55 protein-coding genes and 3 tRNA genes (2 of these 58 cut by a window edge) are annotated in these 57,137 nt (G+C 55.1%); 37 read left to right on the top strand and 21 right to left on the bottom strand.

Annotated elements, in window-relative coordinates:
- The 5 genes from BN2591_RS16360 to frdA all read right to left on the bottom strand — a co-directional run.
- A protein-coding gene (locus BN2591_RS16360) for a lipocalin family protein (protein ID WP_086873006.1) crosses the window boundary here: on the bottom strand, positions 1 to 471 show its 5' portion. Its footprint begins 60 nt before the window's first position; only the first 471 of its 531 coding nucleotides appear in the window; its start codon is at positions 469 to 471; its stop codon lies beyond the left edge, outside the window.
- Between the two features lie 84 nt (positions 472 to 555).
- Entirely contained in the window at positions 556 to 915 is a 360-nt protein-coding gene (frdD, locus tag BN2591_RS16355; protein ID WP_017459187.1) for a fumarate reductase subunit FrdD, read from the bottom strand.
- A gap of 10 nt (positions 916 to 925) precedes the next feature.
- Positions 926 to 1,321: a fumarate reductase subunit FrdC gene (gene frdC, locus BN2591_RS16350; RefSeq protein WP_086873005.1), complete on the bottom strand. Its 396-nt coding sequence runs from the start codon at positions 1,319 to 1,321 to the stop codon at positions 926 to 928.
- Between the two features lie 10 nt (positions 1,322 to 1,331).
- A complete protein-coding gene (locus BN2591_RS16345) occupies positions 1,332 to 2,066 on the bottom strand; it encodes a succinate dehydrogenase/fumarate reductase iron-sulfur subunit (protein WP_086873004.1) in 735 nt (244 codons plus the stop codon).
- Entirely contained in the window at positions 2,059 to 3,849 is a 1,791-nt protein-coding gene (frdA, locus tag BN2591_RS16340) for a fumarate reductase (quinol) flavoprotein subunit (protein WP_086873003.1), read from the bottom strand. The genes BN2591_RS16345 and frdA overlap by 8 nt, the downstream gene beginning before the upstream one ends.
- 307 nt (positions 3,850 to 4,156) lie before the next feature.
- Between frdA and epmA the strand changes: the two genes are divergently transcribed.
- A complete protein-coding gene (epmA, locus tag BN2591_RS16335; protein ID WP_086873002.1) occupies positions 4,157 to 5,134 on the top strand; it encodes an elongation factor P--(R)-beta-lysine ligase in 978 nt (325 codons plus the stop codon).
- A 53-nt stretch (positions 5,135 to 5,187) separates the two neighbouring features.
- On the opposite strand, the gene mscM is transcribed toward epmA, so the two are convergent.
- The 3 genes from mscM to rsgA all read right to left on the bottom strand — a co-directional run bounded on the left by mscM (position 5,188) and on the right by rsgA (position 10,669).
- Complete coding sequence (mscM, locus tag BN2591_RS16330) at positions 5,188 to 8,520, bottom strand: miniconductance mechanosensitive channel MscM (RefSeq protein WP_086873001.1); 3,333 nt, start codon at positions 8,518 to 8,520, stop codon at positions 5,188 to 5,190.
- Between the two features lie 24 nt (positions 8,521 to 8,544).
- A complete protein-coding gene (asd, locus tag BN2591_RS16325) occupies positions 8,545 to 9,513 on the bottom strand; it encodes an archaetidylserine decarboxylase (RefSeq protein WP_086873000.1) in 969 nt (322 codons plus the stop codon).
- A gap of 100 nt (positions 9,514 to 9,613) precedes the next feature.
- Positions 9,614 to 10,669, bottom strand: coding sequence for a small ribosomal subunit biogenesis GTPase RsgA (gene rsgA / locus BN2591_RS16320; RefSeq protein ID WP_208616147.1), 1,056 nt, complete (start codon positions 10,667 to 10,669; stop codon positions 9,614 to 9,616).
- Between the two features lie 94 nt (positions 10,670 to 10,763).
- On the opposite strand from rsgA, the gene orn reads away from it, so the two are divergent.
- The 4 genes from orn to BN2591_RS16300 all read left to right on the top strand — a co-directional run bounded on the left by orn (position 10,764) and on the right by BN2591_RS16300 (position 11,929).
- Positions 10,764 to 11,309 carry an oligoribonuclease gene (orn, locus tag BN2591_RS16315; RefSeq protein ID WP_086872999.1) on the top strand — a complete coding sequence of 182 codons (546 nt, stop codon included), beginning with the start codon at positions 10,764 to 10,766 and terminating at the stop codon, positions 11,307 to 11,309.
- A 256-nt stretch (positions 11,310 to 11,565) separates the two neighbouring features.
- Positions 11,566 to 11,641 (top strand) — tRNA-Gly (locus BN2591_RS16310).
- 63 nt (positions 11,642 to 11,704) lie between these two features.
- Positions 11,705 to 11,780 (top strand) — tRNA-Gly (locus BN2591_RS16305).
- A 73-nt stretch (positions 11,781 to 11,853) separates the two neighbouring features.
- Positions 11,854 to 11,929, top strand: a tRNA-Gly gene (locus BN2591_RS16300).
- A 269-nt stretch (positions 11,930 to 12,198) separates the two neighbouring features.
- Here the strand turns inward: BN2591_RS16300 and queG are convergent.
- Complete coding sequence (gene queG / locus BN2591_RS16295) at positions 12,199 to 13,338, bottom strand: tRNA epoxyqueuosine(34) reductase QueG (protein ID WP_086872998.1); 1,140 nt, start codon at positions 13,336 to 13,338, stop codon at positions 12,199 to 12,201.
- Between queG and nnr the strand changes: the two genes are divergently transcribed.
- The 20 genes from nnr (at position 13,337) to BN2591_RS16195 (ending at position 33,477) form a co-directional block, all read left to right on the top strand.
- Positions 13,337 to 14,863 carry a bifunctional ADP-dependent NAD(P)H-hydrate dehydratase/NAD(P)H-hydrate epimerase gene (gene nnr / locus BN2591_RS16290; protein WP_086872997.1) on the top strand — a complete coding sequence of 509 codons (1,527 nt, stop codon included), beginning with the start codon at positions 13,337 to 13,339 and terminating at the stop codon, positions 14,861 to 14,863. The genes queG and nnr overlap by 2 nt on opposite strands.
- Positions 14,856 to 15,317, top strand: coding sequence for a tRNA (adenosine(37)-N6)-threonylcarbamoyltransferase complex ATPase subunit type 1 TsaE (gene tsaE / locus BN2591_RS16285; protein ID WP_017459175.1), 462 nt, complete (start codon positions 14,856 to 14,858; stop codon positions 15,315 to 15,317). The genes nnr and tsaE overlap by 8 nt, the downstream gene beginning before the upstream one ends.
- A gap of 16 nt (positions 15,318 to 15,333) precedes the next feature.
- Positions 15,334 to 16,662 (top strand): N-acetylmuramoyl-L-alanine amidase AmiB, encoded by a 1,329-nt coding sequence (gene amiB / locus BN2591_RS16280; RefSeq protein ID WP_086872996.1) that lies wholly within the window; start codon positions 15,334 to 15,336, stop codon positions 16,660 to 16,662.
- An 11-nt stretch (positions 16,663 to 16,673) separates the two neighbouring features.
- On the top strand, positions 16,674 to 18,527 hold the full coding sequence (mutL, locus tag BN2591_RS16275; RefSeq protein ID WP_086872995.1) for a DNA mismatch repair endonuclease MutL: 1,854 nt from the start codon (positions 16,674 to 16,676) through the stop codon (positions 18,525 to 18,527).
- Positions 18,520 to 19,470, top strand: coding sequence for a tRNA (adenosine(37)-N6)-dimethylallyltransferase MiaA (gene miaA, locus BN2591_RS16270; protein ID WP_086872994.1), 951 nt, complete (start codon positions 18,520 to 18,522; stop codon positions 19,468 to 19,470). The genes mutL and miaA overlap by 8 nt, the downstream gene beginning before the upstream one ends.
- A 96-nt stretch (positions 19,471 to 19,566) precedes the next feature.
- Positions 19,567 to 19,872 (top strand): RNA chaperone Hfq, encoded by a 306-nt coding sequence (gene hfq / locus BN2591_RS16265; RefSeq protein ID WP_017459171.1) that lies wholly within the window; start codon positions 19,567 to 19,569, stop codon positions 19,870 to 19,872.
- A gap of 75 nt (positions 19,873 to 19,947) precedes the next feature.
- On the top strand, positions 19,948 to 21,228 hold the full coding sequence (gene hflX / locus BN2591_RS16260; protein ID WP_086872993.1) for a ribosome rescue GTPase HflX: 1,281 nt from the start codon (positions 19,948 to 19,950) through the stop codon (positions 21,226 to 21,228).
- 81 nt (positions 21,229 to 21,309) lie between these two features.
- Positions 21,310 to 22,569: an FtsH protease activity modulator HflK gene (gene hflK / locus BN2591_RS16255; protein WP_086872992.1), complete on the top strand. Its 1,260-nt coding sequence runs from the start codon at positions 21,310 to 21,312 to the stop codon at positions 22,567 to 22,569.
- 2 nt (positions 22,570 to 22,571) lie between these two features.
- Positions 22,572 to 23,576, top strand: a complete 1,005-nt coding sequence (hflC, locus tag BN2591_RS16250) for a protease modulator HflC (RefSeq protein ID WP_020456232.1) — start codon at positions 22,572 to 22,574, stop codon at positions 23,574 to 23,576.
- Positions 23,577 to 23,648: 72 nt separating this feature from the next.
- The gene (locus BN2591_RS16245; RefSeq protein ID WP_017459167.1) at positions 23,649 to 23,846 is read left to right on the top strand and encodes a DUF2065 domain-containing protein; all 198 of its coding nucleotides are present in this window, start codon (positions 23,649 to 23,651) and stop codon (positions 23,844 to 23,846) included.
- 102 nt (positions 23,847 to 23,948) lie between these two features.
- Positions 23,949 to 25,247 (top strand): adenylosuccinate synthase, encoded by a 1,299-nt coding sequence (gene purA / locus BN2591_RS16240; RefSeq protein WP_017459166.1) that lies wholly within the window; start codon positions 23,949 to 23,951, stop codon positions 25,245 to 25,247.
- A 151-nt stretch (positions 25,248 to 25,398) separates the two neighbouring features.
- Positions 25,399 to 25,824 carry a nitric oxide-sensing transcriptional repressor NsrR gene (nsrR, locus tag BN2591_RS16235; RefSeq protein WP_017459165.1) on the top strand — a complete coding sequence of 142 codons (426 nt, stop codon included), beginning with the start codon at positions 25,399 to 25,401 and terminating at the stop codon, positions 25,822 to 25,824.
- Positions 25,825 to 25,862: 38 nt separating this feature from the next.
- Complete coding sequence (gene rnr, locus BN2591_RS16230) at positions 25,863 to 28,298, top strand: ribonuclease R (RefSeq protein WP_086872991.1); 2,436 nt, start codon at positions 25,863 to 25,865, stop codon at positions 28,296 to 28,298.
- 324 nt (positions 28,299 to 28,622) lie between these two features.
- Positions 28,623 to 29,357 (top strand): 23S rRNA (guanosine(2251)-2'-O)-methyltransferase RlmB, encoded by a 735-nt coding sequence (rlmB, locus tag BN2591_RS16225; protein ID WP_045513728.1) that lies wholly within the window; start codon positions 28,623 to 28,625, stop codon positions 29,355 to 29,357.
- Between the two features lie 125 nt (positions 29,358 to 29,482).
- Positions 29,483 to 29,884, top strand: a complete 402-nt coding sequence (locus tag BN2591_RS16220; protein WP_086873028.1) for a YjfI family protein — start codon at positions 29,483 to 29,485, stop codon at positions 29,882 to 29,884.
- A 20-nt stretch (positions 29,885 to 29,904) separates the two neighbouring features.
- Positions 29,905 to 30,603, top strand: coding sequence for a PspA/IM30 family protein (locus tag BN2591_RS16215; protein WP_086872990.1), 699 nt, complete (start codon positions 29,905 to 29,907; stop codon positions 30,601 to 30,603).
- The gene (locus BN2591_RS16210) at positions 30,603 to 31,262 is read left to right on the top strand and encodes a DUF2491 family protein (protein WP_086872989.1); all 660 of its coding nucleotides are present in this window, start codon (positions 30,603 to 30,605) and stop codon (positions 31,260 to 31,262) included. Before BN2591_RS16215 ends, BN2591_RS16210 begins: the two co-directional genes overlap by 1 nt.
- A 14-nt stretch (positions 31,263 to 31,276) precedes the next feature.
- Positions 31,277 to 31,675 carry a DUF350 domain-containing protein gene (locus BN2591_RS16205; protein WP_086872988.1) on the top strand — a complete coding sequence of 133 codons (399 nt, stop codon included), beginning with the start codon at positions 31,277 to 31,279 and terminating at the stop codon, positions 31,673 to 31,675.
- Between the two features lie 9 nt (positions 31,676 to 31,684).
- On the top strand, positions 31,685 to 32,311 hold the full coding sequence (locus BN2591_RS16200; protein ID WP_086872987.1) for a DUF1190 domain-containing protein: 627 nt from the start codon (positions 31,685 to 31,687) through the stop codon (positions 32,309 to 32,311).
- Between the two features lie 2 nt (positions 32,312 to 32,313).
- A complete protein-coding gene (locus BN2591_RS16195) occupies positions 32,314 to 33,477 on the top strand; it encodes a glutathionylspermidine synthase family protein (protein ID WP_086873027.1) in 1,164 nt (387 codons plus the stop codon).
- Between the two features lie 42 nt (positions 33,478 to 33,519).
- Here the strand turns inward: BN2591_RS16195 and BN2591_RS16190 are convergent, their stop codons facing one another.
- On the bottom strand, positions 33,520 to 34,809 hold the full coding sequence (locus BN2591_RS16190; RefSeq protein WP_086872986.1) for an MFS transporter: 1,290 nt from the start codon (positions 34,807 to 34,809) through the stop codon (positions 33,520 to 33,522).
- Between the two features lie 193 nt (positions 34,810 to 35,002).
- Between BN2591_RS16190 and BN2591_RS16185 the strand changes: the two genes are divergently transcribed.
- Positions 35,003 to 36,622 (top strand): isovaleryl-CoA dehydrogenase, encoded by a 1,620-nt coding sequence (locus BN2591_RS16185; protein WP_086872985.1) that lies wholly within the window; start codon positions 35,003 to 35,005, stop codon positions 36,620 to 36,622.
- Here BN2591_RS16185 and BN2591_RS16180 read toward each other — a convergent pair.
- From BN2591_RS16180 to bsmA, 3 genes are all read right to left on the bottom strand, one after another.
- A complete protein-coding gene (locus BN2591_RS16180) occupies positions 36,619 to 38,553 on the bottom strand; it encodes a methyl-accepting chemotaxis protein (protein ID WP_086872984.1) in 1,935 nt (644 codons plus the stop codon). The two genes, BN2591_RS16185 and BN2591_RS16180, sit on opposite strands and share 4 nt — an antisense overlap.
- Before the next feature lie 169 nt (positions 38,554 to 38,722).
- A complete protein-coding gene (gene yjfN / locus BN2591_RS16175) occupies positions 38,723 to 39,010 on the bottom strand; it encodes a DUF1471 family protease activator YjfN (protein ID WP_086872983.1) in 288 nt (95 codons plus the stop codon).
- A 123-nt stretch (positions 39,011 to 39,133) separates the two neighbouring features.
- Positions 39,134 to 39,463: a biofilm peroxide resistance protein BsmA gene (gene bsmA, locus BN2591_RS16170; protein WP_086872982.1), complete on the bottom strand. Its 330-nt coding sequence runs from the start codon at positions 39,461 to 39,463 to the stop codon at positions 39,134 to 39,136.
- Between the two features lie 187 nt (positions 39,464 to 39,650).
- On the opposite strand from bsmA, the gene yjfP reads away from it, so the two are divergent.
- Positions 39,651 to 40,400 (top strand): esterase, encoded by a 750-nt coding sequence (gene yjfP, locus BN2591_RS16165; RefSeq protein ID WP_086872981.1) that lies wholly within the window; start codon positions 39,651 to 39,653, stop codon positions 40,398 to 40,400.
- Here the strand turns inward: yjfP and BN2591_RS16160 are convergent.
- Both BN2591_RS16160 and yjfY read right to left on the bottom strand, forming a co-directional pair.
- Entirely contained in the window at positions 40,397 to 41,578 is a 1,182-nt protein-coding gene (locus tag BN2591_RS16160; RefSeq protein ID WP_086872980.1) for an MFS transporter, read from the bottom strand. The genes yjfP and BN2591_RS16160 overlap by 4 nt on opposite strands.
- 156 nt (positions 41,579 to 41,734) lie before the next feature.
- Positions 41,735 to 42,007, bottom strand: a complete 273-nt coding sequence (gene yjfY / locus BN2591_RS16155; RefSeq protein ID WP_086872979.1) for a DUF1471 family protein YjfY — start codon at positions 42,005 to 42,007, stop codon at positions 41,735 to 41,737.
- Between the two features lie 343 nt (positions 42,008 to 42,350).
- Between yjfY and rpsF the strand changes: the two genes are divergently transcribed.
- The 5 genes from rpsF (at position 42,351) to BN2591_RS16130 (ending at position 44,995) form a co-directional block, all read left to right on the top strand.
- Complete coding sequence (rpsF, locus tag BN2591_RS16150) at positions 42,351 to 42,746, top strand: 30S ribosomal protein S6 (protein ID WP_020456251.1); 396 nt, start codon at positions 42,351 to 42,353, stop codon at positions 42,744 to 42,746.
- Between the two features lie 6 nt (positions 42,747 to 42,752).
- Complete coding sequence (gene priB / locus BN2591_RS16145; protein WP_017459147.1) at positions 42,753 to 43,067, top strand: primosomal replication protein N; 315 nt, start codon at positions 42,753 to 42,755, stop codon at positions 43,065 to 43,067.
- A gap of 4 nt (positions 43,068 to 43,071) precedes the next feature.
- A complete protein-coding gene (gene rpsR / locus BN2591_RS16140; RefSeq protein WP_000135199.1) occupies positions 43,072 to 43,299 on the top strand; it encodes a 30S ribosomal protein S18 in 228 nt (75 codons plus the stop codon).
- Positions 43,300 to 43,340: 41 nt separating this feature from the next.
- Positions 43,341 to 43,790: a 50S ribosomal protein L9 gene (gene rplI, locus BN2591_RS16135; protein ID WP_017459146.1), complete on the top strand. Its 450-nt coding sequence runs from the start codon at positions 43,341 to 43,343 to the stop codon at positions 43,788 to 43,790.
- Positions 43,791 to 44,065: 275 nt separating this feature from the next.
- Positions 44,066 to 44,995, top strand: coding sequence for a DMT family transporter (locus tag BN2591_RS16130; protein WP_086872978.1), 930 nt, complete (start codon positions 44,066 to 44,068; stop codon positions 44,993 to 44,995).
- 20 nt (positions 44,996 to 45,015) lie between these two features.
- Here the strand turns inward: BN2591_RS16130 and BN2591_RS16125 are convergent, their stop codons facing one another.
- Entirely contained in the window at positions 45,016 to 45,666 is a 651-nt protein-coding gene (locus tag BN2591_RS16125; RefSeq protein WP_086872977.1) for a LysM-like peptidoglycan-binding domain-containing protein, read from the bottom strand.
- A 263-nt stretch (positions 45,667 to 45,929) separates the two neighbouring features.
- Here BN2591_RS16125 and bamJ point away from each other — a divergent pair, with 263 nt between their 5' ends.
- Together bamJ and cycA are read left to right on the top strand one after the other, a co-directional pair.
- A complete protein-coding gene (gene bamJ / locus BN2591_RS16120) occupies positions 45,930 to 46,550 on the top strand; it encodes a BamJ family beta-barrel-assembly machinery protein (RefSeq protein WP_020456255.1) in 621 nt (206 codons plus the stop codon).
- Between the two features lie 300 nt (positions 46,551 to 46,850).
- On the top strand, positions 46,851 to 48,263 hold the full coding sequence (cycA, locus tag BN2591_RS16115) for a D-serine/D-alanine/glycine transporter (protein WP_086872975.1): 1,413 nt from the start codon (positions 46,851 to 46,853) through the stop codon (positions 48,261 to 48,263).
- 61 nt (positions 48,264 to 48,324) lie between these two features.
- Here the strand turns inward: cycA and ytfE are convergent, their stop codons facing one another.
- Positions 48,325 to 48,987, bottom strand: coding sequence for an iron-sulfur cluster repair protein YtfE (gene ytfE, locus BN2591_RS16110; RefSeq protein ID WP_086872974.1), 663 nt, complete (start codon positions 48,985 to 48,987; stop codon positions 48,325 to 48,327).
- 273 nt (positions 48,988 to 49,260) lie between these two features.
- Here ytfE and BN2591_RS16105 point away from each other — a divergent pair, with 273 nt between their 5' ends.
- On the top strand, positions 49,261 to 50,916 hold the full coding sequence (locus tag BN2591_RS16105) for a methyl-accepting chemotaxis protein (RefSeq protein WP_086872973.1): 1,656 nt from the start codon (positions 49,261 to 49,263) through the stop codon (positions 50,914 to 50,916).
- Positions 50,917 to 51,270: 354 nt separating this feature from the next.
- Here BN2591_RS16105 and BN2591_RS16100 read toward each other — a convergent pair whose 3' ends face one another.
- From BN2591_RS16100 to BN2591_RS16090, 3 genes are all read right to left on the bottom strand, one after another.
- Positions 51,271 to 52,236 (bottom strand): DMT family transporter, encoded by a 966-nt coding sequence (locus BN2591_RS16100; protein WP_086872972.1) that lies wholly within the window; start codon positions 52,234 to 52,236, stop codon positions 51,271 to 51,273.
- 75 nt (positions 52,237 to 52,311) lie between these two features.
- Complete coding sequence (locus BN2591_RS16095) at positions 52,312 to 53,136, bottom strand: AraC family transcriptional regulator (RefSeq protein WP_086872971.1); 825 nt, start codon at positions 53,134 to 53,136, stop codon at positions 52,312 to 52,314.
- Between the two features lie 81 nt (positions 53,137 to 53,217).
- Positions 53,218 to 54,066, bottom strand: coding sequence for an SDR family oxidoreductase (locus BN2591_RS16090; protein ID WP_086872970.1), 849 nt, complete (start codon positions 54,064 to 54,066; stop codon positions 53,218 to 53,220).
- A gap of 85 nt (positions 54,067 to 54,151) precedes the next feature.
- On the opposite strand from BN2591_RS16090, the gene BN2591_RS16085 reads away from it, so the two are divergent.
- Positions 54,152 to 54,562, top strand: coding sequence for a winged helix-turn-helix transcriptional regulator (locus BN2591_RS16085; RefSeq protein WP_086872969.1), 411 nt, complete (start codon positions 54,152 to 54,154; stop codon positions 54,560 to 54,562).
- On the opposite strand, the gene BN2591_RS16080 is transcribed toward BN2591_RS16085, so the two are convergent.
- Positions 54,563 to 56,506 (bottom strand): bifunctional 2',3'-cyclic-nucleotide 2'-phosphodiesterase/3'-nucleotidase, encoded by a 1,944-nt coding sequence (locus tag BN2591_RS16080; protein ID WP_086872968.1) that lies wholly within the window; start codon positions 56,504 to 56,506, stop codon positions 54,563 to 54,565.
- A 189-nt stretch (positions 56,507 to 56,695) separates the two neighbouring features.
- Between BN2591_RS16080 and cysQ the strand changes: the two genes are divergently transcribed.
- A protein-coding gene (gene cysQ, locus BN2591_RS16075; protein ID WP_086872967.1) for a 3'(2'),5'-bisphosphate nucleotidase CysQ crosses the window boundary here: on the top strand, positions 56,696 to 57,137 show its 5' portion. 299 nt of this gene lie beyond the right edge of the window; the window shows 442 of its 741 coding nt (coding positions 1-442); its start codon is at positions 56,696 to 56,698; its stop codon lies beyond the right edge, outside the window.

Here is a 57,137-nt window from a genome sequence, read left to right as displayed (position 1 = left end):
GTCCAGCATCTGCTGTTTTACGTCTGCCGGAAGGGTTGGCGTGCGGGACAGTATCCAGAGATAGTCGCGGTCCGGCCCGCAAACCAGCGCGTAGCGGTAGTCATTGTCCAGCGCGAGGATGTTATAGCCGCCATAGAAGGGGCCGAAGAAGGAGACTTTCAGCGCGGCGGTGCGTGGGTCGCCAGTGAAATACGCGGTGCCGATGGCTTGCTGCCACATACCGCGTTCTGTGTTGTAACCACGATTCACTACCGTCAAACCGCCATCGTCGCGCAGACTATACGTGGCGGTGACCCTTTCCAGCCCGCGCTCAAAGGTGTGGTCAAAGCGGGCAATTTCGTACCATTTACCCAGATAGCGTTGCGTATTGAAATTCTGTACGACGGTCACGCCGTCAGGAGGAGTGGGAGAACTACAGCCGGAGATGAACAGCGCAGCGATAACAGTCACGACAAGCAGCATCAGGCGCATGAGATTTTCCTTCCAGATCTTTCTTTAGGGTATAGACGCTGGCGGGAAATTTGCTCTCCCGCTTACGCAGGAGAGCGACTGGTATCAAAGAAATAAAACACCGATCAGGGTAACGACGGTAAGAATGGCCGCAAGGCCATAAAACACCCATTTACCGCTGGGAACATGGATTTTCAAATCATGCATCATGTGGTGGATACGATGCAGACCGCACCACACCGGCAATACAATCATTAAAAAGATAAAGACGCGGCCAATAAAGCTTTGTGCAAACGCCAGCACGCGATCGTAGCCGAGTGCGTCGCCGGGGTAGAATCCCAGCGGCAGTAGCACGCCAATCAACAGCACGATAACCGGTGTAACAATTGCGCCCCACATACCGCCAGCGCCAAATAATCCCCAGAAAACGGGTTCGTCAGAACGTTTTGGATTCGGGTTAATCACGTTGGCCTCCTTACCAGAACAGTGCGACAAACAGGATCACCACGGTGACCACTGCCGTTACCACCCAAAGCCCTTTAATAACCGGCTCTGGACCCAATTTTTCGCCCTTAACAATAATGAGCTGCGCTTTCGGCGCCAGATCAAACCAGGTTTTGGTGTGCAGCAGTGCTGCCGCCAGCGCGATCAGGTTGAGGATCAGCACAATCGGGTTTTGCAGAAAATGCACAAACCCTGCCCAGCTTTCCGGCCCATGTTTCAGCGAAAAAAGACCGAAGATCAGTTCGAGGCTGAACCAGACCGCCGCAACCGCCGTTCCTTCACGCAGCATATAGAAGCGATAAAACGGTAGGGTTTTCCACCAGGTTGATGGCATGGGACGTACCCAGGCTTTGCGTTTAGTCGTCATAATGCACTCCTTAGCGTGGTTTCAGGGTGGCGATAAGAAAGTCTTTCGAGCTCTCTACCTTGCCCTGCTGAATAGCGGCGGCCGGATCGACATGCTTCGGACAGACTTCCGAGCAGTAACCGACAAACGTACAGCTCCACACGCCGTTCTGGCTGTTGAGTTGCCCCATGCGCTCTTTCTTACCTTTATCGCGGCTATCGAGGTTATAGCGATGCGCCAGCGTAATTGCTGCCGGGCCGATAAACTCCGGGTTAAGGCCGAATTGCGGGCAAGCGGCATAACACAAACCGCAGTTGATACAGCCAGAGAACTGGTGATACTTCGCCATCTGCGCCGGCGTTTGCTTGTTAGGCCCCTGATCCGGCGTGCGCGTGTTACCAATAATGTAGGGCTTAATCGCTTCGAGGCTTTCGATAAAGTGGGTCATATCGACCACCAAATCGCGCTCGATCGGGAAGTTGGCCAGCGCTTCGACTTTCAGCCCTTTCTCGTAATCACGCAAAAAGGTTTTACAGGCGAGCTTCGGCACTTTGTTCACCATCATGCCGCAAGAGCCGCAAATCGCCATACGGCACGACCAGCGGTAGCTCAGGTCCGGCGCGAGGTTATCTTTGATATAGTTCAGCGCATCAAGCAGCGAAGTGGCTTCATCGTAGGGCACATCGTAAAAAGCGCTGTGCGGCGCGTTGTCCACTTCCGGGTTGTAACGGACAATCTCGATTTTCAGATTCTTCAACTCAGCCATTGTTCGTCTCCTTCTTCTCGGTCGCTTCAGCTTCAGCACCGTAGACGCGTTTTGCTGGCGGCAGCGTGGTGATCTTCACGTCGCTGTACTCCAGACGAGTCGCGCCATCAGCACCGCGGAACGCCAGCGTGTGCTTGAGGAAGTTAACGTCATCGCGCTCGGTATAGCCTTCATCCAGACGCTGATGCGCACCGCGAGACTCTTTACGTGCCAGCGCGGAGTGCGCCATACATTCGGCGACATTCAGGCCGTGGCCCAGTTCAATGGTATAAAGCACATCGGTGTTGAAGACGCTGGAGGTATCGGTGATACGCACGCGTTTAAAGCGCTCCTGCAACTCCGCCAGCTTATCCACGGTTTTCTGCATCAGCTCCGTCGTGCGGTAGATGCCGCAACCTTCTTCCATGGATTCACCCATTTCATCGCGGATTTTCGCCCAGCTTTCGGTGCCGTCCTGATTCACCAGCGCTTTCAGGCGTTTTTCCACGTCGGCAGCTTGTGCGTTCAGCGCGCTGTCATTGGCCTCGGTTGCGGTTGCGGCGCGTTCCATAGCGCGTTCCCCGGCAAGACGGCCAAACACCACCAGTTCCGCCAGCGAGTTCGAACCCAGACGGTTTGCGCCATGCAGGCCGACAGAAGAGCACTCACCCACGGCAAAGAGACCCTTGATACGGGATTCGCAGTTTTGATCGGTTTCGATACCGCCCATGGTGTAGTGCGCGGTTGGGCGTACCGGAATCGGCTCTTTGACCGGATCGACGCCAACATAGGCTTTCGCCAGCTCGCAGATAAATGGCAAACGTTCGTTGATTTTTTTCGCGCCGAGATGACGTAAATCGAGGTGCACCACATCGCCACGCGGCGTGGAGATGGTGTTGCCTTTGCGCCACTCGTGCCAGAACGCCTGCGACACTTTGTCGCGCGGGCCAAGCTCCATATATTTGTTCTTCGGCTCGCCAAGCGGGGTTTCCGGGCCCATGCCGTAATCCTGCAAATAGCGGTAGCCGTTCTTGTTGACGAGGATCCCACCTTCACCGCGGCAACCTTCAGTCATCAGAATGCCGGAGCCGGGCAGGCCGGTCGGGTGATACTGCACAAACTCCATATCGCGCAGCGGCACGCCGTGCGCCAGCGCCATGCCCATACCGTCGCCGGTGACAATGCCGCCGTTGGTGTTGTAACGGTAAACGCGACCCGCGCCGCCCGTTGCCATCACCACCGCATTGGCGCGGATCTGCACCAGCGTACCTTCCATCATATTCATGGCCACCAGCCCACGGGCGTGGTTGTCATCGACCAGGATATCTAGTACGAAATGCTCGTCGAAACGTTGGATTTGTGGGAACTGAAGGGATGTCTGGAACAGGGTATGCAGCATATGGAAGCCGGTTTTATCGGCGGCAAACCAGGTGCGTTCGATTTTCATCCCGCCGAAGCGGCGCACATTGACCGTTCCGTCAGGACGGCGGCTCCACGGACAGCCCCACTGTTCAAGCTGGGTCATCTCTGTCGGGCAATGATGCACAAAATAGTCAACGACATCCTGTTCGCAGAGCCAGTCACCGCCAGCAACGGTATCGTGGAAATGGTACTCGAAGCTGTCATGATCCTGGGCGACGGCGGCAGAGCCGCCTTCCGCAGCAACGGTGTGGCTGCGCATGGGATAGACTTTTGAAATCAGTGCGATTTTGGCGTTGGGGTGGGCTTGCGCCGCAGCGATCGCGGTGCGTAATCCCGCTCCGCCTGCGCCAATCACAGCGATATCGGCTTGAAAGGTATGCACGACATTCCTCCAGATTATTGTTGTTCCGCAACGATAAGCCAGAAGCGCTCAAGGTAGTTGCGGATATGTTCCACTGCTCCTTTTTGGGTAAGGGCAGTATAACCGTAGAGATTCGGGGGAAATTTGATGCGTTCGATTTTTTTGCTGTTCTATGCGGTGATATGTCATCGATCTTGATTGATATCACCATTAAATGTTTACCCTTCTAGTTATAGACGACATTAATGAAATTATTTTGCGCAAAATTTGTCTCTGCGGATCGATGCGGGTAGACTTCGTGCCCTTGTCTGAAATCGGAGAAAGTACCATGAGCGAGACGGCAACCTGGCAGCCGAGCGCATCCATCCCCAATCTATTGAAACGCGCGGCAATTATGGCGGAAATTCGCCGTTTCTTTGCCGATCGCGGTGTGCTTGAGGTGGAAACGCCCTGTATGAGCCAGGCAACGGTGACAGATATTCACCTGTTCCCGTTCGAAACCCGTTTTGTTGGCCCAGGCCACTCTCAGGGGCTTAATCTCTATCTGATGACCAGCCCGGAATACCACATGAAACGCCTGCTGGCAGCGGGTTGTGGTCCGGTTTTCCAGCTGTGCAGAAGCTTTCGGAACGAAGAGATGGGCCGTCATCACAACCCTGAATTCACCATGCTCGAGTGGTATCGCCCGCACTACGATATGTATCGCCTGATGAATGAAGTGGATGATTTGCTCCAGCAAGTTCTGGAGTGCCAGCCTGCGGAATCGCTCTCTTACCAGCAGGCTTTCCAGCGCTATCTGGAAATCGACCCACTCTCCGCCGATAAAACCCAGCTGCGTGAAGCGGCGGCGAAGCTTGATCTGAGCAATATCGCCGATACAGAAGAAGACCGGGACACGTTGCTGCAATTACTGTTCACTATGGGCGTGGAGCCGCAGATCGGTAAAGATCGCCCGGCCTTCGTGTACCACTTCCCGGCAAGCCAGGCGGCGCTGGCGCAGATCAGCACAGAAGATCACCGCGTTGCAGAGCGTTTTGAGGTTTATTTCAAAGGGATTGAGCTGGCGAACGGTTTCCATGAGCTGACCGATGCCCGCGAACAGCAGCAACGTTTCGAGCAGGATAATCGCAAACGTGCCGCGCGCGGTTTACCGCAGCAACCCGTGGATGTAAACCTGCTGGACGCACTCAAAGCCGGTCTGCCGGATTGCTCTGGTGTCGCGCTGGGCGTTGATCGTCTGGTAATGCTGGCGCTGCAGGCTGAAAGCCTGGCGGACGTGATTGCGTTTACCGTCGACCGGGCCTGATGACCCGATGAGTAAACCGTAAAAAAGGCGCCTGAGGCGCCTTTTTTGTTGGCTTACAAACTGCCCGCCGGGCGGCTGCTTTTGCCTGAGGACGTCAGCGTTCTTGCCGTGCGTTTGCCATCAAGACTCTCCAGACGCATCTGGAATGGTGGGAACGGCAAATCAATACCGTGTTCGCGGAAGCCCGCCAGAATCAGCTGGTGGATTTCGTGGCGTAACGGCATGCGATGCCCCATTTCCGCCGCATAAATTCGCAGCTCAAACAGTTGCAGCCCCTGCTGCAAATCGACGAGGAACACTTCCGGCGCCGGGTTATCAATCACCAGCGAACAGCGTTCAGCGGCGGTGTAAAGAATCTGCGTCACTTCTTCGCTGTTGGCGTCGGCCGGCGCCGGTACCGTCAGCACAACACGCGTGACCGAATCTGACAACGACCAGTTAATAAACTGCTCGGTGATAAACGCTTTGTTCGGCACGATGATCTCTTTGCGATCCCAGTCGCTGATGGTGGTCGCGCGGGTATTGATCCTGGTGATACTGCCGGTCAAATCGCGGATGGTCACCGTATCGCCAATGCGGATCGGCTTTTCAAACAAGATGATCAGGCCAGAGATAAAGTTGGCGAAAATCTCCTGCAAACCAAAACCGAGCCCGACACCGAGTGCTGCCACCAGCCACTGTAATTTTGACCACTCAATGCCGATCATCGAGAAGCCTACCAGCCCGCCAAACAGCATCAGCAGGTATTTGGTGATAGTGGTGATGGCATAACCCGTACCCGGCGCCAGATCCAGATGCTGTAACAGCGCCAGTTCAAGTAACGCGGGGAGGTTACGCACCAGTTGGGTAGTGATAATAAACACCAGAATGGCGATCAGCACCGCGCCGAGGGTGATGGGCTCCAGGCTTTCCACGCCTTGTACCGTTGAGGTGACATCCCACAGCGGGATATTTTCCAGAAAGCCAAACGCGGAATGGATTTCGGACCACAGCACAATCACCGACAGCAGAGCGATCAGCATCAGGATCGAACGCACCAGGCGCAGCGACTGTACGCTGATAGCATCCAGATCGACTTCCGGTTCATCCACCTCGGCAGTGCCTTCGGTACTGGTGTGATGCGGAGCCTCTTCTTCACCACGGGCGCGCTGGGCGAGGATCTCCGCGCGGCGGTGGCGGGCGCGTTCAAAGGCCAGTCGGCGGCGCTGGATCAGCATCCAGCGACGAATGATGTGATAGACAACCAGCAGCAAGAACCAGATGGCGACCGAGGTTTCCAGACGCGCCAGCAACGCCTGCGCCGTGGCCAGATAACCCACACAGGCGGCCAGAATCGCCGCCAGAGGCGCACTGAGTAACAGGTTCCACAGCAAGTGGTTGGGCATATTGTCACTGTTACCCGCTTTATCAACATACAGCGGGATCCCGGCACGCTTCAGGCTTAGCGTCACGATCGCCAGCGCCCCGCAAATCAGAATAAAACAGAGCCGCCCCAGCGACGCGGAGAACTCACGATCGTTAAGGTTATCAAACATGATCAGCGCCATGATCAGCGGCACAATAAAACCGATGCTCATCAGGTAATAACGCATTCCCCGTGCCACGCGGTTACGCGGCCAGCCGAAGTGGGCGACAAATAAGCCGGTCGGACGGGCGAACGTAGCGCAGATCATCACCACCCACAGCAGTGGCACAGTGGCGGTAACGCCATCGCCAATCGCCACTGCCAGCGGGTAGGGCCAGGCTTCCTGCAAGCCATAGCCGAGCGTTTTCCACAATACCGGCAGCGGCGACGCGACCAGAATCGACCAGAACACCGTACGCATGGTGAGCCAGAAGTGATCCTGCGTCACTTTGCCCACGCGCGCGCTGGAACGTTCCAGAAAGCGCGTAAAGTGACGGCGGGAGTAAATGCTAAAGCCCACCAGCAGCAAGGCACCAAACAGCGGGAATAGCGTCTCTTTGCTGGTGAGCATCATGGCGCTGGCTTTGCCCAACTGACTGATGGTATCGAGCGACAGCAAGCGACGCAGATCCTGCACGATCTCGATTGGCCAGGCGAAGGAGATCGGGCTGACATCCGCCGTCCAGAACAGATAGCGGTGAGTGGCTTCGTTAACTTCTTTTAGCGCGTCTTCCAGTTGGCTATTGGAAACTTTGAGCTTGGTGAGTTCAAGGATAAGCGTATCGCCGCCCTGCAATAGCGAATTCAGCAGCTCGCGCTGGGTGCGCAGTTGCGCTTCCAGAATACGGTTTTGCTCAGCCGTCAGCGGCTGGCCATCCGCCTGGCGGATTTGTCGCAACTGCGGCTGCTTATTCAGCAGATCTTCATAGCGCATGCGATGCACACGCAACTGCGCCATTTCGGTATCAAGCTGCTGCGGTTTTGGCATCTCTGGCAGACGAGCGACCTGCGCGCGTAACGCTTCACCGAGCATATTGGACGCGCCAAGCCATTGCGATTGTTCGCGCAGGGTATTCAGCGCCTGGCGAACCTGCAATGTCTGCCCGGTGGCCTGGCGCTGCTGTGAGGCCACCAGATCCATGCGCTGCGCCTGCTGGTTTAGCGCCTGCGACAACTCGCGGTTAATGCGGAACTGCTCGACAATTCCCGCCGGTAGATTGGCGCTGTTTTCGGCCAGTAATTCGGTGCTTTCCAGCGCCTGTTCCGCTTCGCGCTGGCGCTGGCTATTAAGTTGATTACGCAACGCCTGCAAATAGGCGTCGAGTTGCTGGCTCTGCTTTTGCGCCAGCTCGGAACGCATGCGCGCCAGCTCCTGGCGGTTATTCGCCGATAGCTGCGCCAGCTCCAGTTCATCGACCAGGGCTTTCAGTTTCGCGGATTCCGCCTGCGCGCCAAAGTTTTGCGCTTGAGTCAGCGGGGTAGTGCTGTTTTGCGCACCGAGGCGGCGTTCAACCTCGGTGACCTGGCGGCGCGCGTCGGTTTGCTGCTGCGGTAGCTGGCTTAGCGAATCGCTGATTTCCCGGGCGCGCTCCTGCTCCTGCTGCGCTAAACGGGTTTTCTCCAGCAACTGGCTGCTGACTTGCAGGATCTCCTGGTTTAGCGCATCGCTGCTCATGCCCGCTGGAACGGGTTTCGGTTCGTCGTGCAGGTTATCCAGCTGCGCGCGCAGCGTTCGGGAGAGTTTGGGGAAGTTATCAATGACGTCTTGATATTGCCTGGCGCGCTCGAGCGAACCTTTACGTTCTTCGAGCGCGTTTAGCGCGGCCTGGAGCACCTCGACGGTTTCCGCCTGATCCGGCGTGTTTTTCGCCGCTTTGGCTTGCTCCAGCTCCTGAGCGATTTGTCGGGCATCGGGGGCGGTTGCGGCGATAGCCCCCAGGCTGAGGCACCAGGCCATCAGAAAAACGATAATCAGGCGCACATCAGTCTCCAGAATGGTTAAGGCTTAGCTTTCGTCTTGCTTGTCGTCTACCAGCGGGCTGGCGTCATGCTCGGCTTTAATTTCCGCTTCCGGCAGCGGTGCCGGTTGTGCATCAACAGGCGCGAAAGTTTCGGTGGAAACCGCCAGCGGCTGGCCAATTTTGGTCACTGACAGGCTCTGTAACTGCTCGACCAAATTCACTTTGCCCGGCGCAAACAGGTTAATTACCGTGGAACCGAGTTTAAAGCGGCCCATCTCCTGACCTTTCAGCAACGCAACCGCACCTTCACTTTCACCAGCAGGCCAGGTCCAGCGTTTGATAATGCCTTCGCGCGGCGGCGTGATGGTGCCTGCCCATACGGTTTCGATGCTGCCGACAATCGTTGCGCCGACCAGAATTTGCGCCATCGGGCCAAACTCGGTATCAAACAGGCAGATCACGCGTTCGTTACGTGCAAACAAGTTCGGCACGTTCTGCGCCGTCAGATGGTTCACGGAGAAGAGATCGCCCGGCACGTAAATCATCTCGCGCAGGATGCCGTTGCACGGCATATGCACGCGGTGATAGTCGCGCGGCGAGAGATAGGTGGTGACAAAGCTACCGTTACGGAACAGATCCGCCATCAGATAGTTGCCCGCCAGCAGCGCTTCCAGGCTGTAATTATGCCCTTTGGCCTGCAGGATTTTGTCATTGTCGATGGTGCCAAGCTGGCTGACGACGCCGTCTGCCGGCATCACCAGTACGTTCGGATCGGTGTTGAGCGGGCGTACTTCGTCACGCAGTGGGCGGACGAAAAAGTCGTTAAAAGTACGGTAGCTGGCGGTGTCCGGCTTCTGCGCTTCTTTCATATCGACCTTGTAGTATTTCACGAACAGATCGATAACCAGTTTGGTCAACCAGCCTGCGCGTTTGCTTGCGCCCCAGCCCGCCAGGCGAGTGAGCCACAGTTTCGGCAGAATGTATTGAAGCGAAAGTTTAAATGAATTTAACAAGGTAGCCTCCAGGCTATTGTTTTTGTCGTTCCTGACCCGGCGCGCAAGCACCGGGGTCTTTGAAAATGGGGGACGATTTTAGCGACGCTTAGCGTAGTTGTCAGTCATCAGATTCAGAAAAGCTTTTACGCGTTTTTACTTGCGCCATGCTCTCAAGAATGCGGTGGTAGTTTTCAAACCGACTTTCGGCAATTTCGCCTTTCTCTACCGCCTCGCGGATGGCGCAACCTGGATCAGTATCATGCTTGCAGTCGCGGTATTTGCAATGACCAAGATAGTCATGGAATTCGACAAAACCGTTAGTGATTTGTTCCGGTTCGAGATGCCAGAGGCCAAACTCGCGAACGCCCGGTGAATCAATCACATCGCCGCCATGCGGGAAATGATAAAGCCGCGCCGCTGTCGTGGTGTGCTGGCCGAGGCCAGAGACGTCAGAAACGTCGTTGGTAAGAATTTGGTCTTCCTGAAAATCAAGCAACGCATTGAGCAGGCTCGATTTCCCCACACCGGACTGACCCGCGAAGATGCTTATGCGGTCGGTCAACGCTTCGACAAGCGGTGCCAGCCCGTCTTGCGTATGGCTTGAAACCATTAGCACCTTGTAGCCAATCCCACGATAGATATCCATCTGCTCGTTAACGAAAGCCATGCTTTCGTTATCCAGCAGATCAATTTTGTTCAGCACAATCAACGGCTCAACCTGCAGGGCTTCACACGCTACCAGATAGCGGTCGATGATATTGAGCGATAATTCCGGCAGGATGGCGGAAACCACGACGATCTGGTCGATATTTGCCGCGATCGGTTTGACGCCATCGTAAAAGTCGGGGCGCGTGAGCACCGAGGTGCGCTCATGGACCGCTTCTACGATACCTTTCACGGTGACACCTTCCGCCGCCTCTTTACCCGGACGCCACACCACGCGGTCACCGGTGACCAGCGAGCGGATAGTTCGGCGTATGTTGCAGCGATGCACTTTGCCATCGGCGGATTCCACATCGGCGTGCATGCCAAAGCGGCTGATCACCACCCCTTCGGACGGATCGCCGAACAGGTTGTCATCGTAGTCAGCTTTCTCCGCAGACGTTTTTAGTCGGCGCTGGTGGTTCGCATTGACGCGGCGCTGCTGGCCTTTGGAGAGTTTATTTTTACTCAATCGTGCTGGCTCCTGGTCGCCCCGGATGGGCAAAACGACTATGATACACGCAATTTTAGATGAATATAGTTACGCGAGAAGGGTGGAAAATAGCATGAGCGCAAATGAAAACAACCTCATTTGGATCGATCTTGAAATGACGGGGTTAGATCCCGAGCGCGATCGCATTATTGAAATCGCGACGCTGGTGACCGATGCAAACCTCAACATTCTGGCGGAAGGCCCGGTAATTGCAGTCCACCAATCCGACGCGCAATTAGCGCTGATGGATGACTGGAATGTACGCACGCACACCGGCAGTGGACTGGTGGAACGCGTGAAGGCCAGCCAACTGGATGACCGTGCGGCAGAACTAGCGACCATTGCTTTCCTGAAAGAGTGGGTACCAGCGGGGAAATCGCCGATTTGCGGTAACAGTATCGGCCAAGATCGCCGCTTTCTGTTTAAGTACATGCCGGAACTCGAAGCCTATTTCCACTATCGTTACCTTGATGTCAGCACGCTGAAAGAGCTGGCGCGCCGCTGGAAACCGGAAGTGCTGGAAGGGCTGAAAAAGCAGAACACCCATCAGGCACTGGATGATATTCGCGAATCGGTGGCGGAACTGGCTTACTATCGCGAACATTTTATTAAGCTGTAATGCGTCAGCGACGCGGAGCCGGAAATTTTTCGCTTCGGCTCTGTAAGCCACTCGTGGCGCGATTTTGCCGGAAAAATGCGCGTTTTGTCGATTAAATCGGCACTTGAACAAAAAAAGCGAAAATTTGCTTTCGGGGGCTTGCAGCAAGAAGGATTTCTCGTATAATGCGCCTCCCGTGAAGACACAGAAATGTGCAACACGGCATCACGAAATTTTAGTGAAAAGCGCAAGCAAGTTACTGAAAAATCGATGATAAGCGGGAATAGCTCAGTTGGTAGAGCACGACCTTGCCAAGGTCGGGGTCGCGAGTTCGAGTCTCGTTTCCCGCTCCAAAATTTGAAATGCACCATCCAGATTTACTGGCTTCGGCATTGACGTTGAACCCAGATAAATATGCGGGAATAGCTCAGTTGGTAGAGCACGACCTTGCCAAGGTCGGGGTCGCGAGTTCGAGTCTCGTTTCCCGCTCCAAATTTGAAATGTCGAAAGGCACGCACCATCCAGATTTACTGGTGACGGCAAGCAAGCCAAACCAGATAAGTATGCGGGAATAGCTCAGTTGGTAGAGCACGACCTTGCCAAGGTCGGGGTCGCGAGTTCGAGTCTCGTTTCCCGCTCCAAATTTTCAAATCCAATAAATTATCCACAGCGAATTTCCTCGTTGGGGACGTTTTTTATTGTCTTCGCTAAACGTTTGTGAACAGACTTATCCACAGGCGCACCTTTCATTCGCAACCCATCCATTACTTCGGTAAGTAAATGATTTGTTTTTAGTGCATTGAAAAATAGAAAGAAAATAACATTGCAAACTGTTAACGCGATCGCTTGACGATTTTGGGCGCGTTGAATCGTAATGTGTTTTTAATTTTATTCACAAGCTGTGGATGGCTCAGGCGTCGCGCGGCAGACCTTTTTCAACCACCCGCACCAGCCGTTGTTTTTTCGAGGTTTGGACTTCCACGACGCAGGCATTACGCTTCTCAATTTGCTGCGCAATCGCCCACTGTATGTGTTCGTCGAGAAGTGGGTGCTCACCAAGGCGTTTTTCGAGCGCCTGAATATTGGCGATATCCCACGGCGCATTCCCCAGCGCGACGGCAATATTCCGCAGCCAGCGCAGGTGCCCAATACGGCGTATGGCCGAACCTTCAGTGATTTTCAAAAAATACGCCTCGGTCCAGCCGAACAGTTCAATCAACGCTGGCGCGTGCAGCGCTTTACGCGGGCTGAAATCCTCTTCTTCGGTCAACTGAGAGAAACGGTTCCACGGGCAGATCAACTGACAATCGTCACAGCCGTAAATCCGGTTACCTATCAGCGCACGAAACTCTTCAGGGATAGCGCCTTCCAGCTCAATGGTGAGATAAGAAATGCAGCGCCGGGCATCGACTGTATAGGGTTCGACAATCGCGCCGGTCGGGCAGATGGTCATGCAGGCCACACAGCGACCGCAGCCTTCTTCCACCGGTTGGTCGACGGGTAGCGGTAGATCGATCAATAACTCGCCAAGGAAAAAGAACGAGCCCGCGTCGCGGCTTAAGATAAGTGAGTGCTTACCTGTCCAGCCTAGCCCGGCTTTTTCCGCCAGTGGGCGCTCAAGGATGGGCGCGGAATCGACAAAAGGTCTAAAATTCAGCGAAGCACATTGCTGCTGAATTAACTCGCCGAGCTTTTTTAACCGGTTGCGCAGCAGCTTATGGTAATCGCGGCCCAGCGCATAACGGCTGACATACCCGAGCGCCGGGTTTTTCAACGTGCTGGCGAAGGCCGCTTGCGCGGGAAGGTAGTTCATTCGCACGCTGATAACGCGCAGTGTGCCGGGGAGAAGCTCATGGGGTCGGGCGCGCATCATGCCGTGACGCGCCATCCACTCCATCTCGCCGTGATATTGTTTGTCCAGCCATGCCTGTAACGCAGGTTCGCTGGCGCTGAGATCGGTATCAGTAATACCGACCTGCTGAAAACCTAGTTCAGTGCCCCACTGTTTGATTTGTTGCGCTAAGTGATTGAGATCGAGGGGCTCTGACATGACGGACCATACAATGAAGAAAATCGCAGCAAGTATACCACACTCTGTCTGGCCTGCTGAGGACCTCAAGCGCGCTGAAAAAGAGGCGGCGGATAGCCTTGGTATTACGCTTTATGAACTGATGCAACGCGCGGGAGAAGCGGCGTTCAACATTGCGCGAGAACATTTTCCCGATGCGCGCTGCTGGCTTGTGCTTTGTGGTCACGGCAATAACGGTGGCGACGGCTATGTGGTGGCGCGTTTAGCGGCGGCGGCGGGGCTTTCCGTGACGCTGCTGGCGCTGGAAGGCAACAAACCGCTGCCGGAAGAGGCAGCGCAGGCGCGCGATGCGTGGCTCAACGCGGGCGGCGAGATCCATGCGGCTGATGTTCTGTGGCCGGAACAGGTTGATCTCATTATTGATGGGCTGCTTGGCACCGGGCTGACCAGTGCGCCGCGCGATGATGTGGCGGCGCTAATTGATCATGCCAATGCGCACCCGGCTCCTGTGCTGGCACTGGATATTCCCTCTGGCCTGAATGCGCAAACCGGCGCGGCCGCAGGTGCGGTGATGCAGGCGCGTCATACGGTGACGTTTATCGCCCTTAAACCGGGTTTGCTAACGGGCAAAGCGCGCGATGTAGTTGGTCAATTACATCACCATGCCTTAGGGCTTGACGCCTGGCTTTCTGGCCAGCAAACATCAATTTCCCGTTTTGATGCCAGCCTACTTACACAGTGGTTTACGCCACGGCGGCCCACTTCGCATAAAGGCGATTTCGGGCGGCTGGTGATTATCGGTGGCGATCACGGAACGGCAGGCGCGGTGCGCATGGCGGGAGAAGCCGCGTTGCGCACAGGAGCCGGCCTGGTGCGGGTACTCACGCGTAGTGAGAATATCGTGCCCATTATTACCGCGCGCCCGGAATTGATGGTGCACGAACTCACCGCCGAGTCGCTGGATGAGAGCCTTGCATGGGCGGATGTGGTGGTGATTGGCCCCGGTCTTGGGCAACAGGAGTGGGGTAAAAAGGCGCTACAGAAAGTGGAAAATTTTCGCAAACCGATGTTATGGGATGCGGATGCGTTGAACCTTCTGGCAATCAATCCCGATAAACGTCACAATCGCGTTCTGACGCCGCACCCCGGCGAAGCCGCTCGCCTGCTTAACTGTAGCGTGGCAGAAATTGAAAGCGACCGCTTACTTTCCGTCCGGCGTCTGGTAAAACGTTACGCAGGTATTGTCGTGCTGAAAGGGGCGGGTACGGTTATCGCGAGCGACGAAGGCGAAACGGGCATTATTGATGCCGGCAACGCCGGAATGGCAAGTGGCGGAATGGGCGATGTGCTGTCGGGCATTATCGGTTCGCTACTGGGGCAAAAATTGAGCCTGTATGACGCGGCCTGTGCCGGGTGTGTCGCACACGGCACGGCGGCGGATCGTCTGGCGGTGCAGCACGGCCAGCGAGGCATGCTGGCAACCGATCTTTTTAGCACGCTGCTGCGTGTTGTTAACCCGGATGTAATTGAAACAGAAGATGATTAATCGAGTTATTCCTTTACCTGACGAGCAATCAACACTGGATCTCGGCAAGCGTGTGGCGCAGGCCTGTGACGGCGCGACGGTGATTTATTTATATGGCGATCTTGGTGCAGGTAAAACCACCTTTAGCCGGGGATTTCTGCAAGCTTTAGGCCATAACGGTAATGTCAAAAGCCCAACGTATACATTGGTTGAACCTTACACCCTCGATAAATTAATGGTGTACCACTTCGATTTGTACCGCCTTGCGGACCCGGAGGAGCTGGAATTTATGGGGATCCGCGATTATTTTGCCAACGATGCGATTTGCCTGGTCGAGTGGCCGCAACAAGGTGCGGGTGTACTGCCTGACCCGGATGTCGAAATCCATTTAGATTACCAGGCACAGGGGCGTGAGGCGCGCATTAGCGCTGTATCCTCATCTGGCGATTCGTTACTGGCACGTATGGCCGGTTAACCGGAAGGATGACGGAATGATCTGTCGCGTGAAAAATTGGTTGGCGCTCGCGTTGTTACTGCTGTGTACGCAGGTGAGTGCGGCGAGTTTAGCGGATATTCAGGTGTCGAATGGCGATAGCCAGGCGCGTATCACTTTCAGTTTTATGGGCGATCCAGACTATTCGTTTTCTCAACAGGGCAAACGCAGCGTTGCGTTGGACATCAAGCAGACTGGCGTTATTCAGGGTCTGCCGCTGCACTTCAGTGGCAATAATCTGGTGAGAAGCATTCGTGCCGGTACCGCACAGGACAACCAGTCGATTCGGCTGGTGGTAGATCTGACGCAGAACGGTAAAACCCGCGCGGTGAAACAGCAAAGCGGTGCGGGTTACACCGTCGTCTTTACCATTGATGCCGACGTTCCTCCGCCTCCACCGCCGCCAAAAGTGGTAGTGAAACGCCCAGAAACTCCGGTGGTGATGCCGCAACAAACGGCACCGGGACGTAATCCGTTTAAAGGCGAAAACGATCGCATCACCAGCGTCACCAGCAGCAATACCATCACGCGGCCTGCGATGCAGTCGCGCGCGGTTTCTGGCGATAAAGTGGTGATTGCCATCGATGCCGGGCATGGCGGTCAGGATCCCGGCGCGATTGGCGCAGGGGGAACGCAGGAGAAAAATGTCACTATCTCCATTGCGCGGAAGCTGCGGGCATTACTGAATAGTGACCCCATGTTCAAACCGGTAATGACCCGCGATGGCGATTACTTTATTTCGGTAATGGGCCGCTCCGACGTGGCGCGTAAGCAGAATGCAAACTTTTTGGTTTCGATTCATGCCGATGCCGCGCCTAACCGCGATGCAACCGGCGCTTCGGTATGGGTGCTGTCTAATCGCCGTGCAAACAGTGAAATGGCGGGCTGGCTGGAGCAGCATGAGAAGCAGTCCGAGCTGCTTGGCGGCGCGGGCGACGTACTGGCAAATAGCCAGTCCGACCCTTATCTGAGCCAGGCGGTGCTGGATTTACAGTTCGGCCATTCCCAGCGCGTAGGCTATGATGTCGCCACCAGTATGCTCAGCCAGCTTCAGCGCATTGGTGCATTACATAAACGCCGCCCGGAGCACGCCAGCCTTGGCGTTCTGCGCTCGCCGGATATTCCGTCGGTGCTGGTCGAAACCGGTTTTATCAGTAACAGCAGCGAAGAGCGGCTACTGGGAAGCGATGCCTACCAGCAGCAAATTGCCGAAGCAATTTACGGCGGGCTGCGTAACTATTTCCTCGCACACCCGTTGCAATCCTCGCCGCAGAGCGGCGGGCAAACCGCCAGCGCGGGCTCATCTGCTAACGGGCTGCTCAACTAAGGATTTTTTTCATGCCGATACAGGTTCTACCGCCACAGCTTGCGAACCAGATCGCCGCGGGCGAAGTGGTTGAACGCCCTGCGTCGGTGGTGAAAGAGTTAGTGGAAAACAGCCTTGATGCTGGCGCTACGCGCATTGATATTGATATCGAACGCGGCGGCGCGAAGTTGATTCGCATCCGTGATAACGGTGTCGGCATCAAAAAAGAGGAGCTGGCGCTGGCGCTGGCACGTCACGCCACCAGCAAAATCGCGTCTCTGGATGACCTGGAAGCGATCATTAGCCTCGGTTTTCGCGGTGAAGCGCTGGCAAGTATCAGCTCGGTTTCCCGCTTAACGTTGACTTCCCGTACTGCCGAACAGCAAGAAGCCTGGCAGGCTTACGCCGAAGGGCGCGAGATGGCGGTTACCGTGAAACCTGCGGCCCACCCCATGGGCACGACGCTTGAAGTGTTGGATCTGTTTTACAACACGCCCGCACGACGCAAATTCATGCGCACGGAAAAAACCGAGTTCGGCCATATCGATGAAGTGATCCGCCGCATCGCGCTGGCGCGTTTTGATGTCACCATTAATCTCAATCACAACGGTAAATTGGTGCGTCAGTATCGCGCGGTTGCTGAAGGGGGGCAGAAAGAGCGCCGCCTTGGCGCGATTTGCGGTACGCCATTTTTAGAGCAGGCGCTGGCCATTGAGTGGCAGCATGGTGACTTAGCATTGCGCGGCTGGGTGGCCGATCCCAAAAGTACCTCCAGCGCTTTCGCTGAAATCCAGTATTGTTATGTGAATGGTCGCATGATGCGCGACCGGCTGATTAACCACGCTATTCGCCAGGCCTGTGAAGATAAACTGGGCGCGGATCAGCAGCCTGCGTTTGTGCTTTATCTGGAAATCGATCCGCATCAAGTGGATGTGAATGTCCATCCGGCAAAACATGAGGTGCGCTTTCATCAGTCGCGGCTGGTACATGATTTTATCTACCAGGGCGTGTTGAGTGTGCTGCAACAGCAGATGGAAACACCGTTACCGCTTTCTGAAGAACCCGCGCCAAGAGCGCTGCCGGAAAACCGGGTCGCGGCAGGGCGTAACCAGTTTGCTGAACCGTTGGACGCTCGCGAGCCGCAAGCGTCGCGTGTTTCCCCCCCTTCTTCCGGGGGAGCGCGTAGCAGTACCACCGCTCAGCCATGGCCTAACGCTCAGCCGGGTTATCAGAAACAGCAGGGGGCGCTTTATCGGCAATTGCTGGAAACACCAGTTGTCGAACGTAAACATGAAAATGCGGAGCCTGTTGCTCCGTCACTGGACGGGCACAGCCAGAGTTTTGGTCGCGTATTAACGCTTATTGCGCCGCATTTCGCGCTACTTGAGCGTGACGGAAAGTTAGCATTGCTGGCGCTGCCGGTGGCTGAACGCTGGCTGCGCCATGCGCAACTGTCGCCAGACCATGCGCCTGCCTGCGGTCAGCCGTTATTGATTCCGGTGCGTTTAAAAATCTCTGCGCAAGAGAGCGCAGTATTGAAGCGTGCGCAGGCAGTGCTGGCGGAAATGGGTATCGAATTTGTGCCAGATGGACAGCACGTGACCATTCGCGCAGTGCCTTTACCCTTGCGCCAACAAAATTTACAAATCTTGATTCCCGCTCTGATAGGCTACCTGGCGCAGCAGACAAGCATTGATGCGGTGAATATTTCTCACTGGCTGGCGCGCCAGCTGGCGAGTGAACATCCACAATGGAGTGTGGCGCAGGCGATAACCCTGCTTGCCGACGTTGAACGGCTTTGTCCGCATCTGGTGAAGACCCCACCGGATGGTTTATTACAACCTGTTGATTTGCAAAAGGCGATGAACGCCCTGAAAAATGAGTGAAGTGAGTAAGGCTGGCCTGCCGAAGGCTATTTTTTTGATGGGGCCTACGGCCTCCGGCAAAACCGCATTAGCCATTGAGCTTCGTAAAGTTTTGCCAGTAGAGTTGATAAGCGTAGATTCAGCCCTTATTTATCGGGGAATGGATATCGGTACCGCCAAGCCAAGTGCGGAAGAATTGCAAGCTGCGCCGCACCGGTTGTTGGATATTCTCGATCCGGCGGTAGCTTATTCCGCCGCTGATTTCCGCCGCGATGCGCTGGTGGAGATGAAAGAGATAACCGAGGCAGGGCGTATTCCTCTGCTGGTGGGCGGTACGATGCTCTACTTTAAGGCGCTGCTGGAAGGGTTATCGCCTCTTCCGTCGGCAGACGCGCAAGTGCGAGCAGACATTGAAAAACAGGCGGCAGAGCGTGGATGGGAAGCGTTGCATCAGCAGTTGCGGGAGATTGATCCCGTTGCCGCAGCGCGGATTCATCCAAATGATCCGCAAAGGCTTTCCCGGGCACTGGAAGTTTTTTTCATTTCGGGTAAAACTTTAACGGATCTGACGCAAACGTCAGGAGACGCTCTGCCTTACCAGGTGCATCAGTTCGCCATCGCCCCGGCGAGCCGTGAACTGCTCCATCAACGAATCGAGCAGCGTTTTCATCAGATGTTGGCTTCAGGTTTTGAAGCAGAAGTGCGGGCGCTTTTTGCTCGTGGTGATTTGCATACGGATATGCCTTCCATTCGTTGTGTGGGATACCGCCAGATGTGGTCATACATTGAAGGCGAAATTTCATACGATGAAATGGTTTATCGAGGTATTTGCGCGACGAGGCAGTTAGCCAAGCGGCAGATAACCTGGTTACGGGGCTGGGATGGCGTTCACTGGTTAGAGAGTGAAAAGCCAGAAAAGTCTTACCGTGACGTGCTGCAGGTTGTTAGTGCTATCGCAGGGTGAATGTGTACAATTAAGTCGTATGGCGCGCAAATTTTTACGCAGTTTTCAGAACTTACGGGTTCTAAGTACAAAACAAGCATATAAGGAAAAGATAGAATGGCTAAGGGGCAATCTTTACAAGATCCGTTCCTGAACGCACTGCGTCGGGAACGTGTTCCAGTTTCAATTTATTTGGTGAATGGTATTAAGCTGCAAGGGCAAATTGAGTCTTTCGATCAGTTCGTGATCCTGTTGAAAAACACGGTCAGTCAGATGGTCTATAAGCACGCGATTTCAACTGTTGTTCCATCTCGTCCGGTTTCTCATCACAGCAACAATGCCGGCGGCGGTACCAGCAGTAACTACCATCACGGTAGCAACGCGCAGGGCTCTGCACAGCAGGAAGGCGAAGAGACCGAATAAGGTTGACGGCTGATTTTCCAGATCGGGGAGCCAGTAAAGCTGTGTTCCCCGCTGGTATTTTATGAGGGTTTACGCTTGTTTGACCGTTATGACGCCGGTGAGCAGGCGGTACTGGTACACATCTATTTTTCGCAAGACAAAGATATGGAAGACCTCCAGGAGTTTGAATCTCTGGTCTCTTCCGCCGGTGTCGAAGCAATGCAGGTGATTACCGGTAGCCGTAAAGCACCGCATCCAAAATATTTTGTTGGTGAAGGTAAAGCAGTTGAAATTGCGGATGCCGTAAAATCTGCGGGCGCTTCTGTTGTGCTCTTTGATCATGCGCTAACCCCAGCCCAGGAACGTAACCTGGAGAGACTGTGCGAATGTCGTGTTATCGATCGCACCGGTCTGATATTAGATATTTTTGCCCAGCGTGCGCGTACGCATGAGGGGAAATTGCAAGTTGAGTTGGCGCAGTTGCGCCATCTGGCGACACGCCTTGTGCGTGGCTGGACCCACCTTGAACGACAAAAGGGCGGCATTGGTTTGCGCGGTCCGGGTGAAACCCAGCTCGAAACCGACCGTCGTTTGTTGCGTAATCGTATTACTCAGATCCTCTCGCGCCTCGAAAAGGTTGAAAAGCAGCGTGAACAGGGGCGTCGTTCCCGCACGAAAGCCGATATTCCAACGGTCTCGCTGGTGGGGTATACCAACGCCGGTAAATCCACGCTGTTTAACCAGATAACCCAGGCGCAGGTCTACGCGGCCGATCAGCTATTCGCCACCCTCGATCCGACCCTGCGTCGTATTGATGTCGCGGATGTCGGCGAAACGGTGCTGGCGGACACGGTAGGGTTTATTCGCCACTTGCCGCACGATTTGGTTGCCGCGTTTAAAGCAACCTTGCAGGAGACGCGCCAGGCGACGCTGTTGCTGCATGTGATTGACGCCGCCGATGTGCGAGTGCAGGAAAACATCGATGCAGTGAACACCGTGCTGGAAGAGATTGAGGCGCACGATATCCCGACACTGCTGGTGATGAACAAAATCGATATGCTGGACGATTTCGAACCGCGTATTGATCGGGATGAAGAGAACAAACCGATCCGTGTCTGGCTCTCCGCGCAGACAGGGGTTGGTGTACCACTGTTATTCCAGGCTTTGACTGAACGTCTTGCGGGTGAAGTGGCGCAGCACACGCTGCGATTACCGCCGCAGGAAGGGCGTCTGAGAAGTCGGTTTCACCAGCTTCAGGCAATAGAAAAAGAGTGGATGGAAGACGATGGCAGCGTAGGTATGCAGGTGCGTATGCCGATCGTCGACTGGCGTCGACTCTGTAAACAAGAACCGGCACTCGAAGAGTACGTCGTTTGACCGGCAGCCTGAAGATTTTTCCCCTTTGGGGGTGCCCGCCAAAGGCCGGGTATACACCGCAAATAAATATGGAGCACATACATGGCGTGGAATCAGCCCGGTAACAACGGACAAGACCGCGACCCGTGGGGAAGCAGCAAACCAGGCGGCAACTCTGAGGGAAATGGAAACAAAGGCGGTCGCGATCAGGGGCCACCTGATCTGGATGATATTTTCCGTAAACTGAGTAAAAAACTCGGTGGCCTGGGTGGTGGTAAAAGCACCGGCGGCGGTAATCCGGGTTCTTCTGGCCCTCGCGGTCAGGCGAGCGGGCGCATTGTGGGTATCGTTGCCGCAGCGGTCGTTATTATCTGGGCTGCAACCGGGTTCTACACCATCAAAGAAGCGGAACGTGGCGTTGTGACCCGTTTTGGCAAGTTTAGCCATTTGGTCGAACCGGGCCTGAACTGGAAACCGACCTTTATTGATGAAGTAACTCCAGTAAACGTGGAATCCGTTCGTGAACTGGCGGCATCTGGCGTGATGTTGACGTCTGATGAAAACGTCGTGCGCGTTGAAATGAACGTGCAGTACCGCATTACCGATCCTGAGCGCTATCTGTTTAGCGTTACCAGCGCCGACGACAGCCTGCGTCAGGCAACGGATAGCGCGCTGCGCGGCGTTATTGGCAAATACACCATGGATCGTATTCTGACCGAAGGTCGTACCGTTATTCGTAGCGATACCCAGCGCGAACTGGAAGAGACCATTCGCCCATATAACATGGGGATTACCCTGCTGGACGTTAACTTCCAGGCCGCTCGTCCGCCGGAAGAGGTGAAAGCCGCGTTTGATGATGCTATTGCCGCCCGTGAAAACGAGCAGCAGTACATCCGTGAAGCCGAAGCTTATACCAACGAAGTTCAGCCGCGTGCGAACGGTCAGGCGCAGCGTATCCTTGAAGAGGCGCGCGCGTACAAAACGCAAACCATCCTGGAAGCACAGGGTGAAGTGGCGCGCTTTGCTAAGATCCTGCCGGAATATAAAGCTGCGCCGGAAATTACCCGTGAGCGTCTGTATATCGAAACCATGGAAAAAGTGCTGAGCCATACCCGCAAAGTGCTGGTTAACGATAAAGGCGGCAACCTGATGGTGCTACCGCTGGATCAGATGCTAAAAGGTGGTAACGCCGCGCCTGCGGCAAAGAGTGACAACAGTGGCGCGAATAACTTGCTGCGTCTGCCGCCAGCGTCAAGCTCCAGTAGCAGCGCCAACAGCGCCCCCGCAACGTCTGCGGGAGATATCATGGACCAACGCCGCGTTAACGCGCAGCGTAACGACTACCAGCGTCAGGGGGAATAACGATGCGTAAGTCAGTTATCGCGATCATCATCATCGTGCTGGTAGTGCTCTACACCTCTATTTTTGTAGTGAAAGAAGGCGAGCGCGGTATCTCGCTGCGCTTTGGTAAAGTGCTGCGTGATGATGAAAACAAGCCGTTGGTTTATGCGCCGGGCCTGCATTTCAAACTGCCGTTTATTGAGTCGGTTAAGCTGCTTGATGCACGTATCCAGACCATGGATAACCAGGCAGATCGCTTTGTGACCAAAGAGAAAAAAGACCTGATCGTCGACTCTTACATCAAGTGGCGTATCAGCGATTTCAGCCGTTACTATCTGGCGACTGGCGGCGGCGACGTCTCCCAGGCGGAAGTACTGCTGAAACGTAAGTTCTCTGACCGTCTGCGTTCTGAAATCGGTCGTCTGGATGTGAAAGACATCGTTACCGATTCTCGCGGTCGTTTGACGCTCGAAGTGCGCGATGCGCTGAACTCTGGTTCTGCAGGCACTGAAGACGAAGTGTCGACGCCTGCTGCCGATGACGCCATCGCGAAAGCAGCTGAGCGTGTTCAGGCTGAAACCAACGGTAAAGTGCCGGTTATCAACCCGAACAGTATGGCGGCGTTAGGTATTGAAGTGGTTGATGTGCGTATTAAGCAGATTAACCTGCCGACTGAAGTGTCGGATGCGATCTACAACCGTATGCGCGCCGAGCGTGAAGCGGTTGCCCGTCGCCACCGTTCACAAGGTCAGGAAGAAGCGGAAAAACTGCGTGCTGCAGCGGATTATGAAGTGACCAAAACGCTGGCAGAATCGGAGCGTCAGGGACGTATCCTGCGTGGTGAGGGTGATGCTGAAGCGGCGAAACTGTTTGCTGATGCATTCAGCCAGGATCCGGACTTCTATGCTTTTATCCGTAGTCTGCGCGCCTATGAAAGCAGCTTCCAGAGCAACCAGGATGTGATGGTGCTTAGCCCGGATAGCGATTTCTTCCGTTATATGAAGACGCCGACTTCCGCGACTCGTTAAGTTAACCTGCGGTTTTCATCGTAAAAACCACCGCCTTTTCCGGCGGTGGTTTTGTGTTTATAAGGATCAGCAATGAATTCGACAATCTGGCTCGCTCTGGCGCTGGTTTTGGTACTGGAGGGGCTTGGGCCGATGCTTTATCCGCGTGCCTGGCGGCGTATGATTGCCTCTCTGAGCCTGTTGCCGGACCATCTTTTGCGTCGATTTGGCGGTGGGCTTGTGGTCGCGGGTGTGGTTATCTACTACATGTTGAGGAAAACGATTGGCTGAGGGAAATCAGGCGTTCTTTGGGCATTTTTGCACAGAAAAAGTGCTGAATCTGAAAAAAAGCGGTGGTAGAATCCATTTTTAAGCAAACGGTGATTTTGAAAAATGGGTAACAACGTCGTCGTACTGGGCACCCAATGGGGTGACGAAGGTAAAGGGAAGATTGTTGATCTTCTGACTGAACGGGCTAAATATGTTGTACGCTACCAGGGCGGTCACAACGCAGGCCATACTCTCGTAATCAACGGTGAAAAAACCGTCCTCCATCTTATTCCATCAGGCATTCTTCGCGAAAACGTCACCAGCATCATCGGTAACGGTGTTGTGCTGTCTCCTGCTGCGCTGATGAAAGAGATGAAAGAACTGGAAGACCGTGGTATCCCGGTTCGCGAACGTCTGCTGCTCTCTGAAGCATGTCCGTTAATCCTTGATTATCATGTAGCGCTGGATGTGGCGCGTGAAAAAGCGCGCGGCGCGAAAGCTATCGGTACTACCGGTCGTGGTATCGGCCCGGCGTACGAAGATAAAGTTGCTCGTCGCGGTCTGCGTGTTGGCGATCTGTTCGATAAAGCCACTTTCGCCGACAAACTGAAAGAAGTGATGGAATATCACAACTTTCAGCTGGTGAACTTCTACAAAGTGGAAGCGGTTGACTACCAGAAAGTGCTGGACGATGTGATGGCGATTGCAGACATTTTGACGGCAATGGTGGTGGACGTTTCCGATCTGCTGGATCAAGCGCGTAAACGCGGCGATTTCGTGATGTTCGAAGGCGCACAGGGCACGCTGCTGGATATCGATCACGGTACTTATCCGTATGTGACCTCCTCCAACACTACCGCTGGCGGTGTCGCGACAGGTTCCGGCCTGGGCCCGCGTTACGTGGATTACGTGCTCGGCATCATCAAAGCTTACTCCACGCGCGTAGGCGCGGGTCCGTTCCCGACCGAACTGTTCGACGACATCGGCGAGTTCCTTTGCAAGCAGGGTAACGAATATGGCGCCACGACTGGTCGCCGTCGTCGTACCGGCTGGCTGGACGCGGTTGCTGTACGCCGCGCAGTGCAGATCAACTCCCTGTCTGGCTTCTGCCTGACCAAGTTAGACGTGCTGGACGGCCTGAAAGAGGTGAAAATCTGCGTTGCTTACCGCATGCCGGATGGCCGTGAAGTCACCACCACGCCGCTGGCGGCTGACAACTGGGAAGGTATCGAGCCGATTTACGAAACCATGCCAGGCTGGTCTGAATCGACCTTTGGTGTAAAAGATCGCAGCGGTCTGCCGCAGGCGGCGCTGAATTACATCAAACGCATTGAAGAACTTACCGGCGTGCCGATCGACATCATCTCCACCGGTCCGGATCGTACTGAAACCATGATTCTGCGCGATCCGTTCGACGCATAATATGGTTTAAGGGCGCGTAAATCGCGCCCTTTTTCTTCGCTTATTTCACCCTTCCGTTCAAATAAATTAGCGACCTGACAGGTGGCTGGTTTATCATCAATAGTGTCAATACCTGCGGGTATCTCATTTTTTCCCCTTTTATGAGGTTGATGTGCAGTTAACAAGCTTTACCGATTACGGTTTGCGTGCCCTGATTTACATGGCGTCGCTGCCGGCAGGACAAATGACCAACATTACTGAAGTTACAGAAACGTATGGCGTGTCCCGTAATCATATGGTCAAGATAATCAATCAGCTGAGCCGTGAAGGCTACGTCGCGGCCGTCCGTGGGAAAAACGGTGGGATCCGGCTGGGGAAACCCGCGCAGGATATTCGTATTGGTGATGTTGTCCGCTCACTGGAGCCGCTGGCGCTGGTCAATTGCAGCAGCGAGTTTTGCCATATCACCAGTGCCTGTCGCCTGAAAAAGGCACTTGCCAAAGCTGTGCAAAGTTTTCTTAAGGAGCTGGATAACTACACGCTGGCCGATTTGGTTGAAGAGAATCAACCGCTTTACAAATTATTGCTGGTGGAATGACGAAAATCTCCACCAGAGCTGACAACGGAGGAACCGCAATGTCACAAGATCCTTTCCTCGAACGCGAATCTGAAAAATATACCAACCCCATTCCCAGCCGCGAATTCATCCTCGATCACTTAGCCAAACGCGAAAAACCAGCCAGCCGGGATGAACTGGCTATTGAACTCAATATCGAAGGTGAAGAGCAACAAGAAGCGCTGCGTCGACGTCTGCGCGCCATGGAACGAGACGGACAATTGGTCTTTACCCGCCGTCAGTGCTACGCCTTACCGGAACGTCTCGATCTGCTCAAAGGCGTGGTGATTGGTCATCGCGACGGCTATGGTTTTCTGCGCGTTGAAGGCCGCAAAGACGATCTTTATCTCTCCAGCGAGCAGATGAAAATGTGCATTCACGGCGATCAGGTGCTGGCGCAACCGCTGGGCGCCGATCGTAAAGGTCGTCGCGAAGCGCGCATCGTGCGCGTGCTGGTGCCGAAAACCGGACAGATCGTTGGCCGCTACTTTACTGACGCAGGCGTCGGTTTTGTCGTGCCGGATGATAGCCGCATGAGTTTCGACATCCTTATCCCGCCTGAAGAGGTTATGGGCGCGCGCATGGGCTTTGTCGTGGTCGTTGAGCTGACGCAGCGTCCAACTCGCCGCACAAAAGCAATTGGTAAAATCGTCGAAGTGCTTGGCGACAACATGGGTACCGGCATGGCCGTTGACATGGCGCTGCGCACCCATGAAATTCCTTACCAGTGGCCGCCGGAAGTGGAAAAACAGGTCGCCGGGCTGAAAGAGCAAGTGCCGGAAGAGGCCAAAGTCGGACGCGTGGATCTGCGCGACCTGCCGCTGGTCACCATTGATGGCGAAGATGCCCGTGACTTTGACGACGCGGTGTATTGCGAGAAGAAACGCGGCGGTGGCTGGCGCTTGTGGGTAGCGATTGCAGACGTAAGCTACTACGTACGTCACGGTACGGCGCTTGATAACGAAGCCCGTAATCGCGGGACCTCGGTCTACTTCCCGTCGCAAGTGGTGCCGATGCTGCCCGAAGTGTTGTCGAACGGTCTGTGCTCGCTGAACCCGCAAGTGGATCGTCTGTGCATGGTCTGTGAAATGACCGTCTCCTCAAAAGGGCGCTTAACCGGCTTTAAATTCTACGAAGCGGTGATGAGTTCCCACGCACGTCTGACGTACACCAAAGTGTGGCATATTCTGCAAGGCGATCAGGAACTGCGTGAGCAGTACGCGCCGCTGGTGAAACACATCGAAGAGCTGCATAACCTGTATAAAGTGCTCGATCAGGCGCGCGCTGAGCGCGGTGGCATTTCGTTTGAGAGTGAAGAAGCGAAGTTTATCTTCAACGCCGAGCGCCGCATTGAGCGCATTGAGCAGACTCAGCGTAACGATGCGCACAAGCTCATTGAAGAGTGCATGATCCTCGCCAACATCTCCGCCGCGCGTTTTGTGGAGAAAGCCGACGAGCCGGCGCTGTTCCGTATTCACGATAAGCCCACGACTGAGGCGATCACCGCGTTCCGCTCCGTGCTTGCTGAGCTGGGTCTGGAACTACCTGGTGGCAATAAACCGGAGCCGCGCGATTACGCCGAGTTGCTGGAATCGATTGCCGATCGCCCGGATCACGAAATGCTGCAAACCATGCTGCTGCGCTCGATGAAACAGGCGATTTACGATCCGGAAAACCGCGGCCACTTCGGCCTGGCGCTGCAATCTTATGCGCATTTTACGTCACCGATTCGTCGCTATCCCGATTTGTCGCTGCACCGCGCCATTAAATATTTACTGGCGAAAGAGCAGGGGCTGAAGGGCAACAGCACCGAAACGGGCGGCTGGCACTACAGCATGGAAGAGGTGCTGCAACTGGGCCAGCACTGTTCGATGACCGAACGCCGCGCCGATGAAGCCACTCGTGATGTTTCGGACTGGCTGAAATGCGACTTTATGCAGGATCAGGTCGGCAACACTTTCCCTGGCGTTATCGCCAGCGTCACCGGCTTTGGTTTCTTCGTGCGGCTCGACGATCTCTTTATCGACGGGCTGGTACATGTCTCCTCGCTGGATAACGATTACTACCGCTTTGACCAGATCGGTCAGCGGTTGATTGGTGAATCCGGCGGGCAAACGTATCGCCTCGGCGATCGGGTGCAGGTGAAAGTCGAAGCGGTCAATATGGATGAGCGCAAGATCGACTTCTCGCTGATCTCCAGTGAGCGCAGCCCGCGTAATGTGGGAAAAACCGAGCGTGAAAGAGCGAAAAAAGGTTCGGCAGGCAAAAACGGATCTGCGAAAAAGCCGCCGCGCCGCCAGATGGGCAAAAAAGTGAATTTCGAGCCAGACAGCGCCTTCCGGGGTGAAGGTGGAAAAGGCAAAGCGAAAAAAGCCAAAAAACCTTCGGCGAAAACGCAGAAAATCGCCGCCGCGACCAAAGCGAAACGCGCGGCGAAAAAGAAAACCGCTCAGTAATATTGCGAAGCCCTTCCTTGTGAAGGGCTTTTTTCTGTCTACGTTATTTCAGTACGACCGTAGTGATCGTTATTCTTTGCGACCTGCGAGTAAATTCCCCTTCTTCATTCATACCATGTCATTCGCAGATTGGGCGCTTCGCTAACGGCCTGGTTTTATCAGACGCGATGAGAGCGCAATGTGAACTCTCCTCTTCATCAGCAGGCAAAGTAGCCCCTGACCTGCGGAGGTACTTTCTGCCGCGCGGGTCGGTTATACTGAGCGCCAGTGACGAGTATCACAGCCCATATAACGCGGCGAAACCGCCCCAAATGAGTACCATCAATGAGTGAAATGATTTACGGCATCCACGCGGTGCAGGCCCTGCTGGAGCGCGCCCCGGAGCGTTTTCAGGAAGTGTTTATTCTGAAAGGCCGCGAGGACAAACGTCTGCTGCCGCTGATCCACGCGCTGGAAGCACAAGGCGTGGTGATCCAGGTGGCGAACCGCCAGTATCTGGATGAAAAAAGCGAAGGCGCGGTGCATCAGGGGATCATTGCACGCGTGAAACCAGGGCGTCAGTACCAGGAAAACGATCTGCCGGATCTGATCGCCAGCCTCGAACAGCCCTTCTTTTTGATCCTGGATGGTGTCACCGATCCGCACAACCTGGGCGCTTGTTTACGTAGCGCAGACGCGGCGGGCGTGCATGCGGTGATCGTACCGAAGGACAAATCCGCGCAGCTGAATGCCACGGCGAAAAAAGTCGCCTGCGGCGCGGCAGAGAGCGTACCGTTGATCCGCGTGACTAACCTTGCGCGCACCATGCGTCTATTGCAGGAAGAGAATATCTGGATTGTCGGTACGGCGGGCGAAGCGGATCACACCCTGTTCCAGAGCAAAATGACCGGGCGCATGGCGCTGGTAATGGGTGCGGAAGGTGAAGGTATGCGCCGCCTGACGCGTGAGCACTGTGATGAGCTGATCAGCATCCCGATGGCGGGCAGCGTGTCGTCGCTCAACGTCTCGGTCGCCACCGGTATCTGCCTGTTTGAGGCGGTGCGCCAGCGCGCGCTTTAAACTTCCAGCGCACGGTAAAACCACCCTTATTCGGGTGGTTTTTTTGCTCTGAACACTGGTAGAATTTGCCGGCAGATATTTTCTCTTTTTACTTTTATTGCGATGGAATAAGCAGGGTATAAATGATGGCATGGACTGTAGAGACACTTAGCGCGGCATTATTGCAATCATCGACGCTTAATTTAAATATCCGACATGAAGCCGATGCGTTAATTATTAAACTGGATGACTACGGCGATTTACAATTAAATCTGTTACTGACTTCCCGGCAGATAATTATTGAAACCTATATTTTTCCTTTAAGTGAAATTAAACAACAGGACGCTTTTAACGCCTTCCTGCTGCGCAATCAAAAACTTTTACCGTTATCTTCTGTTGGCATCTCGCCTGTCGGTGGGGAAGAGTATTATGTCGCCTTCGGCGCGCTGTCGCTGAACTCCTCGCTTGACGATATCCTGCTGGAAATCTCCACACTTGCGCAAAACGCGCTGGATCTTGCTGAATTAACCGGTGATTTTACCCAATAACATTATCAGGGAGTGGTGGTATGGGAATTTTAAAAAGCCTGTTTACGCTGGGTAAATCTTTTATTGCTCAGGCAGAAGAGTCGATTGAAGAGACCCAGGGTGTGCGTATGCTGGAGCAGCATATCCGCGACGCGCGCGCTGAACTGGATAAAGCGGGAAAATCCCGCGTCGACCTGCTGGCACGCGTTAAATTGAGCAATGATAAACTGGCCGATTTGCGCGAACGTAAAGAGAGCCTTGAAGCCCGCGCGCTGGAAGCGATGGCGAAAAATGTGGACGCCGGTTTGCTCAATGAAGTCGCCAGCGAAATTGCCCGTCTGGAAAATACCATTGCGGCGGAAGAGCAGGTGCTGGCAAACCTTGAAACGTCGCGCGATGCCGTTGAAAAAGCGGTGACCGCCACGGCTCAGCGTATTGAGCAGTTTGAGCAGCAACTGGAAGTGATCAAAGCCACCGAGGCGATGCAGCGCGCGCAACAGGCTGTTACCACTTCTACCGTGGGCGCGTCCAACAATGTGGCGACGGCGGCGGAGTCCCTGAAACGTCTGCAGGCGCGCCAGGCTGAACGCCAGGCCCGACTGGACGCGGCAACGCAGCTTGAGAAAGTGGCGGACGGGCGCGATCTCGACGAAAAACTGGCGCAGGCCGGTATTGGCGGCAGCGATAAAACCTCGGCGCAGGATGTGCTGGCGCGTCTGCAACAGCAACAAAAACCGTGATGCTCTCTTTTCTGAAAAACCTGCTGGGGCGGCCTGATGCGGCCGCCCCGGTAAGAGGTCCACTTGGGTTGCATCTGCACGCGGGTTTCACCATAGATACGCTGCTGTTTCGCCTGTGCGAAGACGATTTGCTGGTTCAGCTTCCCGGCGAAGAGTACACCATTGGCGCGTGCGGTTCGTTCGATCTCGGTGCCGGATGCATGATTCATCGCTACTACATCACGGGCGATGAGTTCCTGCAAATCAGCACCTCGGGCGGCCTGGAAACGCACAACATCGATGACATCAAACTGTTTGTGTATGAAGAGAGCGCGGGGGTTTCCGGCGAAAAAGCCTGGCGCGACATGTTGAGCGCAAAAGCGATGGGTAAGCCCGCGTTACGCTGGCGCGATTGCCAGTGGCAGCGCGTGTTTAACGCGGAAGAGCGGGGCGATATCGAACCGGTCTACACGCTGGAAACCGTCAACAACCACGCTGGCGCAAGCTGGGAAGTGCACAACTTTATGATGGCGTACCAGCGTGAGGTCACCACCGATGTGTTCGAATATTTGCTGTTAAACGGCGAAGAAACCTTTAATGCGCAAAACCAGCCGGAGTGGATCTACTCGCGCGCGCTGGGCGTGGATATTCCGCTGACATCATTAAAGGTCATTGGTTAATTATGGGAGTAGACATGCATATTCTGGGATCGCTGCTGGCGTTTTGCTCTTATTTCTTTATTGGCATTGCGATGGTGCTCTGTTTTCTTTTCGTTTATACGCGCATTACCCCGCATGATGAATGGCGGTTAATTAAAGAGAATAATGTCGCCGCATCGTTAGCATTTAGTGGTTCGCTGCTGGGCTATATTATTCCGCTCTCCAGCGCGGCGATTAACTCGGTAAGCATTCCGGATTATTTAATCTGGGGCATTATTGCACTGGTTGTGCAGTTACTTGTTTACGGCGGCGTGCGTCTCTATATGCCGAAACTGAGTGACAAGATAATTAACAGCAATACTGCCGCCGGGATATTTATGGGTGCGGCGGCCCTGGCGGGCGGGATTTTTAATGCCGCCTGCATGACGTGGTAATGGAAAATCATGGCCAGAAAGCGATCAAATCGGCAAAGAAATCCTATTCTTTCGCCTGCGCAGAACCGTGCCCAGCGGCCCATTTTCTCCCAGCCGAAAGAGCGTAAAAGCGGGCAATACCTGACGCTGGCGATTATGGGCGGTGCGGCCTTTTTTGCGTTAAAAGGCTGTAACGATCATAAAGACGATAACGACGGTGACGGGGTTTATTACACCTCGCAGCAAGATTGCGTTGACGACGGCAACACCGCGCAGGTGTGCAACGATGCGTGGAATAACGCGCGCATGAACTTTGAGCAAGAGATCCCGCGCAATATGTCGCAGCCGTACTGCGTGCAGCAATACGATAATTGCTATTACGACAATATTGGCCAGCGCTGGATGCCGGTGCTCAGCGGTTTTCTGCTCAGCAAAGCCTTGCGTAAAGACCGGGATGAGCAATACAGCTACAGCAGCGGCGGCAGTTCCTACGCCTCCCGCCCGGTGTGGCGCAACCGTGACGGCGATTACAGCTGGCGTTCCGGTGGAAGCAGCAGCGCGAGTAGCCATTACGGTTATACCACCAAAAAAGCGACGACTTCATCACGTGGCGGTTTCGGGCGCTCTTCCAGCGCGCGCGGAAGCTGGGGAGGCTAATGATGCTGCGTCATGATGTTGCTGTGCGTCCGGATCTTGAGCGGATCGCCCGCGACCACGGTTTCGACTTCCATATCATTGATAACGAGGTTTACTGGGATGAGAGTCGGGCCTACCGTTTTACGCTACGCCAGATTGAAGAGCAGATCGAAAAGCCGACCGCCGAACTGCATCAAATGTGCCTTGAGGTCGTGGATCGCGCCGTGAAGGACGAGGCGATCCTGCGTCAACTGGCGATCCCGCCGCTGTACTGGGACGCGATTGCCGAAAGCTGGCGCAACCGCGATCCATCGCTCTACGGGCGGATGGATTTTGTCTGGTGCGGCAAAGACCCGGTGAAATTACTCGAATACAACGCCGATACGCCGACCTCGCTGTACGAATCGGCCTATTTCCAGTGGCTGTGGATGGAGGATGCGCGGCGTAACGGTACACTCCCGCGCGACGCCGATCAGTACAACGCCATTCAGGACAAGTTGATTGCCCGTTTCGCCGAGATCCAGAGCCATCACCCGCTCTACTTTTGCTGCTGTAAAGGAACCGAGGAAGATCGCGGCACGGTGCTCTACCTTGAAGATTGCGCCCGTCAGGCCGGACTCGATACGCGGTTTATTTATATCGAAGATGTTGGACTGGGGCTGGGCGGCGTATTGACGGATCTGGATGATAACGTTATTCGCCAGGCGTTTAAGCTCTATCCGCTTGAATGGATGATGCGCGACGAAAACGGCCCATTGTTGTGTAAACGCCGCGAACAGTGGCTGGAGCCGTTGTGGAAAAGCGTGCTCAGCAATAAGGGATTATTGCCGCTGCTGTGGCGTTACTTTCCCCATCATCCGAACCTGCTGCCCGCCTGGTTTGACGGGGAAAAACCGCAAATCGCGGCGGGTGGCAGCTACGTGCGCAAGCCGCTGTTTTCCCGCGAAGGCGGCAATGTCACCCTTTTCGACGGTGCGCACAACGTGATTGACCATGAAGAGGGCGACTACGGTGAAGAACCGATGATCTACCAGGCTTTTCAGCCGCTGCCGCGCTTTGGCGATAGCTACACGCTGATTGGTAGTTGGGTGGTGGATGATGAAGCGGTCGGCATGGGGATTCGTGAAGATAGCACCTTGATTACCAAAGATACCTCGCGGTTTGTGCCGCATTACATCGCCGGGTAATTTACCGCCCGGCAAGCGCAACGTTGCCGGGCTGCTCAAACGTTACTCCTCAAGCGAGCGCAAATGGTCATCTTTTTTGAGCGTCATCAGCGCCACAATGCTGACCAGCGCCGTTGCCATCACGTAATAGGCCGGGATATCGACATTTCCTGTCTCTTTGATAAGCCCGGTGATGATTAACCCCGCACAGCCGGAGAACAGCGCGTTCGACAGCGAATACGCCAGACCCAGCCCGGTATAACGCACGCGGGTTGGAAACATCTCCGCCAGCATCGCCGGGCCAGGGCCTGCCAGCATACCGACCAGACCGCCCGCTACCAGCACCACCACGGCTTTTATCGCCAGCGTGCTTGTTTCCGCCTGCAGGATTTTCAGCAGTGGCAACGCGAGGATCAATAACAGCGCGGTGGCCATTACCATCACTGTGCGGCGCCCGATACGATCGCTCAGGATACCGGAGGGAATGATCGTCAACGCAAAGCCAATATTGGATATCACCGCAATCAGTAGCGCCTGATTAAAGCCAGTATGCAGCGCCGACTGTAAATACGCAGGCATGATCACAAGGTAGGTATAACCGGCGGCAGACCACACCATCACCCGGCCGATCCCCATGATGATGGCTTTGAACGTGTCGCTTAGCCGGGCACGTTCGGCAACGGGGTGCGCCTGCTGTTGCACAAAACTTGGCGTCTCCTCCATGCTCACCCGCAACCACAGCGCGACAACGCCCATCGGCAGCGCAAGGAAGAAGGGGATGCGCCAGCCCCAGTCGTGCAATGCTTCTGGCGTCAGCAACACGGAAAGCAGCGCCACAATACCGGCTCCCGCCAGCAGTCCCAGCGCTACGGTAAAAGATTGCCATGCGCCATACAGCCCGCGTTTGCCGCGCGGCGCGAACTCCGTCATCAGCGATACCGCGCCACCGTATTCCCCCCCGGCAAACAGCCCCTGCAAAATGCGCAAACCGGTGATGATGAGCGGTGCGGCGATACCAATACTGGCATACACCGGAACAAGACCAATTGCGAATGTCGCGAGCGTCATCATCACCAGCACGATAATCAGTGTCGGCTTGCGGCCAATCCGGTCACCGATACGCCCGAACACCATAGCCCCCAGCGGGCGAAAGAAAAAGGCGACGGCAAAAGAGGCGTAAGTCAGGATCAGGCTGGTGAGCCCGGTTTCGCCCGAGAGTTGAAAGAAGTTTTTCGCAATCACGGTGGCAAGAAAGCCGTAGACCGCGAATTCGTACCACTCGATAAAGTTGCCGATCGAGCCGGCAATTAACGCACGCTTGTGCGCATTCGATGCGTGTCGGGAAGCTGGCATTGGGATTCTCTATGGCAAGGTGAGAATAAATTATTCATCAGTAATCTCATTCATGAAATATATTATTCTTATATTGTGTGAGCCGTTTCACGAATGATTGCCGTCAAATTGCGGCCTTGTGAGCCTACTCCCATGCAGCGTTAGCGCGGGCTGTCCATACTTATCTTCATTGCCATTGAAGGAGGGAGACACGATGCACTGGCAGACGCATACCGTTTTTAACCAACCCATTCCGTTAAAAAACAGCAACCTTTTTCTTTCTGATCGCCCTTTGTGCGAGGCAGTGATGCGCGAAGGCGCGGCGTGGGACGCCGAGTTGCTCGCCAGCCTTGGGCAACAATTGGGCGCGGCGGAATCACTGGAGCTGGGAAGATTAGCCAACGCCAATCCCCCGGAGCTGCTGCGTTATGACACCACTGGCGAGCGGCTGGATGATGTCCGTTTTCACCCGGCGTGGCATCTGTTGATGCAGGGGCTGTGCGCCAACCGGGTGCATAACCTGGCCTGGGAGGAGGAGGCGCGTGTCGGTGCTTTTGTTGCGCGGGCGGCGCGGTTTGTGCTGCACGCCCAGGTTGAATCCGGCACGTTGTGCCCCATCACCATGACCTTCGCCGCAACGCCGCTGCTGCAACAGGCATTGCCGATGCCTTTTCACGACTGGTTAAAACCGCTGTTGAGCGATCGTTACGATCCGCATTTAGCGCCAGGCAACCAGAAACGCGGCCTGTTGGTTGGGATGGGAATGACCGAAAAACAGGGTGGAACGGATGTACTGAGCAACACCACCCGGGCGGAAAAAAGCGGTGATGAATATCGGCTGGTGGGGCATAAATGGTTCTTTTCCGTACCGCAAAGTGACGCGCATTTGGTGCTGGCGCAGGCCAAAGGCGGGCTCTCCTGCTTCTTTGTACCGCGCTTTCTGCCTGACGGTCAGCGTAACGGTGTGCGGCTGGAACGCCTGAAAGACAAGCTCGGTAACCGCTCTAACGCCAGTAGCGAAGCGGAGTTTTGCGATGCCAGCGGCTGGCTGCTTGGCGAAGAGGGCGACGGTGTACGGCAGATCCTCAAAATGGGCGGGCTAACGCGCTTTGATTGCGCGCTGGGAAGTCATGGGCTGATGCGCCGCGCCTTTTCGGTGGCGCTGTATCACGCGCACCGGCGGCAGGCGTTTGGCAAAAACCTGGTTGATCAGCCGCTGATGCGCCACGTGCTGAGCCGGATGGCGCTGGAACTGGAGGGGCAAACCGCCATGCTTTTTCGCCTCGCCCGTGCATGGGACAGCCGCCGCAATGAGCAAGAGGTGCTTTTTGCGCGCCTGTTTACTCCGGTGGCGAAATTTGCGGTCTGTAAGGGCGGCATCCCGTTTGTCGCCGAAGCGATGGAAGTGCTTGGCGGTATTGGCTATTGCGAAGAGAGCGAATTACCGCGCTTGTATCGCGAAATGCCGGTCAACAGCATCTGGGAAGGTTCCGGCAACGTCATGTGTCTGGATGTGCTGCGCGTGCTGGGTAAACAGCCGGGGATAGTGGATGTGCTCAGTGATGATTTTGCTGCGGTGAAAGGGCAGGATCGCCATTTTGATCGCGCATGGCGACAGCTTCAGCAGCGGCTACGCAGACCAGATGAAGCGCAAGGTAGGGAGATTACACAACTGCTTTGGCGGCTGGGGACGGGGGCGCAAATGCTGCGCCACGCATCGCCGCCGATGGCGCAGGCGTGGTGCCAGATGATGCTGGATACCCGTGGCACGTCGCTGATTAGCGAGCAGGTGCAAAATGACCTGCTGCTACGCGCCACGGGGGCAGCGAATTAATCCATCTTCAGGCGGAACAGGCTTACCAGCTCGCTCAGGTGTGCGCCTTTTTCCCGCAGCGTACGGGCGGTTTCCTCACTTTGCGAAACGCGCCCGGCGTTGACGTGCGTGGCATCACCGATGTGCGTCATTGCCAGATTAACCTGGTTGATCCCGGCTGATTGTTCGCGGGAGGCATGGTTGATTTCATGCACCAGTTGGTTGATTTGATCCATGTGGCTGATGATCGATTGCATGGCAACTCGCGTGGCTTCTGACTGGGAGTGGCCTTCGCCCACTTTTTTCAGCGTGTCGCCAATCAGCGCTTCAATCTCTTTCACCGCGTTGGCGCTGCGCGCAGCCAGGGCGCGTACTTCCTGGGCAACCACGGCAAAACCTTTACCGTGTTCGCCCGCGCGCGCAGCTTCCACCGCGGCGTTCAGCGCCAGGATATTGGTCTGGAACGCGATGGATTCAATCACATGGGTAATGTCGGCAATGCGCTGCGATGCCGCGCGAATGTCTTCCATTGTCGCCACGGAGTGATCGACGGTTTTCCCGCCTTTTTGCACCGCGTCGGTGGTTTCATTGACCAGGCTTTGCGTTTGTTCCATGTTGGCGGCGTTTTGCTGCACGGTGGCGGCAAGCTGTTCCATGCTGGCGGAGGTTTCCTCCACGCTGCTGGCTTGCTTGTTGATCTGCTCGCTGATCTCGCCGCTGTCGGCGGCCAGGGCGTTGGTGCCGAGGTTAATCTCGGCGGCGGATTCGCGCACCTGCAACACAATCTTGTGCAGCCCGTCGCCAATGCCGTTAATGGCTTCGATCAACTGACCGACTTCATCATGACGATCCACCACCAGAGTGGCGCGCAGATCGCCTGCCGAATACTGCTGAGCGAGTTCGATAACGTTACGCAGCGGGCGGCTGAGCCAGCGGCGAATGATGACGACAAACAGTGCGGCGAACAGCAGGGACACCACTACGCCAGCCAGCAGGAATTGGTTACGCATGGTGGTGACATCGCGCAGCAGCACGGCTTTGTCGACTTCGCCAACGACTGTCCAGTTCCAGCCGGGTAGCGCGGTGTAAGACATCAGCAATGTGCGGCCGTCCGCGCTCTGGCGCGCCAGCGTACCGCTGTTGCTTGTCAGCAAGGTTTGCAGATCTTTTTCATCCCACTGCGGGCGTTTGCCTTCGTCGGTATCGTGGAACAGATAGTTGCCGTAATTCTTGCCCTGGTTGCGATCAAGCACGAAGAAATGGCCGCTTTCACCCAGCTTACGACCGAGGATCTTATTGCGCATCACGTCCCATGAACGGGTGATATCCACGCCAACAAACAGAATGGCAATGGTATTGCCGCTGGCGTCTTTCACCGGCTGGTATTGGGTGATGTAGCGTTTGCCAAACAGCAGCGCCAGCCCGCGATAGACTTCACCTTTCATTACCGGCGCAAAAGCCGGGCTGGCTTTATCCAGCTTAGTGCCGATGGCACGATCGCCATTCTCTTTACGCAGTGATGTTGCAACGCGCACAAAGTCGTCACCGCTGCGCACGAATAGCGTCGCGATAGCGCCTGTACGGTTGAGGAAATCGTCCGGGATAGCATTGTTGTTATGCAGTTCACTATCGCCGCCTTTGAAGAGCGGCACATCGATACCGTTAATCTCGCGGCGCTGTTGTGGATCAACCGCGAGCGGCTGTGGCAGAAAACTGCTGAACAAGCGCGTGTAGCTCTCCACTTCATCACTGAGACTACTGTTGAACATTTCCACCATATCCACCACCCCGGTAGATTGGCTGTGCAGGTCTTCCATGGCCAGCGTTTCCAGCTGTTGGCTGGCTTTATTGCTCATCAGAAAAGTGAATAAGAGGAAAAGCGTTGCAACGCTTGCGCCAGTCAGGAGTGACAATTTTGCACCGAGGCCGGTGCGACGAAAAAAGGCGCTCATAATTTGTCCGTTGTTCTGTGTATGTGGCTCCTTCAACGGCACAATTGCGATAACATTTAGTTTGTCAATGTAACAAAATGTTACACCGATGTATCATTGCAATAACATAATCTTAATGATTGTAGGGGCATAAAAAAGCCACCAGATTTAGGTGGCTTTTTCCAGCGGCTCAGGCGTACAAAATGGCCTGCACTCGCCAGTGGTCAACGTGTTGATCTTCCTGCATTCGCACAATGCGATACCAGGAGGCTCCCTGTTCATCTGCTTTTAACGCGATAACCCGCTCCACGTCCTGTAGGCTCCCTGAGACATTATTGACGGAGATAAGACCGATTTCGTTTAATCCCGTCACGCAGTCAGCGCTGGCGAACTCTGCAGGCTGCGCTGTTGTATTTAGCAAACCGGTAGAAAGCAACAGTGAGTTTAAGGCAAGAGATCGTTTCATAGTCAGCTCCATTTTACGTTACCCCGATTGTTTGCAGGGCTTCCTTTCGCGCAACGGATTCGAAAAATCCTATTGTGCACAGGAGAACATCAATGGACGCAAAGCAATGTAAATGTCCTGAAAATCAACGCCTCGCTACTGCTTGTACAGCAGGGCGCGTCCGAACCAACGACCGGGAATTATGGTGTCATCCATCATGATGATGACGTAATAATCGGCGCTGGCAGCCACGGCTTTGGCTTTGATTGCGTCTTCCACGTCCATGGGAGAACCCAGTACCGTTACGCTAACGGCGCCAATCTCGCGGAGATCCTGCGTTTGATTACGGCGGATTTCCTGCGGATGGTCGCTAACCGGCGGTGCAGATTGCGGCTTACCTTCCAGCACTGCGCAGCCGCTTAACAGCAAGGCGAACAGTATGCACAGTAAAGCACGCATGGTTTTCTCATCTCTCCTGATTGCCATAGTGTAGTTCCTGGTGAATTTCCGTTTGGGGGAATGTTCCCGAAATGTTATCCCGAGCACTAATTTCGAATGAAAGTGTTTTGAAAGCGTAATCTATCTCGCAATGTCATCAGATGCTCATGCGAAATCTGACTTGCACCACGCTGTCGCCAGTGGCATACCAGCACTATAGATCAAGGAGGGAGTAATGATTGAGCTTCAGGTTGAACATTTTGCGGGTGTCGAAACATTGCATGCCTTCCCGGCGGGAAAACGCGGCGAACCGCTGCCTTGTATCGTGTTTTATCACGGATTCACCTCATCAAAGCTGGTCTACAGCTATTTCGCTGTGGCGCTGGCGCAAGCTGGTTTTCGCGTGGTGATGCCAGACGCGCCCGATCATGGTGCGCGTTTTAGTGGCGATGTTGAGCGGCGTTTGCACCAGTTCTGGCAAATTCTGAGAGGCAATATTGAAGAGTTCGCCGCGCTGCGCGGCGCGCTGGCGCGCCTTGAATTGATTGATAACCAGCGGCTGGCGGTCGGCGGTGCGTCGATGGGGGGAATGGCTGCACTGGGCGTCATGACGCATCACCCGGAAGTGCGCTGCGTCGCAAGCCTGATGGGTTCCGGTTATTTCACCTCGCTTGCCCGCACGCTTTTCCCGCCGCTCGCGGTGACGACGCCGGAACAGCAGCGTGAATTCGACGCCATTATTGCTCCGCTCTCACGGTGGGATGTCAGTACGCAACTGTCGCGCATCGCCGATCGCCCGCTGCTGTTGTGGCACGGCGAGCAGGATGATGTGGTGCCAGCGGCGGAATCATTCCGTTTACAGCAAGCGTTGCAGGAACAGGGGCTGGACACCCATCTCACTTACCAGTGGGAAGCCGGGGTAAAGCACCGCATTACCCCGCACGCGCTGAGTGCGACAACGGACTTTTTTAGCCGTTATCTTTAAACCGTTCGGCGCAAGCGCATAACCACCAGCGCGAGCACACAGATGATGGCTCCCGCCCAGAAGGTTGACGCCGCGCCATGGGTTTCCCACAAAACGCCGGCACCGAGGCTCGCCAGTAGCAGCGCAACACCGCTGAGTAAATTGAACATGCCAAACGCCGTGCCGCGCAGTTCCGCTGGCGCGGTATCGGCAACCATGGTCGCTAACAAGCCTTGCGTCATGCCCATGTGCACGCCCCACAGTGCGACACCGAGCAGCAGCGTGCTCCAGTGCTGGCTTAGCGCCAGCGCCATATCCGCGAGGATCAGCACCACCAGACCCAGCTGTAATAACCGGCTGTGGCTGATGCGGTCTGACAGTTTGCCAAACGGATACGCCGTCACCGCGTAGACCAGGTTCATGGCGACCATGACCAGCGGAATGGCCGCCAGCGGGATCTCCATCTGCTGGGCGCGCAGCACTAAAAATGCTTCGCTAAAGCGGGCGAGAGTAAAAACAAAACCGAGCGTCACAACCCACCAGTAAGCACGGCTTAACCGTTTGAGATTTTCACGGCGAATGGGATTGGTGCGTTTATGGGTGATGGGGGTTTTCGGTTCGTGCAGGCCAAAGAATAACAGCGCGACCGCCAGTACACCGGGGATCACCGCAATCCAGAACACGGCCTGAAAGTTGTCATTCCACAGCAGCATCAATGCGACCGCCAGCAATGGCCCGAGGAACGCGCCTATGGTGTCCAGCGACTGGCGCAACCCAAATGCCGCGCCGCGGATTTCTGCCGGGGTGACATCGGCAATCAGCGCATCGCGCGGCGCACCGCGAATGCCTTTGCCAAGCCGGTCCATCAGGCGTGCGCCAAATACCAGACTGGACGTTGAGGCCAGCGCAAACAGCGGCTTGCTTAATGCGCCCATGCCATAACCGAGCAGCGCCAGCCCTTTACGTTTGCCGATGTAGTCGCTGAACATACCGGAAAAGACTTTCACCATCAGCGCGGTGGTTTCCGCCAACCCTTCAATCAGGCCAATAATCACGACACTTGTGCCAAGCGTCGTGGCCATAAACAGGGGCAACAAGCTATGGATCATCTCCGAGGAAATATCCATCAACATACTGACGCCGCCTAATACCCAGACGCCTGCAGGTATGCGACCTAACGTTGAAAACCGCTTGAACATTGCTTTCCTCGCAACTTTCCATCACCGCAGCCAGAGCGTTATTAAACCTGCCGGGAAGGGGTTTGATAAGGGGGATAAGAAAAGAATTCTCACCGCGGTGTGCGGCCCCAATGCGGGGCCGCAAATGCAAGAGGAACTAGCCTGTAAACCGTGTGATTAGCGGTAGATAAATGCGCTGGCGTGCAGATTGCCGTTGCTTCCCGGCTCACGCGTGAGCTCTGCACGGTAATATTTGGCGCTGTGGGCGTCGGCCTCGTCATTGAGTGCCTCGTCCGCGTCATGCTCGGTGGCGAAGTTATGATTGATATAGATAACGCCTAAGCTATGTACATCATCCATGTTGCGGGCTTGCTGGTTGTTGAGTTTAATTGCCGCTGCGGCATTGGCGCTAAGCAGCAAGGTTGTTAATAATATTGCGATGTATTTCATGATGTTATGCTCCGATAAAACGTCGTTTTTTAGTTTTTGAACATCTCTCCTCCTTATGTTTGAGGCCTGTGTAAAGTTTACGCGTTAGCCCAAAAAGGTATCGCGACCATTTCTGATGCTGTCGTTCAAAAAATTGCCGTAATGCGTTGTGCTTAATTTTAATTCGCCAGGCGCGCTTCTCTTTGCGCTTAGTGCGAATTATTTGTGCAATTGCCTTGAGTTTGACAGGGGACATCAGTATTATGACGCGTCAATTTTTCAGCCGACCTTTAACACGTTCCTTGCCTCCCCGGGATTCGGCTGACCCAGACAGGAGGCTGAATAATCCGTAAGGAGCAATTCGATGCGTCATTACGAAATCGTTTTTATGGTCCATCCTGACCAGAGCGAACAGGTTCCGGGCATGATCGAACGTTACACTGGTGCAATCACTGCAGCAGAAGGTACGATCCACCGTCTGGAAGACTGGGGCCGCCGTCAGCTGGCTTACCCGATCAACAAACTGCACAAAGCCCACTACGTTCTGATGAACGTTGAAGCTCCGCAGGAAGTGATCGATGAGCTGGAAACAAACTTCCGCTTCAACGATGCCGTTATTCGCAGCATGGTTATGCGTACTAAACACGCTGTTACCGAAGCATCTCCGATGGTTAAAGCGAAAGACGAGCGCCGTGAGCGTCGCGATGATTTCGCTAACGAAACCGCAGATGATGCAGATGCTGGGGATTCTGAAGAGTAATTACTGATGGCCAACCGCCTGGTGTTGTCCGGCACAGTGTGCAGGGCGCCGCTTCGTAAGGTCAGCCCGTCAGGAATTCCTCACTGCCAGTTCGTGCTTGAGCACCGTTCTGTGCAGGAGGAAGCCGGTTTCCACCGGCAGGCGTGGTGCCAAATGCCTGTGATAATCAGCGGGCAGGAGAACCAGGCCATTACTCACAGTATAACGGTCGGCAGCGCAGTAACTGTTCAGGGGTTCATTAGTTGCCACAAGGCAAAGAACGGCTTGAGCAAAATGGTTCTGCATGCCGAGCAGATTGAATTGATAGATTCTGGAGACTAGCCAAATGGCACGTTATTTCCGTCGTCGCAAGTTCTGCCGTTTCACCGCGGAAGGCGTTCAAGAGATCGACTATAAAGATATCGCTACGCTGAAAAACTACATCACCGAAAGCGGTAAGATTGTCCCGAGCCGTATCACCGGTACCCGTGCAAAATATCAGCGCCAGCTGGCACGCGCTATCAAACGCGCTCGCTACCTGTCCCTGCTGCCGTACACTGATCGTCATCAGTAATCGGTCACGGTCCATTAATACGACTTTGAGAGGATAAGGTAATGCAAGTTATTCTGCTTGATAAAGTAGCAAACCTGGGTAGCCTGGGTGATCAGGTTAACGTTAAAGCGGGCTACGCTCGTAACTTCCTGGTACCGCAGGGTAAAGCTGTTCCGGCTACCAAGAAAAACGTTGAGTATTTCGAAGCACGTCGCGCTGAACTGGAAGCCAAACTGGCTGACGTTCTGGCGGCTGCTAACGCTCGCGCTGAAAGCATCAACGCACTGGGCTCTGTTACCATCGCGTCTAAATCTGGCGACGAAGGTAAACTGTTCGGTTCCATCGGTACTCGCGACATCGCTGACGCTGTAACTGCAGCTGGCGTGAAAGTTGCGAAGAGCGAAGTTCGCCTGCCGAACGGCGTTCTGCGTACTGTTGGTGAGCACGAAGTGGACTTCCAGGTTCACAGCGAAGTATTCGCTAAACTGACTGTAAACGTTGTTGCTGAGTAATTCGTTACTCACAGCAATGCCCCTGAGTCGTTCGGGCTTGCAGGAAGGCGGCAAGTGAGTGAATCACCAGGAGCTTAGATAACTAAGTGACTGGGGTGAGCGAACGCGGCCAACGCATCTGCAACGCGAAATACGACGGGGAATAAAACGCCGGCCTTGTGCCGGCGTTTTGCTTTTCAGCACCACCAGAAATGGTCATTGTTCCTTGCAGAATCGTGATTTCTTATGCATCCTCGGATAATAATTGAAACGCAATTTTATCTTTGAGATTTGTCATGGAAACCGCTCTGCCCGCATCCGTTTTTGCCCGCCGAAATGTGGCTTACGCTTGCGCCACGCTCTGTTGTCTGCTCTGGGGTAGCTCTTACCCGGCCATTAAAAACGGCTACGAACTCTTTCACATCGCCCCCGATGACATCCCGTCAAAAGTGGTCTTTGCCGGTTATCGTTTCCTGTTTGCGGGCGTGTTGCTGCTGCTGTTCGCGATGGCGCAGCGTAAACCGATCGGCAGACTATCGGCGACACAGTTTGGGCAACTGACGGTGCTTGGGTTAACGCAAACGACCCTGCAATACACTTTCTTCTATATTGGTCTGGCGTATACCACCGGCGTAAACGGGTCGATCATGAACGCGACCGGCACCTTCTTCAGCGTGCTGTTGGCGCACTTTATCTATCAAAACGACAAACTCAGCTACAACAAAAGCCTAGGCTGTATTTTGGGTTTTGCCGGTGTCATGCTAGTGAACTTTCACAGCGGTATGCGGGATTTTGTTTTTGTCTGGAACGGCGACGGTTTCATTGTGCTGGCGGCGTTTATCCTCTCTGCCGCCACGCTGTATGGCAAACGTATTTCCCAGACGGTCGATCCGACGGTGATGACCGGCTGGCAGCTGGCTATCGGCGGCGTCGCGCTGCTGATTGGCGGCTATTTGTCGGGCGGAACGCTGGCAGTGCATAGCATCAGCGCAGTGGCAATCCTTGGCTATCTTACGCTTTTGTCGTCGGTGGCGTTCGCCCTGTGGAGCATGCTGCTGAAAGTGAACCGCGTCAGTATGATCGCGCCGTTCAATTTCGTGATACCGGTTGCCGGTTCGGTGCTCTCCGCCATTTTCCTTGGTGAAAATATTCTCGAAATCAAATACGCGGTCGCACTGGTGCTGGTCTGCTCAGGAATTTGGTGGGTCAACAAACGAGCCGGGTAACGTATACCCGGCAGAGTAGATTAACGCGCGCGGATAAAGCTGCCGTCCGGCTGACGGGTAAACAGCACCGGCTGGCCGCCGGTTTCGATGGTCAGCCCGGTCACTACGCCGTTGGCGTTCTGGCGAATTTTCACCATCTGGCCGCTTTGCAGGGTGCTCAGCGGTTTACCGTCGCCTTCCACTTTGGCCATCGCATAAACATCGGTTGGCGGCAGATTGTGATCGCGGAACAGTTGCGCCAGCGTTTTCCCCTCTTCAACACGGTAAGCGCGCCACTGTTGCTCGATGCCGCTGGAAGAGGGCAACGTGTTCTGCGTTATATGCTGGCGCGGTTGCTGCTGCTCTATGGTTTGCTGCTGTTGCATGGACTCTTCCGCGCTCGGCGCGGTCTGCTGCGGCTCACTCACTACCTGCGGCGGTGTGGGTTCCGTTGTGGAAGGTTGCGGCTGTGAAGAGGCAGGAAGATTGAGTTGCGCTTCGCGAGCGCCGGAAGGCGCGGTGGCGCGGTTGCTGTCGTCAGTTGACGGTAACAGAAAACCGATAACCACCAGCAAAGCCGCGAGGATCAGGCCGCGACGGTGCAATGGCGGGAGCGGGTCCATCAGGCGAAAATGGTCCGGGGCTTGCCAGATTTTCACCAGGGTAGGTTTCAGTTCAAATCGCCCGGGCATGGCTTTCCTCCTGCTCCGCGTCATGTAATGTCCTGTCTCGTTGAGTATATACACTTTATTCCGCAACCGCGGCGTGCGCCGTTTTTAACTGCCTGAAAGTCGACAAAAAGCTGCATTTTGTGACCGCAATTCGGGATAAATCTTACTTGCTGTATTCTTTCCCTTTCCCTGCGATTTGTCATCTTTCCTGCGACAAAGTTTTACCCGGTGCAGCGCGGCTGTTATGCTGCGCGCTACCTTAAAAAGCGATGAAAGGAAAACCCATGACAACCCCAACTTTTGACACGATCGAAGCGCAAGCCAGCTACGGCATTGGTTTGCAGGTAGGACAGCAGCTGAGCGAATCCGGGTTAGAGGGGCTGTTACCGGAAGCGCTGGTCGCAGGTATCGCAGATGCACTGGAAGGCAAACAACCCGCTGTTCCGGTCGACGTTGTCCACCGCGCGCTGCGTGAAATCCACGAGCGTGCCGACGCTGTGCGTCGTTCCCGTTTCGAAGAGATGGCGGCAGAAGGCGTGAAATATCTGGAAGAGAACCGCGAGCGTGAAGGCGTGAACAGCACCGAATCCGGTCTGCAATTCCGCGTTATCACCCAGGGCGAAGGCGCTATCCCGGCGCGTACTGACCGTGTGCGTGTGCACTACACCGGTAAACTAATTGATGGCAGCGTGTTCGACAGCTCCGTTGCGCGCGGCGAACCGGCTGAATTCCCGGTTAACGGCGTGATTGCTGGCTGGATCGAAGCCCTGACGCTGATGCCGGTGGGTTCCAAATGGGAACTGACCATTCCGCACAACCTCGCGTACGGCGAGCGCGGCGCTGGCGCGTCTATTCCGCCGTTCAGCACGCTGGTATTTGAAGTGGAACTGCTGGAAATCCTGTAATTTCCCGCATGAATGCCTCTTCCCGTCAGGGAAGGGGCGGCACCTGCTGCGCTGATCGTTTGTTAATAAAACCAATACCGACAGATTATCTTGCAAATGGCGCAATCAGGTGTATTTTTGTGAGCTATTTCGCGTTACCTGAGTGATATGCCACTCACTTTAAACAAATATTTAACATTGTTTTTAATTCCGAGTATTCATCCCGCCGATTCTTACCTAATATCTTTGCGTCCATACAAGGGCGGAACACGCAACTAAAAAAGGCCAGTAGAGCCCCAACAACACAGACAGGAATACAACATGGTAGATCAGGTTAAAGTCGTGGCCGACGAACAGGCGTCGACTGAACAGTCGCTACGGCGAAATCTCACAAACCGGCATATTCAGCTTATCGCCATTGGTGGTGCCATCGGGACCGGGCTGTTTATGGGCTCCGGGAAAACCATCAGCCTCGCCGGTCCGTCGATCATTTTTGTCTATATGATCATCGGCTTTATGCTGTTTTTCGTCATGCGCGCCATGGGTGAATTACTGCTGTCGAATCTCGAATACAAATCCTTTAGCGACTTCGCCGCCGACCTGTTAGGGCCGTGGGCGGGGTATTTTACCGGCTGGACATACTGGTTTTGCTGGGTGGTAACCGGCATGGCGGATGTTGTCGCCATCACGGCTTACGCGCAGTTCTGGTTCCCCAATCTCGCCGATTGGGTAGCGGCGCTGGCCGTTGTCGTCGTGCTGCTGAGTCTTAATCTCGCGACGGTGAAAATGTTCGGCGAGATGGAGTTCTGGTTTGCGATGATCAAAATCGTCGCCATTGTCGCGTTGATTATCGTGGGTGTGGTGATGGTGCTGATGCACTTTAAATCTCCGACCGGCGTTGAAGCCTCTTTCTCGCATCTGTGGAATGACGGCGGCTGGTTCCCGAAAGGTATCAGCGGGTTCTTTGCCGGTTTCCAGATCGCGGTGTTTGCTTTTGTGGGGATTGAACTGGTCGGTACGACCGCAGCGGAGACCAAAGATCCGGAGAAATCCCTGCCGCGCGCCATCAACTCGATTCCGGTGCGCATCATTATGTTCTACGTTTTCGCGCTGATTGTGATCATGTCGGTGACACCGTGGAGCTCCGTGGTGGCGGATAAGAGCCCGTTTGTTGAGTTGTTTGTGCTGGTGGGTATTCCGGCGGCGGCGAGCATTATCAACTTCGTGGTGCTGACGTCGGCGGCCTCTTCCGCCAACAGCGGTGTCTTCTCCACCAGCCGGATGCTGTTCGGCCTGGCGCAGGATGGCGTGGCGCCGAAAGCGTTCGCTAAGCTCTCTAAACGCGCGGTCCCGGCGAAAGGACTGACCTTCTCCTGTATCTGCCTGCTGGGCGGCGTGGTGATGCTGTACGTCAATCCGAGCGCGATTGTCGCGTTCACCATGATCACCACCGTATCGGCGATCCTGTTTATGTTCGTCTGGACGATCATCCTCTGCTCGTACCTGGTGTACCGTAAGCAGCGCCCGCAGTTGCATGAAAAATCGAACTACAAAATGCCGCTCGGCAAAGTGATGTGCTGGGTGTGCATGGCGTTCTTCGTTTTTGTACTGGTGCTGCTGACGCTGGAAGCAGATACCCGTCAGGCGCTGATTGTGACGCCGCTGTGGTTTGTGGTGCTGGGCGCGGGCTGGCTGTACGCGGGCAAAAAGCGTCTGGCTAACCGCCAGCCATAAAAAAAGAGCCGCGCGGCGGCTCTAAACTTCCATGAATCAGGGCGCTCTCGGGCGCCTTTATTTATTCGCCAGCGAGGGCACGCGGGAACAGAGTATTGTTTTCCAGGCTGATGTGTTCCATCAGATCGTCAATCAAGGTATTGATGCCGTAATACATCGCTTTCCAGGTGGTGCAGGCTTCCGGCGGCGGTGTGACGTTATTGGTAATGTGTTTGATCACTTCCAGCAGTTCGCCCGCTTCATCGTGCTCGCTCTCCATTACGCTTATCGGCCCCATCGCCTGCGAACCCATACCCTGTTTGATCATAGGGAACAGGATCTGCTCCTCTTTCATCATGTGGCTGGAAAGCTCTTCGTGCAGCATGGTCAGGTATTTGGTTAAGCCGCGCGGCACGTTCGGTTTATCGGCGTGAACGCGCTCCACTTTGGTAGCCTGCAGGATCAGTTCCGGCAGTTGTTCGCGGTGACGGTCATGGTAACGCACGATAATGTGGTCGATGATTTCCGCCAGCCCCGCCACGCGCCAGTCTTTCTCAATCGGCTGCCCGGCAAGCGTCGCCAGCTCGGCTTCGATGACGTCAATATCCAGTTCTTTGCGGGCTGCAGAACGGCCCAGCGTCTGCTTACCGCCGCAGCAGTAATCCATATCATATTTACGGAACAGTGCGGAGGCGCGGGGGATAGAGAGCGCCAGCTCACCCAGGGGTTGATCGCGGAAAGCCATAGCAGTTACCTCATGTGGAATTTATAAGTTGTATTTTAAATGCATCTTTAAGTCGATGATATACCCCTTTTGGGGCAGCGGGAATCGCTTTATTCCTTTCTTTCGCGAAAAACTGTGATATTCATCACAAAAAATCTTACAGATTTAACATGTTGAATACAGGCGTTTTTATTGGAAATTACTGGATTGCGACCTGCATCACAATTAAACAACTCCGCGTCGCTGCCGATACCAAGACTCCAGACAATATCCTGCACGCTATAAAGGCTTACAATGTTTAAAAAAATAAAAGTTATTACTTTATTAATCATGGTGTTACTTGTGCTTGGTGCCATGCAGCTGATTTCGGCTGGCGTGTTCATCAGTGCGCTTAATAACGATAAAAACAACTTCAATGTTTCCCAGGTTTCCAGCCAGAACGTTTCCGAATTTACCGATGCCTGGATCAGCCTCAACCAGGCGCGTGTGACGCTGAACCGCGGCATGCTGCGTCTGCAAAGCAGCACCGCCAGCCAGATTAATGGCGGTCAGCTTAATGAACTGGCGCAAACGGCCACCAATTTGCTGAACCAGGCGCAACAGCATTTCGAGAAATACAAAACTATTCCAGACACGCCAGGGCTGGATAAAAACCTGTCGAAAGATCTGGAAACGCAGTACGGCGTCTACCATGCCACGTTGACGGAAATGAACCGTCTGCTGCTGGCGGGCGACCTGGAGGATATGTTCCGTCAGAACGCCGAAGCGAAACAAGTTGCCATGCAGAAGAGCTATCGTGCGTGGCGCGATGCGCAGACCGTACTGGCGAGCGAAGGGATCACCCAGAACGAACAGGATTATCAGCGCATTTTGTGGATCCTCGGCACCGTGATGTTGGTGGTGCTGGTGGTGATCATTATGAGCTGGGTAGCGATGCAGCGCGTCCTGCTGAAGCCGTTACATGAAGTGATGAATCATATTCGTCACATCGCGACCGGCGATTTGACGCATGACATTGACGCCGAAGGCAAAAACGAAATGGCGCTGCTGGCGCAGAATGTGAAAGAAATGCAGCAGTCGCTGGTGAAAACCGTGAGCGTCGTTCGTGATGGCGCAGACACCATTTACACCGGCGCGGGTGAAATTTCCGCCGGCAGTAACGATCTCTCTTCACGCACTGAGCAACAGGCCGCTTCTCTGGAAGAGACCGCCGCCAGCATGGAGCAGCTCACCGCGACGGTGAAACAGAACGCCGACAACGCTCGTCAGGCAACGCAACTGGCGCTGAATGCTTCCGGTACTGCGAAGAAAGGCGGTGACGTGGTGGATGGCGTGGTGCGCACCATGGATGAGATTGCCAACAGCTCCAGCAAAATCGCGCAGATCACCAACGTGATTGACGGTATCGCCTTCCAGACCAACATCCTGGCACTGAACGCCGCCGTTGAAGCGGCGCGCGCTGGCGAACAAGGCCGTGGTTTCGCCGTGGTTGCCGGTGAAGTACGTACCCTGGCGCAGCGCAGTGCGCAGGCAGCAAAAGAGATTAAAGGGCTGATTGAAGACTCCAGTAGTCGCGTCAATGCGGGTGCCGCGCTGGTGCATGAAGCCGGGGAAACCATGGCTGAAATCGTTAGCGCGGTGACGCGCGTGACCGACATTATGGGCGAAATCTCGTCTGCTTCTGACGAGCAGAGCCGTGGTATCGATCAGGTGGGCCAGGCCGTTGCCGAGATGGATCGCGTGACCCAGCAGAACGCCTCGCTGGTGGAAGAGTCCGCCGCCGCTGCTGCGGCCCTGGAAGAACAGGCCGCACGCCTGACTGAAACCGTGGCGGTATTCAAGGTCAATCGTACGCGTAGCGCACGCCGTCCTGTGCTGGTGACGCCTGCCAGCAAACCGCAGACCAAAGCGCCGGAAAGCTTCAACGAGGCCAACTGGGAAACGTTCTGATAACGGTTGAGTCGCACTCCTGAAACCCGGCCTGTGCCGGGTTTTTTATCCCTGCATGAACACCACCTCCTATGGAGGTAGTCAGCAAGAGGTTTTGGCTTTGCCTTATTGTCTTTGGATTTAAATCGTTCAGAACAGGCAGAGACTAATTGTAGGGCTTTTAGTACGCCACTCTGGGGCGAAATCAATGCCACCTGCTAAGCAGGTGGTTTTTTTACGGCTAACTGAAAATCACAGGTGACGATGTGCGCACCGGCAAACCGATTATTTTTGGCATTCATGCTCACTGTGCGGGCAGTCGCGTTGATGGTTTTTAGCTCGCCGCCTGGGGCGAAACCAGGCGGAAACGGCTTCTTACTCTGCGCGCAGCGCGGTGACGCTGGCTCTTTCCGGTTTCGACAGCACCGCCATCAGCACGCCGCCGACCAGCAAGATAATGCCGCAGACGGTGAGCAGCGGCGGCAGGCTTTGGCGCAGCACAAAGGTATAGAGCAGCCCGGCCAGGGTTTCAAAGACAATCAACGGGCCGACAATCACCGTCGGTAAGCGCTGGCAGGCAATGTTCCAGCACAATGCGCCTACCCACGAGCAGAGCACCGCAATGGTGAACATCAGCGTAATAAACACCAGCGGACGCGGGCCGAAGGGCAGGGTGAAATCGGGTTGTTGCACACCAAGCCACAGGCATGCCGCAAGATAGCCCACTAGTGACACCGGAAGCGTGACCAGCGCTTGTGCCGTGGCCCACATCATCGGGTTTTTGTCCGGGTTTTCCCGCAGCCAGCGGGCATTGCGCAGCGCATACCAGGCCCAGCATGCGACCGAGGTGAACGCCAGCACAATACCGGAACCGTAGCGCCAGCCGCTGAAATTGGGCAGTCCGTGGCACAGTTCGGCGATATTGACGCAACCTAACCCAAGCGCAATGCAGATCAGCGCGGGAGCCAGCCGTTGCCAGGCGAGTTTGCCGTCACGCTGGCTGTAGAGCAGGTTAGCGCACACCGGGATCACCACCGGCAGCGTGGCGATAATCATCGTCGACACCGGCGCGCCCGTGCGCTGAATGGCGCTTGCCAGGCAGACGTAATAGATAAGGTTGCCCATCATCGTCAGCCATAAAGCAGTGAACCAGTCGCTGCGCGTAAGCTGGCGCAAGCGCGCGCGACCCAGCCACGCCAGCGGCAGGGCGATAATCCCCAGCGCCAGATAGCGCCCGGTGGATTGCAGCGCCGCCGGGTAATCCGGCACGATCAACGGGCCGACAAAAATAAGCCCCCACAACAGCCCGGCAAGCAGGGCATACAACACACCACTAATCATCTTTTCACCTACAGTGACATCGGCAGCGGACAGTGTAGGAGAGCAACGCGCGGGAATATTGTATGAGATTGCGCATTAACGGCGCGTGACCTGCTTTTGGTAGCGCACTGGCGTGATGCCGTAGCGGTGGGTAAACGCGCGGGTCAGGTGTGATTGATCGGTCAGGCCAGTAACGGCGGCCACATCGGCGGCGGGCATGCCCTGGGTCAGAAACGATTTGGCGCGCCACAGGCGGATCGCCATCAGCATCTGGTGCGGGGTGACATGAAAATGCGCCTTAAACTGGCGTTGAAAATGGTACGGGCTGAGCGCCGCCACTTTCGCCAGCTCGTCGAGCGTCAGGCTGTGCATATAGTTGTCATGCAGATAATCGCGAACCCGCTCAAACCGGTGCGCGCCTTCCGGGCGCTGCGGCGCATGGTGCGCCAGCGGGCGGAAGGTATCAATGAGATCCAGCAAAATCCCCTGTTGCGCCAGCGGAGCGTCGGTGTGCCACAGGCCGTGGATCTGGGTGCAGATCTGCCGGGTGCGCAGCGGATCGTGTCGCATCACATCGCTAAACCACCAGTGGCGGATCCCGGTGACCTCTTCCAGTAGGTCTGGCTCAAGATAAACCATGCGATAGCGCCAGCCGTCGGCGGTTTCCGCCTCGCCAGTGTGCAGCTCATCAGGGTTCATCGTGACTACAGAATGCGTCGGCGCGACATACTGCGTACCGCGATAACGAAAGCGTTCGGCACCGGCTTCGATAGCGCCAATGCCAAACGCTTCATGGGTGTGAGGCTCAAAGGCGTAACGCGAAATATGCGCGTGGTACAGCTCCACCCCCGGCAGTAACGCCAGGTGGCGAAAGCGCGCGCAATCTCGTTCGTCAGTAAACTGCTCAGGTACGCTTTCCACGGTCTCTCTCCACACGGATCATCCCTTCATTATTAGGGATGGTCCGGCGGGAGGCTACAAAAATTAACCACTTTGTAACCTTTACAGAATGTCGTTGACGCTCTTTTCAATCGACGTGGTCGGGCGGCCAATTAATTTGCTCAGCGTTTTGCTGTCGTCAAACAGCCCGCCTTTTGCCGCGCCCGCGTCGGAATCGGCCAGCAGATTGGCAAACGCCTCCGGCAGACCCGCCCCTTTCAGCGCGGCGGCGAAGTCGGCTTCGCTCAGGTTCTGGTAGACCACGTTTTTACCACTGGCTTTGCTGAGCAGCGCGGCCAGTTCAGTGAGTGTCCAGCCGTTGTCACCGGCCAGTTCATAGACTTTGCCCGCATGTCCCTCTTCGCTTATCACGCGCGCAGCGGCAGCAGCGTAATCGGCGCGGGTAGCGGAGGCGATTTTGCCGTCACCGGCAGCGCCAATAAAGACCCCGTGCGCCAGTGCTGCTGGCGCGCTTGCCAGGTAGTTTTCGCTGTACCAGCCGTTACGCAGCAAGGCATAAGGAATGCCGGAATCGGCGAGCATTTTCTCGGTTTCAACATGTTCAACATGCAGACCAAGCGGGGATTTATCGGCGTGCAGCAGGCTGGTGTAAGCAATGAATTTCACCCCGGCGGTTTTGGCGGCGTTAATCACATTGCGGTGTTGCGCGGCGCGCTGACCCACTTCGCTGCTGGAAATCAGCAACAGCTTATCAACGCCCGCCAGCGCCTGCGTTAGCGCGGCCTGGTCGCCATAATCAGCCTGGCGTACCAGCACGCCTTGCTTACTGAGCGCTTCGGCTTTCGCCGGGTTACGAACGATGGCGACAATCTCTTTTGCCGCCACGGTTTTCAGCAGTTCTTCTACCACAAACTGGCCCAGTTGGCCGGTCGCGCCGGTGAGTGCGATCATGAGTATTCTCCTTCGGTGTTCGGTGAGTGTTGTGGTACGCTAACACCTTAACTAACTTTTAGTAAGTACGTACAAAAAGGTAAGTATGAAAACCGACACCCAACCACAAACGCTGAGTGAACTGGTGCGCAATGGCAACCTGTTCGCCGAGCAGTGTCCCTCGCGGGAGGTTTTGAAACACGTCACCAGCCGCTGGGGCGTGCTGATCCTGGTGGCGCTACGCGATGGCACTCACCGCTTTAGCGATTTACGCCGCAAAATGGGCGGCGTCAGTGAAAAGATGCTGGCGCAGAGCCTGCAATGGCTGGAGCAGGATGGTTTTATTAACCGCGTGTCGTATCCCGTTGTTCCGCCGCATGTTGAATATAGTCTGACTCCGCTGGGTGAGCAGGTCAGCGAGAAAGTTGCCGCGCTTGCCGACTGGATAGAACTGAATGTTCCGCGGGTACTGGCCTTCCGCGATGAACGGGAAGGCCAGCAGGCGTTGGCGGGATAATTACTTGTTTAACTGAACGTTATAGATAGCAAAGCCGATCTCGTCGTTGGCGACTTTCGCCATCGGGTAGCGGGCTTTCTCTTTGATAAACGCGGCGGCTTTGTCCGTGGGCGCGGTTTCAAAACGAATATCCAGTTTCGTGTCGCTGTCGATCGGCGCCAGTTGCCAGTTGTTATCGGCGGCAGGGTGAATTTCACCCGCGCGCTGGGTTTCATCGCTGATCCATTTCGCCAGCACGGCACGGTTTTCATCCGGCGAGGCAAAGGCAATATGGCTGTCGCCCGTACCGGCAAACTTGCCGCCGTAGGCGCGATAGTTATTGGTGGCAACAAGGAACACTGCGTTCGGATCAATCGGCTTGCCGTTAAAGGTCAGATTTTTAATGCGTTCCGCCTGCGGGTTAACGCTCTGGCATTCGCCGTCATAGCGCGCTGGCTGCGTGACATCAATCTGGTAGTTCACACCATCAATCACATCGAAGTTATAGGTGCGGAAGCCATCCCAGTTGATCAGGCTTTGCGGCTTGTCGCTGTGAGGATCGATCTGGTTAAACTGACCGGCGGAGCACTCCAGCCACTCTTTTACCTCTTTGCCGGTCGCTTTCACCACCACCAGCGTGTTCGGGTAGAGATACAAATCGGCGGCATTGCGGAAGGTTAACTGGCCTTTTTCCACTTCGACATAACTGGCGGGATCGTTTTTACGACCGCCCACTTTAAACGGCGCGGCAGCGGAGAGCACCGGCAGTTTTGCCAGATCCGGATCGCCCTGAATAAAGTGTTCGACGTAGGCTTTCTGCGCGTTGTTGACCACCTGTACGGTCGGATCGTCCTGCACCAGCGCCAGATAGCTGTACATGTTGTCGGCGGATTTACCGATCGGTTTACCAACAAAGTCGCGGGTGGCGTCGTGATCGTGCTTGAGGATCTGCACCAGCTTGCTGTCCTCGCCAACGAGGGCTTTTTTCGCCGCCGCGTCATAAATCGGGCGCGCTTCAGCTTTCGATTCGCGCACCTGCCATTTGCCGGAATCATTGTTCAGCACCAGATCGACCACGCCAAGATGATCGCCCCACATGCCTGGCATCACGGCAGGAATACCGTTCAGCGTTCCTTTCTTGATATCCGCGCCTTTTATCGCAGCGAAATCTTTACCCGGGAACACCGCATGGGCGTGACCGAACAGGATCGCGTCAACGCCTGGTACTTCGCTAAGGTAATAAACGGAGTTTTCCGCCATCGCCTGGTACGGCTCCGCCGACAGCCCGGAGTGTGCGACAACGACCACTAGATCCGCCCCTTTGGCGCGCATTTCCGGCACATATTTACGCGCGGTTTCGGTAATGTCGTTCACCGTCACTTTGCCGCTCAGGTTGGCTTTATCCCAGACCATGATTTGCGGCGGCACAAAGCCGATGTAACCGATGCGCAGCGTGTGGGTTTTGCCTTCGCTGTCAGTGACCGGCGTCTCTTTGATTAAGTAAGGCGTGAACAGCGGTTTTTTGCTTTTCGCGTCGATGATATTGGCGTTCACATACGGGAATTTCGCGCCAGCCAGCGCCTTGTGCAGGTAATCCAGACCGTAGTTGAATTCGTGGTTGCCCAGATTGCCGACGGCGTAATCAAGGGTGTTCATTGCTTTATAAACCGGGTGAACTTCCCCGGCTTTCAGCCCTTTCGCCGCCATGTAATCGCCCAACGGGCTGCCCTGGATTAAGTCGCCGTTATCCACCAGCACGCTGTTTTTGACTTCATTTCGCGCGGCCTTAATCAGGCTGGCGGTACGCACCAGGCCAAATTTTTCCGTCGCCGTGTCTTTGTAGTAATCAAAATCCATCATGTTGCTATGCAAATCAGTGGTTTCCAGAATACGTAAATCCACCGTTGCCGCCTGCACGCTGGCCGCAATCAGCGTGGCCAGAAGCGTTGCACTAAACTTAATCATCAGAGGCATCCTTTTTCGATCTAAGCCACAAAAGAAAGTGTTATGTACATTTTGTTGCTTACAGAATTGTGAATACTGCCATAAAAGCGCGCAAAGAAAACGCAATCGCTATCACAGATGGCAGATTCCGTCGCAATACGATATAAGTAAAACAATGAGTTACAAACCACTGAACAGAAGAGGTGGAAAATGTTAGATGCAATTTGCCAGCTCGCGCGCGAAGCGGGCGATGCCATTATGCAGGTCTACGATGGGCATAAGCCGATGGAAGTCACCAGCAAAGTGGATGACTCACCGGTGACGGCCGCCGATATTGCCGCCCACGGGGTAATTGTGCGCGGCTTACAGGCGTTGACGCCGGACATTCCGGTGCTGTCGGAAGAAGATCCACCCACCTGGGAGGTTCGCCAGACATGGGGGCGTTACTGGCTGGTGGACCCGCTGGACGGCACCAAAGAGTTCATCAAACGCAACGGCGAGTTTACCGTCAATATCGCCTTGATTGAGAACGGAAAACCGGTGCTCGGCGTGGTTTACGCGCCGGTACTGAAAGTGATGTATTCCGCCGCAGAAGGGAAGGCGTGGAAAGATGAAGCGGGGCATCATCAGCAGATTCAGGTACGCGATGCGC

This window comes from Kosakonia pseudosacchari (assembly GCF_900184035.1).
In the GTDB taxonomy this organism is placed as follows: domain Bacteria; phylum Pseudomonadota; class Gammaproteobacteria; order Enterobacterales; family Enterobacteriaceae; genus Kosakonia; species Kosakonia pseudosacchari.
The sequence above is the reverse complement of the archived record's forward strand: the minus strand, read 5'-3'. Positions and strand labels throughout refer to the sequence as shown.

Coding starts and splice junctions, on each gene's coding strand:
- BN2591_RS16125 (WP_086872977.1), bottom strand. CDS start 45,666: ATGCCCGGGCGATTTGAACTGAAACCTACCCTGGTGAAAATCTGGCAA.
- BN2591_RS16205 (WP_086872988.1), top strand. CDS start 31,277: ATGCATATTCTGGGATCGCTGCTGGCGTTTTGCTCTTATTTCTTTATT.
- mutL (WP_086872995.1), top strand. CDS start 16,674: ATGCCGATACAGGTTCTACCGCCACAGCTTGCGAACCAGATCGCCGCG.
- BN2591_RS16085 (WP_086872969.1), top strand. CDS start 54,152: ATGAAAACCGACACCCAACCACAAACGCTGAGTGAACTGGTGCGCAAT.
- BN2591_RS16160 (WP_086872980.1), bottom strand. CDS start 41,578: ATGTTCAAGCGGTTTTCAACGTTAGGTCGCATACCTGCAGGCGTCTGG.
- amiB (WP_086872996.1), top strand. CDS start 15,334: ATGATCTGTCGCGTGAAAAATTGGTTGGCGCTCGCGTTGTTACTGCTG.
- BN2591_RS16200 (WP_086872987.1), top strand. CDS start 31,685: ATGGCCAGAAAGCGATCAAATCGGCAAAGAAATCCTATTCTTTCGCCT.
- rpsF (WP_020456251.1), top strand. CDS start 42,351: ATGCGTCATTACGAAATCGTTTTTATGGTCCATCCTGACCAGAGCGAA.
- hfq (WP_017459171.1), top strand. CDS start 19,567: ATGGCTAAGGGGCAATCTTTACAAGATCCGTTCCTGAACGCACTGCGT.
- hflK (WP_086872992.1), top strand. CDS start 21,310: ATGGCGTGGAATCAGCCCGGTAACAACGGACAAGACCGCGACCCGTGG.
- BN2591_RS16090 (WP_086872970.1), bottom strand. CDS start 54,066: ATGATCGCACTCACCGGCGCGACCGGCCAACTGGGCCAGTTTGTGGTA.
- tsaE (WP_017459175.1), top strand. CDS start 14,856: ATGATTAATCGAGTTATTCCTTTACCTGACGAGCAATCAACACTGGAT.
- BN2591_RS16215 (WP_086872990.1), top strand. CDS start 29,905: ATGGGAATTTTAAAAAGCCTGTTTACGCTGGGTAAATCTTTTATTGCT.
- hflC (WP_020456232.1), top strand. CDS start 22,572: ATGCGTAAGTCAGTTATCGCGATCATCATCATCGTGCTGGTAGTGCTC.
- BN2591_RS16080 (WP_086872968.1), bottom strand. CDS start 56,506: ATGATTAAGTTTAGTGCAACGCTTCTGGCCACGCTGATTGCGGCCAGC.
- epmA (WP_086873002.1), top strand. CDS start 4,157: ATGAGCGAGACGGCAACCTGGCAGCCGAGCGCATCCATCCCCAATCTA.
- BN2591_RS16190 (WP_086872986.1), bottom strand. CDS start 34,809: ATGCCAGCTTCCCGACACGCATCGAATGCGCACAAGCGTGCGTTAATT.
- rpsR (WP_000135199.1), top strand. CDS start 43,072: ATGGCACGTTATTTCCGTCGTCGCAAGTTCTGCCGTTTCACCGCGGAA.
- nnr (WP_086872997.1), top strand. CDS start 13,337: ATGACGGACCATACAATGAAGAAAATCGCAGCAAGTATACCACACTCT.
- priB (WP_017459147.1), top strand. CDS start 42,753: ATGGCCAACCGCCTGGTGTTGTCCGGCACAGTGTGCAGGGCGCCGCTT.
- cycA (WP_086872975.1), top strand. CDS start 46,851: ATGGTAGATCAGGTTAAAGTCGTGGCCGACGAACAGGCGTCGACTGAA.
- queG (WP_086872998.1), bottom strand. CDS start 13,338: ATGTCAGAGCCCCTCGATCTCAATCACTTAGCGCAACAAATCAAACAG.
- BN2591_RS16180 (WP_086872984.1), bottom strand. CDS start 38,553: ATGAGCGCCTTTTTTCGTCGCACCGGCCTCGGTGCAAAATTGTCACTC.
- yjfP (WP_086872981.1), top strand. CDS start 39,651: ATGATTGAGCTTCAGGTTGAACATTTTGCGGGTGTCGAAACATTGCAT.
- BN2591_RS16105 (WP_086872973.1), top strand. CDS start 49,261: ATGTTTAAAAAAATAAAAGTTATTACTTTATTAATCATGGTGTTACTT.
- rplI (WP_017459146.1), top strand. CDS start 43,341: ATGCAAGTTATTCTGCTTGATAAAGTAGCAAACCTGGGTAGCCTGGGT.
- ytfE (WP_086872974.1), bottom strand. CDS start 48,987: ATGGCTTTCCGCGATCAACCCCTGGGTGAGCTGGCGCTCTCTATCCCC.
- BN2591_RS16185 (WP_086872985.1), top strand. CDS start 35,003: ATGCACTGGCAGACGCATACCGTTTTTAACCAACCCATTCCGTTAAAA.
- rnr (WP_086872991.1), top strand. CDS start 25,863: ATGTCACAAGATCCTTTCCTCGAACGCGAATCTGAAAAATATACCAAC.
- bamJ (WP_020456255.1), top strand. CDS start 45,930: ATGACAACCCCAACTTTTGACACGATCGAAGCGCAAGCCAGCTACGGC.
- BN2591_RS16195 (WP_086873027.1), top strand. CDS start 32,314: ATGCTGCGTCATGATGTTGCTGTGCGTCCGGATCTTGAGCGGATCGCC.
- BN2591_RS16100 (WP_086872972.1), bottom strand. CDS start 52,236: ATGATTAGTGGTGTGTTGTATGCCCTGCTTGCCGGGCTGTTGTGGGGG.
- yjfN (WP_086872983.1), bottom strand. CDS start 39,010: ATGGAGCTGACTATGAAACGATCTCTTGCCTTAAACTCACTGTTGCTT.
- purA (WP_017459166.1), top strand. CDS start 23,949: ATGGGTAACAACGTCGTCGTACTGGGCACCCAATGGGGTGACGAAGGT.
- BN2591_RS16245 (WP_017459167.1), top strand. CDS start 23,649: ATGAATTCGACAATCTGGCTCGCTCTGGCGCTGGTTTTGGTACTGGAG.
- BN2591_RS16130 (WP_086872978.1), top strand. CDS start 44,066: ATGGAAACCGCTCTGCCCGCATCCGTTTTTGCCCGCCGAAATGTGGCT.
- frdC (WP_086873005.1), bottom strand. CDS start 1,321: ATGACGACTAAACGCAAAGCCTGGGTACGTCCCATGCCATCAACCTGG.
- bsmA (WP_086872982.1), bottom strand. CDS start 39,463: ATGGCAATCAGGAGAGATGAGAAAACCATGCGTGCTTTACTGTGCATA.
- BN2591_RS16345 (WP_086873004.1), bottom strand. CDS start 2,066: ATGGCTGAGTTGAAGAATCTGAAAATCGAGATTGTCCGTTACAACCCG.
- miaA (WP_086872994.1), top strand. CDS start 18,520: ATGAGTGAAGTGAGTAAGGCTGGCCTGCCGAAGGCTATTTTTTTGATG.
- rlmB (WP_045513728.1), top strand. CDS start 28,623: ATGAGTGAAATGATTTACGGCATCCACGCGGTGCAGGCCCTGCTGGAG.
- yjfY (WP_086872979.1), bottom strand. CDS start 42,007: ATGAAATACATCGCAATATTATTAACAACCTTGCTGCTTAGCGCCAAT.
- BN2591_RS16210 (WP_086872989.1), top strand. CDS start 30,603: ATGCTCTCTTTTCTGAAAAACCTGCTGGGGCGGCCTGATGCGGCCGCC.
- orn (WP_086872999.1), top strand. CDS start 10,764: ATGAGCGCAAATGAAAACAACCTCATTTGGATCGATCTTGAAATGACG.
- BN2591_RS16220 (WP_086873028.1), top strand. CDS start 29,483: ATGGCATGGACTGTAGAGACACTTAGCGCGGCATTATTGCAATCATCG.